General features: G+C 46.2%; 42 protein-coding genes and 2 pseudogenes. 17 read left to right on the forward strand and 27 right to left on the reverse strand.

All coding sequences use genetic code 11. The annotated features are described in order from the left end of the window. A pseudogene (locus B9Y58_RS14640) lies at window positions 1-906 on the forward strand (DNA mismatch repair protein); the annotation flags it as partial. Window positions 907-935: 29 nt separating this feature from the next. Here the strand turns inward: B9Y58_RS14640 and B9Y58_RS13280 are convergent. From B9Y58_RS13280 to B9Y58_RS13320, 9 genes and pseudogenes are all read right to left on the reverse strand, one after another. Further along, entirely contained in the window at window positions 936-2,150 is a 1,215-nt protein-coding gene (locus B9Y58_RS13280) for a restriction endonuclease (protein WP_073058102.1), read from the reverse strand. Further along, the gene (locus tag B9Y58_RS13285) at window positions 2,140-4,653 is read right to left on the reverse strand and encodes a DNA cytosine methyltransferase (protein WP_073058100.1); all 2,514 of its coding nucleotides are present in this window, start codon (window positions 4,651-4,653) and stop codon (window positions 2,140-2,142) included. The genes B9Y58_RS13280 and B9Y58_RS13285 overlap by 11 nt, the downstream gene beginning before the upstream one ends. Window positions 4,654-4,823: 170 nt before the next feature. Further along, on the reverse strand, window positions 4,824-5,741 hold the full coding sequence (locus B9Y58_RS13290; protein WP_073058098.1) for a DNA-methyltransferase: 918 nt from the start codon (window positions 5,739-5,741) through the stop codon (window positions 4,824-4,826). 175 nt (window positions 5,742-5,916) lie between these two features. Continuing rightward, window positions 5,917-7,341 carry a hypothetical protein gene (locus B9Y58_RS13295; RefSeq protein WP_073058096.1) on the reverse strand — a complete coding sequence of 475 codons (1,425 nt, stop codon included), beginning with the start codon at window positions 7,339-7,341 and terminating at the stop codon, window positions 5,917-5,919. Window positions 7,342-7,618: 277 nt separating this feature from the next. Continuing rightward, entirely contained in the window at window positions 7,619-8,074 is a 456-nt protein-coding gene (locus tag B9Y58_RS13300; RefSeq protein ID WP_073058093.1) for a hypothetical protein, read from the reverse strand. A gap of 303 nt (window positions 8,075-8,377) precedes the next feature. Continuing rightward, complete coding sequence (locus B9Y58_RS13305; RefSeq protein ID WP_073058091.1) at window positions 8,378-8,695, reverse strand: hypothetical protein; 318 nt, start codon at window positions 8,693-8,695, stop codon at window positions 8,378-8,380. A gap of 521 nt (window positions 8,696-9,216) precedes the next feature. Next, window positions 9,217-9,918: pseudogene (locus tag B9Y58_RS13310) on the reverse strand (permease); the annotation flags it as partial. Next, entirely contained in the window at window positions 9,918-10,958 is a 1,041-nt protein-coding gene (arsB, locus tag B9Y58_RS13315) for an ACR3 family arsenite efflux transporter (RefSeq protein ID WP_073058089.1), read from the reverse strand. The gene arsB and the pseudogene B9Y58_RS13310, both read right to left, overlap by 1 nt. 99 nt (window positions 10,959-11,057) lie before the next feature. After that, window positions 11,058-11,378: an ArsR/SmtB family transcription factor gene (locus tag B9Y58_RS13320; protein ID WP_073058108.1), complete on the reverse strand. Its 321-nt coding sequence runs from the start codon at window positions 11,376-11,378 to the stop codon at window positions 11,058-11,060. Between the two features lie 387 nt (window positions 11,379-11,765). Here B9Y58_RS13320 and B9Y58_RS13325 point away from each other — a divergent pair, with 387 nt between their 5' ends. The 7 genes from B9Y58_RS13325 to B9Y58_RS15185 all read left to right on the forward strand — a co-directional run bounded on the left by B9Y58_RS13325 (window position 11,766) and on the right by B9Y58_RS15185 (window position 16,383). Next, window positions 11,766-11,960, forward strand: coding sequence for a hypothetical protein (locus B9Y58_RS13325; RefSeq protein WP_073058087.1), 195 nt, complete (start codon window positions 11,766-11,768; stop codon window positions 11,958-11,960). A gap of 192 nt (window positions 11,961-12,152) precedes the next feature. Next, window positions 12,153-12,305 (forward strand): hypothetical protein, encoded by a 153-nt coding sequence (locus B9Y58_RS14645; protein WP_158278371.1) that lies wholly within the window; start codon window positions 12,153-12,155, stop codon window positions 12,303-12,305. Window positions 12,306-12,394: 89 nt separating this feature from the next. Further along, window positions 12,395-12,541 (forward strand): hypothetical protein, encoded by a 147-nt coding sequence (locus tag B9Y58_RS13330; protein WP_199220983.1) that lies wholly within the window; start codon window positions 12,395-12,397, stop codon window positions 12,539-12,541. A gap of 501 nt (window positions 12,542-13,042) precedes the next feature. Next, on the forward strand, window positions 13,043-14,056 hold the full coding sequence (locus tag B9Y58_RS13335) for a PDDEXK nuclease domain-containing protein (protein ID WP_158278372.1): 1,014 nt from the start codon (window positions 13,043-13,045) through the stop codon (window positions 14,054-14,056). A gap of 392 nt (window positions 14,057-14,448) precedes the next feature. Next, a complete protein-coding gene (locus B9Y58_RS13340; protein WP_255370617.1) occupies window positions 14,449-15,366 on the forward strand; it encodes an ORF6N domain-containing protein in 918 nt (305 codons plus the stop codon). Window positions 15,367-15,487: 121 nt separating this feature from the next. Next, window positions 15,488-15,814, forward strand: coding sequence for a type II toxin-antitoxin system RelB/DinJ family antitoxin (locus B9Y58_RS13345; RefSeq protein WP_072807962.1), 327 nt, complete (start codon window positions 15,488-15,490; stop codon window positions 15,812-15,814). Next, entirely contained in the window at window positions 15,811-16,383 is a 573-nt protein-coding gene (locus B9Y58_RS15185; RefSeq protein WP_085534942.1) for a PIN domain-containing protein, read from the forward strand. The genes B9Y58_RS13345 and B9Y58_RS15185 overlap by 4 nt, the downstream gene beginning before the upstream one ends. Here the strand turns inward: B9Y58_RS15185 and B9Y58_RS13355 are convergent. Together B9Y58_RS13355 and B9Y58_RS13360 are read right to left on the reverse strand one after the other, a co-directional pair. After that, window positions 16,310-16,741: a MarR family winged helix-turn-helix transcriptional regulator gene (locus B9Y58_RS13355; RefSeq protein WP_073058069.1), complete on the reverse strand. Its 432-nt coding sequence runs from the start codon at window positions 16,739-16,741 to the stop codon at window positions 16,310-16,312. The two genes, B9Y58_RS15185 and B9Y58_RS13355, sit on opposite strands and share 74 nt — an antisense overlap. Before the next feature lie 8 nt (window positions 16,742-16,749). Continuing rightward, a complete protein-coding gene (locus B9Y58_RS13360; protein ID WP_073058067.1) occupies window positions 16,750-17,295 on the reverse strand; it encodes a glutathione peroxidase in 546 nt (181 codons plus the stop codon). A 146-nt stretch (window positions 17,296-17,441) separates the two neighbouring features. Here B9Y58_RS13360 and B9Y58_RS13365 point away from each other — a divergent pair, with 146 nt between their 5' ends. Both B9Y58_RS13365 and B9Y58_RS13370 read left to right on the forward strand, forming a co-directional pair. Further along, window positions 17,442-17,852 carry a (deoxy)nucleoside triphosphate pyrophosphohydrolase gene (locus B9Y58_RS13365; RefSeq protein ID WP_073058066.1) on the forward strand — a complete coding sequence of 137 codons (411 nt, stop codon included), beginning with the start codon at window positions 17,442-17,444 and terminating at the stop codon, window positions 17,850-17,852. Between the two features lie 117 nt (window positions 17,853-17,969). After that, window positions 17,970-20,009: a carbohydrate-binding domain-containing protein gene (locus tag B9Y58_RS13370; protein WP_073058064.1), complete on the forward strand. Its 2,040-nt coding sequence runs from the start codon at window positions 17,970-17,972 to the stop codon at window positions 20,007-20,009. 105 nt (window positions 20,010-20,114) lie between these two features. On the opposite strand, the gene B9Y58_RS13375 is transcribed toward B9Y58_RS13370, so the two are convergent. Next, the gene (locus tag B9Y58_RS13375; RefSeq protein WP_073058062.1) at window positions 20,115-21,632 is read right to left on the reverse strand and encodes a T9SS type A sorting domain-containing protein; all 1,518 of its coding nucleotides are present in this window, start codon (window positions 21,630-21,632) and stop codon (window positions 20,115-20,117) included. A 257-nt stretch (window positions 21,633-21,889) separates the two neighbouring features. On the opposite strand from B9Y58_RS13375, the gene B9Y58_RS13380 reads away from it, so the two are divergent. The 4 genes from B9Y58_RS13380 (at window position 21,890) to B9Y58_RS13390 (ending at window position 26,474) form a co-directional block, all read left to right on the forward strand. Then, complete coding sequence (locus tag B9Y58_RS13380; protein ID WP_073058059.1) at window positions 21,890-22,840, forward strand: hypothetical protein; 951 nt, start codon at window positions 21,890-21,892, stop codon at window positions 22,838-22,840. A gap of 16 nt (window positions 22,841-22,856) precedes the next feature. Next, window positions 22,857-22,979 carry a hypothetical protein gene (locus tag B9Y58_RS15045; protein ID WP_255370616.1) on the forward strand — a complete coding sequence of 41 codons (123 nt, stop codon included), beginning with the start codon at window positions 22,857-22,859 and terminating at the stop codon, window positions 22,977-22,979. Between the two features lie 89 nt (window positions 22,980-23,068). After that, window positions 23,069-24,403, forward strand: coding sequence for a carboxypeptidase-like regulatory domain-containing protein (locus B9Y58_RS13385; protein WP_073058048.1), 1,335 nt, complete (start codon window positions 23,069-23,071; stop codon window positions 24,401-24,403). A 127-nt stretch (window positions 24,404-24,530) separates the two neighbouring features. Further along, window positions 24,531-26,474 carry a cellulase family glycosylhydrolase gene (locus tag B9Y58_RS13390; protein WP_073058037.1) on the forward strand — a complete coding sequence of 648 codons (1,944 nt, stop codon included), beginning with the start codon at window positions 24,531-24,533 and terminating at the stop codon, window positions 26,472-26,474. A gap of 14 nt (window positions 26,475-26,488) precedes the next feature. On the opposite strand, the gene rsmA is transcribed toward B9Y58_RS13390, so the two are convergent. From rsmA to tmk, 3 genes are all read right to left on the reverse strand, one after another. Then, window positions 26,489-27,268 (reverse strand): 16S rRNA (adenine(1518)-N(6)/adenine(1519)-N(6))-dimethyltransferase RsmA, encoded by a 780-nt coding sequence (gene rsmA / locus B9Y58_RS13395; RefSeq protein ID WP_073058035.1) that lies wholly within the window; start codon window positions 27,266-27,268, stop codon window positions 26,489-26,491. A gap of 16 nt (window positions 27,269-27,284) precedes the next feature. After that, window positions 27,285-28,877: a hypothetical protein gene (locus B9Y58_RS13400; protein WP_073058033.1), complete on the reverse strand. Its 1,593-nt coding sequence runs from the start codon at window positions 28,875-28,877 to the stop codon at window positions 27,285-27,287. A gap of 62 nt (window positions 28,878-28,939) precedes the next feature. Beyond that, window positions 28,940-29,569: a dTMP kinase gene (gene tmk / locus B9Y58_RS13405; RefSeq protein WP_073058031.1), complete on the reverse strand. Its 630-nt coding sequence runs from the start codon at window positions 29,567-29,569 to the stop codon at window positions 28,940-28,942. A gap of 96 nt (window positions 29,570-29,665) precedes the next feature. On the opposite strand from tmk, the gene B9Y58_RS13410 reads away from it, so the two are divergent. Continuing rightward, window positions 29,666-30,673, forward strand: a complete 1,008-nt coding sequence (locus B9Y58_RS13410; protein ID WP_233247987.1) for a hypothetical protein — start codon at window positions 29,666-29,668, stop codon at window positions 30,671-30,673. 89 nt (window positions 30,674-30,762) lie between these two features. Here B9Y58_RS13410 and secA read toward each other — a convergent pair whose 3' ends face one another. From secA to B9Y58_RS13425, 3 genes are all read right to left on the reverse strand, one after another. Next, complete coding sequence (gene secA, locus B9Y58_RS13415; RefSeq protein WP_073058106.1) at window positions 30,763-33,741, reverse strand: preprotein translocase subunit SecA; 2,979 nt, start codon at window positions 33,739-33,741, stop codon at window positions 30,763-30,765. Between the two features lie 112 nt (window positions 33,742-33,853). Next, the gene (locus B9Y58_RS13420; protein ID WP_073058027.1) at window positions 33,854-34,387 is read right to left on the reverse strand and encodes a low molecular weight protein-tyrosine-phosphatase; all 534 of its coding nucleotides are present in this window, start codon (window positions 34,385-34,387) and stop codon (window positions 33,854-33,856) included. Window positions 34,388-34,409: 22 nt separating this feature from the next. Then, complete coding sequence (locus tag B9Y58_RS13425) at window positions 34,410-37,577, reverse strand: InlB B-repeat-containing protein (protein WP_073058024.1); 3,168 nt, start codon at window positions 37,575-37,577, stop codon at window positions 34,410-34,412. Window positions 37,578-37,641: 64 nt separating this feature from the next. Here B9Y58_RS13425 and B9Y58_RS13430 point away from each other — a divergent pair, with 64 nt between their 5' ends. Further along, window positions 37,642-38,133: a DNA-deoxyinosine glycosylase gene (locus B9Y58_RS13430; protein ID WP_073058022.1), complete on the forward strand. Its 492-nt coding sequence runs from the start codon at window positions 37,642-37,644 to the stop codon at window positions 38,131-38,133. 20 nt (window positions 38,134-38,153) lie between these two features. Here the strand turns inward: B9Y58_RS13430 and B9Y58_RS13435 are convergent, their stop codons facing one another. After that, complete coding sequence (locus B9Y58_RS13435; RefSeq protein WP_073058020.1) at window positions 38,154-38,360, reverse strand: hypothetical protein; 207 nt, start codon at window positions 38,358-38,360, stop codon at window positions 38,154-38,156. Between the two features lie 49 nt (window positions 38,361-38,409). Here B9Y58_RS13435 and B9Y58_RS13440 point away from each other — a divergent pair, with 49 nt between their 5' ends. Further along, on the forward strand, window positions 38,410-39,450 hold the full coding sequence (locus tag B9Y58_RS13440; RefSeq protein ID WP_233247988.1) for a polysaccharide lyase: 1,041 nt from the start codon (window positions 38,410-38,412) through the stop codon (window positions 39,448-39,450). Window positions 39,451-40,034: 584 nt separating this feature from the next. On the opposite strand, the gene B9Y58_RS13445 is transcribed toward B9Y58_RS13440, so the two are convergent. The 8 genes from B9Y58_RS13445 to B9Y58_RS13480 form a co-directional block, all read right to left on the reverse strand. Further along, window positions 40,035-40,787 (reverse strand): hypothetical protein, encoded by a 753-nt coding sequence (locus tag B9Y58_RS13445; protein WP_143154719.1) that lies wholly within the window; start codon window positions 40,785-40,787, stop codon window positions 40,035-40,037. 62 nt (window positions 40,788-40,849) lie between these two features. Then, the gene (locus tag B9Y58_RS13450; protein ID WP_073058016.1) at window positions 40,850-41,887 is read right to left on the reverse strand and encodes a protein NO VEIN domain-containing protein; all 1,038 of its coding nucleotides are present in this window, start codon (window positions 41,885-41,887) and stop codon (window positions 40,850-40,852) included. Window positions 41,888-41,918: 31 nt separating this feature from the next. Then, entirely contained in the window at window positions 41,919-43,343 is a 1,425-nt protein-coding gene (locus tag B9Y58_RS13455) for a hypothetical protein (protein ID WP_073058014.1), read from the reverse strand. Window positions 43,344-43,357: 14 nt separating this feature from the next. Continuing rightward, window positions 43,358-45,190, reverse strand: coding sequence for a hypothetical protein (locus tag B9Y58_RS13460; protein ID WP_085534943.1), 1,833 nt, complete (start codon window positions 45,188-45,190; stop codon window positions 43,358-43,360). 3 nt (window positions 45,191-45,193) lie between these two features. Continuing rightward, a complete protein-coding gene (locus B9Y58_RS13465) occupies window positions 45,194-45,682 on the reverse strand; it encodes a hypothetical protein (protein ID WP_073058010.1) in 489 nt (162 codons plus the stop codon). A gap of 12 nt (window positions 45,683-45,694) precedes the next feature. Next, window positions 45,695-49,597 carry an Eco57I restriction-modification methylase domain-containing protein gene (locus tag B9Y58_RS13470; RefSeq protein ID WP_073058008.1) on the reverse strand — a complete coding sequence of 1,301 codons (3,903 nt, stop codon included), beginning with the start codon at window positions 49,595-49,597 and terminating at the stop codon, window positions 45,695-45,697. Beyond that, on the reverse strand, window positions 49,597-52,470 hold the full coding sequence (locus B9Y58_RS13475) for a helicase-related protein (protein ID WP_143154718.1): 2,874 nt from the start codon (window positions 52,468-52,470) through the stop codon (window positions 49,597-49,599). Before B9Y58_RS13475 ends, B9Y58_RS13470 begins: the two co-directional genes overlap by 1 nt. Next, a complete protein-coding gene (locus tag B9Y58_RS13480) occupies window positions 52,467-57,653 on the reverse strand; it encodes a DEAD/DEAH box helicase (RefSeq protein WP_073057995.1) in 5,187 nt (1,728 codons plus the stop codon). Before B9Y58_RS13480 ends, B9Y58_RS13475 begins: the two co-directional genes overlap by 4 nt. Window positions 57,654-57,671 lie beyond the last annotated feature (18 nt).

Consider the following 57,671-nt stretch of genomic DNA (forward strand, 5'->3'; position numbering starts at 1 on the left):
GGTGGCTCTGTTCGACCGGAACGGTGGCTCCGCATTTTCCGGAAGGGTGGCTCTCTAGCACCGGACTCGTGGCTCAAAGTACGCCGGAATAATCATATTGATCTTTTTGTTAATGGTCGATTACGAGAAAAAAATATTATAAGTCACATTCCTTCGACTCGAATTGTTGAGAGCTATCTATATGGTCAAATACATTACAATGACCTTGACGATGATCAAGATCGTTTCACAAGCAGTCGTGAAGGCGTTGTCCCTGATGACCCCAAATTTAAGCAATTATTAAAGACACTTGACGAAGACATCATGTCTAAAATAATTAATGAGTGGGACATTTTTCGTTGTGAAAACCGAGATGATGGAGATCCGGAAAATGATAGAATTTCAAAAAAAAGAAGAAAATCACAGGAACTATATAATGAAATAACTGGTGATTACACGCAATTTGGTAAAGGAACTACAAACGCTCAGAAAGACAAGGTTCTTTTATGGATAAACTCCCTAAAAGACGATGCTTCGTTTAATTATGAGTCCTACGGAGAATGCTTTGTTGCAGAAAATTTAATGAGGACCTATATTGAAGACCAAAAATTAGAATTGTGCCGTCGTGTAAAAGAGGATGCTGAAAAATGGAAAAAAGCGGAACAAAATAATTTAAGGGCTGGACATTTGAACATCCCAATTAGGAGTAATTCTTCTGATTTATCATATGCCTCAATGGATGCACTAACCTTAAATATTGAAAAGCCTGGAGACCTGTCCTTAAATCAAGATGCAAAAGAATTTAAACCAATCCGTGACGCACTTGCTCATACGTCAAGACTTACAGAAGAAGCAAAAATAAAACTCACATCCGTGTTCAATAATATCAAATTTCGATTAATAAAATTGTTACAAGAAAAGCCATAATATCATTGCGTTCATCTGGACGCTAATATTTACTTGTTCGGGAAATTTATTTCTATACCTGAAACCACTTGAACAAAGTCATTTTCAGGTATTTTTTCAAAAAAATCCGTTCTTAGACCGACATCAAGAACTAGCATAAAAAGCGGAAAATCATAAAAAACATCCCCTTTCTTCTCGACGAGATTTCGGCGAATACTTTCAGTTTTGTTCAAAAGGCAAATGTATTGGAAATCCTTATCTATGATTTTTGTATTTCCTGCTGGGTGAGCTTTTTGCAAATGCTGTCCTGCAGTTAAGGCGATTAAATTTTCAACATAATCTGCAATATTGGGAAATTCATTTTTGGGGAAAATATGATGCATGTGGGTTGCTTTTTGTCCAATAGACAATGCATCGGTAATTTCTGACAATCCGTTGTTAAATTGATCATTGAATTTTCGTAATCGTCTTTTTGCTTTTTCAACTTTATAATCACAGACATTTTCTTGAATATTATCAACTGATTGAGCTTGTTGTCGAGAAATATTTTTATCCTTATTTTTATCGCGAAAATTTGTTCTATTGTATTTGATATCCTCAAGAGTAATTATTCGTTGAGAAAGGGAACCTTTTACAGAACCTTTCTTTTTATACCATACGGCTAATGGATTTAGAACCTTTGTAAATATTCGATTTGGCTCAGCATTGTTTTGTATTGGGGTGTATCTTATGCAAAAATCATGAAATATTTTTTTCACATTGTCATATTGTTCCTTTGTTTGCTCGTCAAAAAAGGATTCGAATGCATCCCATAAGCCGCTATCTTCTAAAGTCTTTTTTATATAAGAACAAAGAAAATCAAGGCAATTTCTCTCACGTAATGACAGAAAATCAAGAATAGCTTCGTTTACAACAGAAAACTGAATTGCATTGTTCTTCTTTCCTTCCTCGCGAAGAATCCCCGCTGCGGAAAGCATTTTTAAAGGCTGTCGAAAAAATTTGTTATATTCATCAATTGTGGTATCGTCAGTCGGATCCGGTTTGCAAAAAATCCTTTGGACATTTTCAATAGCATAAGCAGTATGCCATATATCGGGCGACTGAAAAGGTTGTTTTCCGCCATCTTGCAAATACACTACAACACAATCTGCAACAAAACACAGCTCGTCCATTGTGCATTTTTGGTCAATCCATCGGCCATTTCTGGATTGTCTAATGTCATAATTGTGTTCGTTTAAGAATTTATTCAAAAGATTATTGGTCATTATTCAAAATCCCATAAAAAAAGACGCTGTTTTTATCAACATTAATTGATTGTGTTGATAAATTCCTTGCCGTAATATAAAAGCGTCTGTATTCTTCAGATGAAAAATATGCTAATTGTTCATTCGTCAATTTCATCCCCTGTTTTTTGGGAATAAGCACTGCAACAGATCCATCAACAATAGTATTAGGAATGTTTTCTATAAGACGAGTCTTATAAGTCATGTTTGGAGTCAGGTAAACAGTTTCGTTGTTGAAGAACTGAAAAGAAGAAAGGCTTTGGGCAATTTTCTTTTCTATATAGGTGTCATAATTGGGTATATGAGAAACTCCATTATTTTCGGAATTAATGTTTCTCGCTTTAAGAACCCACAAACGATTTGTTTTTTTTTCTTTAAACGAATTTTTTTTTGTAATTTGTCGATCCCTGAAAACGCTGAAGACATTTAGCTTTAATTTTTTTGCAATATTGTCAAAGTATTCATCTCGATAAATAATAAAATAGGGGTATTTTTTATCTGTAATATAGCTTTGCTTTTGATGATAAATTTTGTTAAATTTTAAATTATAAACAGTTGTTTCTGAAGGCTTTTGCTTTGGATATGCAATTAAGCAGATCGTTTCGATAGAAACTCCTGTAAAGCCAAATCTTCCAAAATCAATAATGCTTTCTATTTTCAATGTTCTCAATAAATCATGCGTTGGAAAGAATTCCTCTGCACACAAAATATTTTTGTTCAAAATCAGAGCTACGCAATCTGCTATCTGCATGCATTTTTCTAAAAAAATTTCAGACAAATCTTTTGTTGTTTTATTGACATTATTTTGAAGCCACAAGCAAACATCTTCCGCCTTATACTTCATTTTGGAAAAAGGAGGATTTCCCACAGCTAAATCATAATGATATGGGGGAGCATAAAAAAGAAAATCGCAACATATTGGATTTATTGTAACATTTTCAGGAATATCCAGATGTTCCAATAACATTTTTAAATTTGCAATGCTGTTCGGATCTATATCAACAACATCAATAACCACATGCGGTACATAAGCATATTTCTTTATCAAAATAGGCAAAAAATTTCCAGCACCAACAGAAGGTTCCAAAATTTTAATTTCTGATTGCGCAAAATCCGGTAATTTATCAACGGCGGCATTAACTAAATATTTATTTGTATAAAATGCTGCATTTTTTTCCCGTTCAGCATTACATAATTCTGTTATACGCATCAATGTATGAACGCTCAGATTTAACGGATTATCATGCAAAAAAGATGAAAGATTTTCTCTCTCTTTAAGACTTTTCCTTTGTATGATTTTATTTATTTCCCCTGCAGATATTTGGGGCTCATCTAACATTTTATTTATGCGACTTGCGATTTGCTGCATAATAATTGTAGGAACTGCCTCGCCAATACATTGTCGCACATTTGTTTCACAATCCTTATAAATTTTTCTTTTTTCGTCATCAGAAAGCTTGTTTAATTCCTCTAGTGACAAGTCTACCCAACGAAACTCGTCTGGAATATTCATCATTTTCATTAATTCGCGAATACTAAAAACCCTGTCTTGCTCTGGGTGTACCGTATTTTGAGCAGCCAATTGATCATTGCGCGTATGAACACATTGTACAAACCTATTCCACCGTTGGCGGGTATACTTGTCACGATTTTTTTTGATATTTTCTACAATTTTTCCGTTAACAATTTTATGGGGTCTTTTTTTGGGATCAAGGTTATCAAATGCAGACTCCCCCTCTTTTAAGTCATGGATCCAATTTTTCATTCTTATATCATAAGTTCGAAATGCATGATAAAAATCACCTTTCGAAATTTCACCCCATTCAAGTTTCTTTAATCCACCAATAACATTCCGTAAAGTTTTTTCCTTTTGATATGATGGAAATAAATCGTAAGGGACAATTGACTCGCGATAGTTTTTTTCAACGCCAATTACAAGAGTTCTAGTTCTTGATGAATTCGCTCCATAGTTCATAAAATTCAGAATGCGGCTAGAAATGATATAATTAGCGCCTAACGATTCTCGAATATATTCACCAATAGGAACCTTTTGGCCGTCTTTTGTAATGCACAGAGTTTTTTCGAATGCCATCACATTTTCAAAAATAAAGAATTTTGGATGAATCCTATTCACTATTTCAATAGATTCAACAACCAAACTATTTCTATTGATTTCGTCCTTCTTTTTGTGATTTTGAACGCTGATTCCTTGGCACGGAGGAGTCGCAACAAGTACATCTACTTGTTTAAGTCCATCACAATGTTCCCATTTATTTATTTCATCAAAAATTTTTTCTTTGGTTTCTTCTGAGGTCATATCTCCACATATATATCCTGATTCGTATTTGCATTTGTGATTGCATTTTTGAACATTCAACCGACGTTGACTAAGTTCAACAGAAGCAATACAGGAGAATCCTTCCTGCTTAAATCCGTAGCACCCTACTCCGGCACAGCTGAACAATGATATATATGTTTTATTCATAATTAAACCTAGACTTAAAATTACAAATTATTTATGTCAGTAAAGTGTCATTTCCTAGATATTCACTATTTTTTTTCGGTCACTATCAGCATTTAGCATTTTTTTTCATTTTGTGATTCATTCAAAATTTTTCCTGACTAAAAACCCTCGTTTAAGAGTATGTTTACTTTTCAAGAAATTTCCCGGAAGAAGGGGTTGCCTGCGAGCCTGTCCCTGATTTTGAGGATGTTCCTGTAGGCGAGTTCTATCAAGATGCAGCTGCGTTTCACATTCAGTGCGGCTTCCCCCACGACGCCGCTGCCGGCGAAGGTATCGAGCACGGTTTCGCCCTGCCTGGTCACGAACTGTAGGATTCTTTCGCACAGGGGCAGCGGAAGTTCGCTCTGGTGAATCTTATTTTTCCTTGCGACGGGCGGGATGTCGAACATTGCAGGGAGCATCTGCGTGGTGCCGCTCATGTACTGGGGCGTCCCAGTGTCTTTTGTCTTCTTGGCGTCGATGCGCAAGCTGCGCGCCTTGCCTTTCGAGAATATCATCACGTCTTGGGTGTTCTTGGACTTGCGCCCGGTATTGCTGACAAAGTTCCCCTTTTTCCAGGTGACTTTCGAGTAGTAGAGCAGCCCGCACTGTTCAGCGTACTTTTTGATTTGGTAGAGGTAGTCGTAGTTGTTCTCGTTTTCGGCGGGGAGGATTTCGACGAGGAAGCAGCCGTCCTTGAGCACACGGGCTTTTTCTTTGAAGTCGTCGAGGGTGTACCTGAAGCAGTCGTATGTGGCGAAGTTGCGGTCGCCGCCCTTGTTCGACTTCTTGTCTAGCCACGGGTGGTCGGTCAGGATGCAGTCAATGGAGGCGTCTTCGAGCATGGAGAGGTCGCGGCCGTCGCCTTCTATCACGACGCAGCTTTCGTCGCCCTCGATTGTCTTGTACAGGCCCTTGGCGACCCGCTCGAATTTTACGCCGAGGTTGTCGTAGATGCGCGCGCGGACGGTTTCTTTAGGCTTGTCGGAATTTTCGGAATAGGCGTCCTTGAGCGAGAATTCGCCCTTGTCCTTGAAACAGGAGTAGATGGTGTTTGCGAGTGATTTCATGCGAGAAATATAGATTCTATGGAGTGACAATTTGTGACATTTACGGATTGTAAATTTGTAGTGGCAACTTGATGAAAAAAAGTCCATTGCTATATGGACTTTTGTATAATGTAAATTTCGGCAATTAGTGTAGTCAATATTGACTAGAAAGCCCGGTTAATTAAGCAGCTGTGGATTAGATTTGATTGAAGAATCTTATTTCAAGATTATTTATTGCTCTACAGTGCCTTATAATCATTTCTCTCCGCTTTTGCTTTTCTATTTCTTCTATTTGTCCAATGAAAACTACAATAATATGTTTATTTACTTTGTTAAATTGTTTTGATACCTTGTTTAACTTCCTTATTTCTTTCCCAACAACATTTTTTACTTTGCTAATATTGACATTTAGTAATGAAATGACGTATAAATCAGAACGCGTACGGAAAATTGCGTCTACTTTATGCTCTCCCACAACAGCCTGTCTATACTGCCGAGCATCTCCATTTACACTAATTTCATCATATATGCTATCCAATACAATGTTTTCAATACTATTTATTGGCGTAACAATACTTTTAATGCCTATCCCGTCTAACCTATACAAATTTTTACTTTCTCGTAGTATTCGATAAACAATAAAAGAAGGATATCGTATTGATCTGGCAAGATCTTCTACGCTGATCTTCTTATATTTTTTGATAACATCGGCAATGAGCTTTTGAATAGATTCTATTCTTGTGCGGTTTGTCTCGCGAAGTCTTACAAAGCTTGCTGAATGTGTGTTTCTCGATATAGGGGGCGCTGCTGTTTGAGTGTCTCTGTTTTCTGGGACACTGGCGTTATCATCGCTTCTTTCCGTTGAAGGTTCGCTTTCCGGTATAGGACCCGCTTCCGTTTGGACGTCATTGCTTTCCGGGATGCTGGGGTTAGCATCGTTTCTTATTGTTGAAGGTTCGCTTTCCGGTATAGGCCCATCCTCTGTTTGAACGTCACTGCTTTCCGGGACGCTGGGGTTAGCATCGCTTCGTGATGTTGAAGGTCCGATTTCCTGTATAGGGCCAGCCCCCGTTTGAACGTCACCGTTTTCCGGGACGCTGGGGTTAGCATCGTTTTGTGGTATTGAAGGTTCGGTTTCCTGTATAGGGCCAGCCCCCGTTTGAACGTCACCGTTTTCCGGGACGCTGGGGTTAGCATCGTTTTGTGGTATTGAAGGTTCGCTTTCCTGTATAGGGCCTGCCTCCGTTTGAACGTCATCGTTTTCCGGGACGCTGGATGTCTCCTCATTCGGAACACTTGTTAAATCAAACCCTATATGCGGATCTTTACTTCCATGCATTGGACCTAAACCGTCGATTCCGAGTTTTTCTCGCCACATCCATAGTATAAAAGCAAGGCATCCAAGAGCTATCCATTGCAAAACATACAAATAATCAAAATATCGATAAGTCGATTCTATAACATCTCCGGCAAAATTGATTTTGTACGAGTCTTCAATATGGCAACCGGAAAATGGATCTATGAACAAAAACGACATTATTGCGATGCATGTAATTCCCAAAGCAAAAGTCCACCAACCTTTTGCTTTTAAACCCATTTCTTGTAATTTCTTTTTACTCATAAGTCGATTGATTTGTTTTTTGCTTTTACGAGATGTAAAATTAACTTTTTGATTATGAAGTAAATAAGTTTTCGAAGAAAAAAATAATTTTTTTTCTTTTTTCTGTATTTCTTTCGCTTTTTCTCAAAAAAAGCGTGTCGCCTCGGGTTTGAGGAAGAAGAACACTAGGTTATTCATTTGGAAATCTGTTACAGTGATTTCGTGTGTTTCTAGACTTTTTTTGTATGGTTTTTTGTATGGTCGCCGCAGATTTATCCCAGTGTAGCCACATTACGCTTCACGTCACTTCCGGCATGTGTCGCACGCCGAGGCCGCCGGGAGATTTTATCCACTCGGATTCCGGCCAGAGTTTGAATTCCAGTACGGGAACGCCCAGGAGCCCGTCGTAGGTGGCGACGTCGCCCGTCACGATTTCGCCGATAATCATGCCGCATCCGTTTGTCTTGCCGAACAGCTTTTCGGCCTTGGCGCGGTTTCTCTTGAGTTTTGCGAGCGCGGTTTCGCGGTCTTTTGCGGTTGCTTTCTTCAGAAATTTGCTCCACAGTTTTTCCCACTTGGCGATGTCGTTTTGCAGGTCATCTTCATGGGCGCGGGATTTAGAGACTGCGACGGCGAGCCGCTTGTTCGCAAACATTTTTGCGTTTGTCCGCCATTCAAATGTCTTTACGCCGGTAAGCGCTAGCTGGGCGTACGGTGAGCGAATGACGAAGTAGTGGGACGGTTTACCTTGCATTTGGCGGGTCTCCGGAGATTGTTCGACTTTATTTAAAATACTCTATTGATTGTCTGCGGTCAAGCGGGGCGTTGCGGCCTTTGACCACTTAGCGCTTCAGCGCTTACGTGGGCATGGCCACCTTTAGGTGGTGCCGGCGGGGTTTTAGGGGCGGAGCCCCTAGGAGAGGGGGTGTCCGGAAAACGGTTTGGACGCGGATTGGAAAGGAGATCCCCGCCTTCGCGGGGATGACAGTCTGCGGAACCCGCGGACAAAGCGGCTGCAGGCAGGGGGACTCTTCCCCCACCAAGTGAAAAGGCGGCGTCATTCTTCCATCAGTACCGCGATGTCGTCCTTGTCGAAGTCGGTGCCGAAGGCTTGCCGGTAGCTCGATTCCAGCGCCTCTCCGGGGGTGCTGTTTTCCCTGAACAGGACCATGCCGCTGTCCAGGCATTCCATGTCGAGCTCGCCGTCGGTGTCGATGCTTTCCGGCCGGAACGTGGACCATAGGCAATAGTCGGTGAACCCTTCCCGGATGTCTTCTTCGAGCAGGTTGTCGCCCGTGCCCGCCTGGACTTTCAGGAACGCTTTCGCGCTCTTGACCCATGCGAGTATCGCGCCGCCGAACGTGTCGTTTTCCATAGTGCCTCCGTCCCGAAAGATAGATAATGTTCGTGACAGAAAATGACTTTTTGAGGGCTGCGAATTTTTTTGCGATTTTGCCCGGGGAAGGGGTTGACAAATTTCAAATGCGAATTTATATTTTGTAGTGCACAAATGTATAGAAAACGCTATGGCTCTGTCGGGCCAGTCCGTACTTTTGGGTCGAAACTGCGAAAACGCTGCGAAAATGACCCTTTGGCTCTGCTGGGCCAGATTGTACTGCTGTGAACTTGCTGCGACGGTCAGGGCGGGCCGGATAGCCAAAAAACTACGGTTCCGCAGCGAATAAACAGCCTGGAAGGGGCTTACGAAACCTCAAAAGTTTGCTAGCCGAGGGCGCCTGTACAGAATAACCCGACAGAGCCTTTCTGGGGGAAAGTATGACTTTCGTGTTGTGGATAAGTCCGTGGCTTAGAATGGCGATTTTGACCATCATAAAAGGCTTGTGTTTAAAATCTTAAACATTACTGGGGGCTTCAACACCAAAGTTCTACATCGCCCTGAATCCAACTTTCCGGTATCCAATTGTGGATGAGAGCACCGATGCCAACACCGATCAGGATGTAGGGGAACACCTTTTTGAATGTTGAAGTGACCTGATCTCTTGCATAGATCAAACGGTCTTTTACCGTCAGATCCGGCGCTTCAATATCCACGCTGCTGTTACTGTTTCGGATGAAGTCAGCGATCTGATCCTCCATGTGGAGTTTCTCAATCAGCGTGCCGCCAATAACAGCAATCACCAGACCTAAAATCACATAGGCGATGGCAATCTTAGCACCGAAAATGCTCATCAGCAGAACGAGGCTGCCCAGATCCACCATCGGAGATGAAATCAGGAACGAGAATGTCACGCCCAGCGGAAGTCCAGCGCTTGTAAATCCCATGAAGATTGGAATAGAGGAGCAAGAGCAGAAAGGCGTCACCGTGCCCAGCAAAGCGCCTACAATGTTCGCTCCAATCCCATGAAACCTGCCCATGATTTTCCGGCTGCGCTCCGGTGGGAAAAAGCTCTGAATATAAGAGATCAGAAAAATCAGGACACAGAGCAGCACTGTTATCTTGATTACGTCATAAAGGAAGAATTGCATGCTTCCGCTGATTCTCGTATTGACATCAAGCCCTACTGCTGTCAGCAATCTCCCGATCATGTCATTCAGCCACTTCATCCCAAGTATTTGATCCTGAATAAAAGTCCTCATTACTCAAACCTCGCTTTCGTTTTATTTGCTATTCGCACGAGCATCAGCATGACCGGAACCTCCGTCAGAACGCCTACAGTGGTGGCAAGCGCCGCAGGGCTTGTCGTTCCGAAAAGTGCAATCGCCACTGCTACCGCAAGTTCAAAGAAATTCGATGCGCCGATCATCCCCGCAGGAGCCGCAATATCATGCGGTAATTTCAGTAGCCTACTTGCCCCATAAGCGATAAAGAAAATCAAAAATGTCTGAATGGTTAACGGCACTGCTATCAAAACAATATGAAGCGGATTAGACAGAATCACCTCTGCCTGTGAACTGAAGATAATAACCAACGTCAACAGCAGCCCTATCGTTGTGGCATTATCGAACTTGTGGATAAAAGTACCCTCAAAGTAATCCGCACCTCTTTTCTTCGAGACCGTTATCCTCGTCAGGATGCCGCCTGCAAGCGGAATCAATACAAACAGAAAGATGCTGACGAACAGAGTACTGTAGGGAACAACCACATTGGAAACGCCCAAAAGGAATTTTACGATTGGAACAAAAGCCACAAGGATAATGAGGTCGTTTGTCGCTACCTGTACGACCGTATAAGCGGGATTTCCTTTTGTAAGCGTACTCCATACAAACACCATTGCCGTACATGGAGCAGCACCTAAAAGCACAGCTCCAGCAAGATATTCTGTTGCCAATTCCGGAGATATGAAGGCTTTGAATACGACAAACAAAAACAGATAAGCAATTCCGTACATAGTGAAAGGCTTGATCAGCCAGTTCGTCACCCACGTGACCAGAAGTCCTTTCGGATTCTTCCCAATCTGTTTTATGCTCTGAAAATCCACTTTCATCATCATAGGGTAGATCATGACCCAGATGAGAACAGCGATAGGAATCGAAATGCCGGAAATCTGAAATTGACCAAATGTAGCAGGAATGACCGGGATAAAGTGCCCGATCGTCATGCCTATGACCATGCAGAACAGTACCCACACAGAAAGATAACGCTGAAATGTATTAATGCCTTTGCTATGATTGCTCATGACTTTGCCTCCATTAGTTTGATATATTGATATGTATCAATGCTTTATGGCTTTAATATAGGCAATCCCAAAGGACTGCCTATGAATGATCAATATCAATTACTTCTTTTCCTTACATCCGCAGAATACGCTACTGTCTGTTTCGCAGTCACATCTTGCATAGGAACCGATCATATCCCGGAACTCCCTGACCCCGTCTGCGGAGATGGAGTAATGCATCCATTTTCCTTCTTTGTAGTAATCAACAAGCCCGCTGTCCGCAAGGATCTTCATGTGATGCGAAAGAGTCGGCTGTGTGATATTTAGTTCCTCCAGCAGATCACATCCGCACTTTTCTCCATGCTGGAGCGCAAGCATTATCGCAAGGCGGTTCTCATCTGTGAGCGCCTTTATTTTCTTGACATCTTCTCTGAATCCCATGACTTTCACCTCCGCGAGATGTACATATAATAACAAATACATTCACAGTTATCAATGTGTCAATGCAAATTTCCAAAGATTTTTTATTGCCCAATGATTCCTTCATCCCTGAGGCTCTGTCGGGCCAGACCGTACTTTTGGGTCAAAACTGCGAAAACGCTGCGAAGTCGGAACCTGCCGAAATAGCCTAAAAACTACGGTTACGCAGCCGAAAAACAGTTTTGGAAGGGGCTTACGAAACCTCAAAAGTTTGCTAGCCGAGGGCGCCTGTACAGAATAACCCGACAGAGCCAACGCTATGCGGTACCATTTTGTGCTTGTTGGTGCCGACAGAGGTATAGATGATGTTGACCGAACCTGCAAATAAATGTAGATTATGGGGGTATTATGGCTCTTGAAATAAGAAATATCCCGGTTCTTACAGGCTCTACGGCAGAGTCGTTCGTTCGTGCTGCCGAAGAACACGAAAAGAATCCGCGTCGTCTCGGGCTCAAAGTTTCCTTCGCCCAAATCGACGAGATGGCCGCCCGCGCCCGTTCTTACAGAGAGGCTCATAATGGAAAGAATCCGTTTAGCATCTGATTGCACCCTTTACCCCATCGACAAGAATACCGACCTGTCCTCGTTCTGCTGCGGCGATGAGGATCTAGACGATTTCTTTCGGAACGATGCATGACAGCATCAAATCGACAATGATTCCCAAGTCTTCGCGGAACCGCCTGGAACGCAAGGTGCCCAATGCAAAGCATACGCGTACGTATCCTGCGCTCCTGATTGGACGATTGGGAGTTAACGGCCAGTTCCAACGCAGCGGCTTGCACTTGGGGAGTCAACGAAAATCTCGAGAAAGAAGCCTTCCGTGTTGATTCGAGCCAGTCGTTGAACACCAGGATGATGTATCTGGACTTGATCGACTTCGTGTCGTAGAAATTTTGACACCGCTGGTGACACTGGGCACGAACACGTTTTTCTTCAATCCCGATTTTAATGTTACGGAATTCGGTACAATTAAAAATATGGCAGGAAACAACAATTTCGTCCTTTCGACAAAACAATGGATACTTTCCACTAATCACCTACTTCTCATTCACGAATACCAGCGTCTCAAGGCTGCAGAACAGGCTCAGTTGGGCTGGTCCGTGCGGCGAGAACTGTCGAGATAGCCATTTCTCAGATGACTGTGCTGGAATCGATTGGGGAAAACAAGTTATCGAAATAAACTAATAAGGTTTTAGGGGCTCTTGACCCATGCGAGTATCGCGCCGCCGAACGAGTCGTTTTCCATAGTGCCTCTGCCCCGAAAGATAGATAATGCTAGTGACAGAAAATGACATGGCAATTATGGCGAATTCGCCACAATTAATTTTCGAGAAATCTCTTGACAGGGGCCGCGCGAGGATGTATATTTAGTGAACGGGCGTGCAGATTCGTTTTTGCGCGCTCGACCTGAGATTACGACAATCCCTGCGACAGTCGGCATAGGCCATGCGCCCGTACGTGCATCCGCGGTTCTAAAAAGCCAACGGTATTGCAAGAGCATCCCATAAAAACTAGAAATATAAGGCTCAACATACGTTGTGCATCTGCGTATTTTTGCCTTTGTATTGTTATTAAAGAGAGGTCTTTTATGAGAAATCGAAAGATTGAATCTCACAATATCCATATTGATTCTGATTAAGGAGCGCTGGGGTTCGGGAGTCGTGAAGCAACTCAGTCTGGATTTGCGGCGGGAATTTCCCGATGCAGACGGATTTTCTGTGTCGAATCTGTGGTATATGAAGAAATGGTACTGTTTCTACACGCAGAAAGAGGCTGTGCAAAAACTGCAACGGCCCGTTGCAGAATTAGAAAGCGAAAAACTCCAACGGGCCGTTGGAGAATTAGAACGGGCTAAATTTATGCAGAATGAAGGAACCTTACCTTCCATATTTACTAGCGTCCCTTGGGGGCAACATGTAGATATTATAACCAAATGTCACAGTATTCAGGAGGCTCTTTTCTATATTCGCCAGGTTGTTGATAAGGGATTAAGTCGCCCTGCACTTCAGAACTGCATCAAGGCAGATCTTTACAGCCACCAAGGCAAGATTGTCAACAATTTTACCGAAAAACTGCCCGATTTGCAGAGCAAACTGGTTCAAGATGTGCTGAAAGAGAACTACGATTTCGGCTTTGCTACTGTTGGTCACGAAATTTACGACGAAGCCGAATTGGAAGAGGCTCTTACGAAGAATGTCACCGACCTTTTGCTCGAGATGGGTACGGGTTTTGCCTTCATTGGACGGCAAAAGGAGGTTCTTGTAGGTGGACGAAGCCGCAAAATCGACCTGCTGTTTTACCATATCCGCTTGCGCTGTTTCGTCGCCTGCGAACTGAAGGCAAAGCCGTTCGAGCCGGAGTTTGTCGGCAAACTGAACTTTTACGTGAACGCGGTAGATGAGTTGCTGAAGGCACCCGAAGACAATCCGACAATCGGGCTGTTGATTTGTTCCAACATGGATTCAACCGATGTACAGTGGTCTTTCCGTGGACTGGGCACGCCGATGGGGGTCGCGACACACAACAACATCCGCATCAAAGATGCGTTGCCTTCGAAGGAACTGTTGGAAGAGCGCATGCGCCTTCTGCAAAAGGAAATGCATACTACGAAACGGCTCATTCGGAAAAAAGGCGAATAGCGCGTTCATGGAGGGTGAGACGGGGTGGCTTACGCAGGCGCAAATTGCGGTCGAAAAATTTTGTATATTGCCCTATGCACCAGAAAAGGTGGTATTACGGATCATTCCCGCGCAAGCGGAGTGGTCCGTTTTTTATGTCCAAAGGAATAAAATATGACGAAACTCGCGCACTCTCTCGATTTTAACAACTTTCAAACATGCGCATTCTCTTTGTTTTGACCATTTTTTTGCGATTTCCAAATGGCTTTAAAGTCGCAAATTGCGACTCTAAACGATGACCACAAGATTTTGAGGTCACAATTTGTGACCTCAAAAAGAGCGAAAAATCGCGCTAAAAAAAGGAGTTTTTGATGAAAAATGACGAAAAACCGCTAGAACCCACTGTCGAGGACATGCCGATTGCCCGGCAAATACTTGTCATCCGGGATAAACAGGTCATGTTGGACCGCGATTTGGCAACGCTCTACGGGGTGGAAACAAAGGTGCTTAACCAGGCAGTTAAGCGAAATCAGGAACGTTTCCCTGAAAGGAATTGCTTTCAATTAACCCGTGATGAATTACCCAATCCTTCAAAGTCACAAATTGTGACTTTGAACGTTAGCGGAAATAAGCGTGGAAGTAATGTAAAAAAGCTCCCATTCGCCTTCACAGAGCAGGGAGTCGCCATGCTTGCATCTGTATTGCGCAGTGAAACCGCGGTGCGCATTTCGCTCCAAATCATGGACGCTTTCGTCGAGATGCGGCATATTTTGCTCAGGAACGGCGGTCTGGTCAACCGCCTGTCCAACATGGAGTCCAAAATGCTCGAGCAGGACGCGCGTTTGCTGGAGCACGACCATAAATTTGACACAATTTTCGAGGCGATGGACCGCGGCGAGCTCAAGTCGAAGGGGCTCTATTACAACAACCAGGTGTTTGACGCCTATGTGTTCGTATGCGGGTTAATCAAGCAGGCAAAAAGACGGATTGTCTTGGTGGACCGCTACGTGGACGAGAAGGTGCTCGCGATGATGCTCAAGCGCGGCGAGGGCGTGTCGGCGACCATCTACACCTACGACAAGAGCAAGGTTTTCGAGGTGGACCTAGCGACGTACAACGCGCAGTATGCCGACTGCCCGCTCAAGGTTCTGCCAAGCTACGGGATGCACGACCGTTTCTTGTTTATTGACGATACAGCATACCATTTCGGGGCTTCGCTGAAAGACCTGGGCACGAACACGTTCTTCTTTAGCAAAGAAGAATTCACGCTGGAGGAAGTGCTGAAGAAGTCGGAAGAAAAACGGATTGAACTGGAACAGCAGCCGAGATGAACACATCAACTTGTAAGGGATACTTACAAGTTGCCCATGAAAGGGCGGCAAAAATGAAAAACAGTTGCTTTTACACGTTGTTTATACTATATTTTGTATTTGTATCAACTGCGAGGCGCATATGGCGATGTCAATTCTACAAATCCGTGTAGACGATAATCTCAAGAACGAGGTGAGCGACCTGTTCGAAAGGCTCGGGATGGACATTCCGACCGCAGTCCGCATTTTCTTCAAGCGGGCTATCATCGAGAGGGGACTTCCGTTCAACGTGAACGAAATCCCTTCTGCCACCACGCAAGACAACAGTCGGCTGATGCAAGCCCTGTACGCGCTCAACGACGAGGCTCACAAGAACGGGACCGCCGGGATGAGCGAAGAGGAAATCGAGGCCGAGATCAAGGCGGCTAGGGCCGAGAGGAAAAAGAAACATGGTGTACGCAGTCGTTGATACTAGGCATTACCCAAAAGAAGTATATTCCCATTATTGACAGCAATATTATTGAGGAATATCGGGAAGTCCTACAAAGGGGAAAGTTTAATTTCTCGTTAGAGTATCAGAATTCTTTTATTGACGAGATTTCAAAATACGCGGTCAATGAGCCGGTAAAAGAGTCTGGTGTTGTTTTGCCAGATATGGATGACAAGATTTTTTACGATGTAGCCTTCGCTCATCAGGATAAGAAAGCCTTTCTTGTGACGGGGAATTTAAAACATTTTCCAGGATGCCCTTTTGCAATATCGCCCAAGGATTTTTACGAACTGATTAGGCCTACTCCGTCGGGATTTGTCGTAAACGAGTCTCGCATCGATTACGACGTTTCCAGGCTGATGCAAGCCCTGTACGCGCTCAACGACGAGGCTCACAAAAACGGAACCGCCGGGATGAGCGAAGAGGAAATCGAGGCCGAGATCAAGGCTGCAAGAGTAGCCCGAAAAAAAATGATTACCCCCCAAACCCTTCCAGCACTTTATACAGCAGGGTGTACAAGGTCTTTGCTTCGGTGTCGGAGAGGTTGACGCAGCTGGCCATGGACTTGGGGACGCTCGCGGCTTTGCGCTTGAGCGATTCGCCTTGGTCGGTGAGGCTTACGGAAAGGCAGCGCTCGTCGCTCTGTTCGCGGGTGCGCTGGATGTAGCCCTTGGCTTCGAGCTTTTTCAGGAGCGGGGTGAGCGTCCCGGAATCAAGGAACAGCTTTTTGCCGAGTTCAGACACGTTGCACTTCTTTTCTTCCCACAGCACGAGCATCGCGATGTACTGCGTGTACGTGAGGTCAAGCGGCTCCAGGTACGGAGCGTAGCGGCGCGTGATTTCCTTGGACGCGGCATACAGCGGGAAGCACAGCTGGTTTTCGAGTTTTAGCTGGGGGCAGTTCATGGTAGCTCCTAGAGCAGCTTCTCGACGCAGGCGCGCACATCGTCCATGTCGGCGGTGGGTTCAAAACGCGCGACCACGTTGCCTTCACGGTCAACCACGAACTTGGTGAAGTTCCACTTGATGTCGGGATTTTTCTTGTAGTCCTTGTCGATGCTCTTGAGCAAAAGCGCCATGGCGGCGGCCTTCACGCCAAAGCCGAAGCCTTCAAAACCCTTCTGCGATTTCAGGTAGGTGTAGAGCGGCAGCTCGTCGGGGCCGTTCACGTCGGACTTTTTCATTTGCGGGAATTCGGTGCCGTAGTTGAGCGTGCAGAATTCGTGGATTTCGTCGTCGGTGCCGGGGGTCTGGCCCTTGAACTGGTTGCAGGGAATGTCGATGACTTCGAAGCCCTTGTCGTGGAAGTCGGAATACATCTGTTCGATAGGCTTGTAATGCGGGGTGAAGCCGCAGCCGGTCGCGGTGTTCACGATGAGCATCACCTTGCCCTTGAAGTTTGCGAGCGGGACCTGGTTGCCCTTGCCGTCGGTGAGGGTGAAGTCGTAGATGGTTGCCATAATGAGCCTCCGTTTTTGTGGGTGTTGCTGACGGTGTTTCATCGTATTTGATCGTATACAATTTAATTTTATAAAATTTATTGTCAAAAGTCAATAGGGTTAAGCAAAAAAATGCTTTTTTTTGTGATTTTTCTATTTTTACGCCCATGAAACGTATCGAGGTCGTGGCAGGCATCATTTGCGACGGGGCGCCGCATTCGGCAGAAACCCGATTTTTTGCCACGCAGCGCGGGTACGGCGACTACAAGGACGGCTGGGAATTCCCGGGCGGCAAGGTGGAACCCGGCGAAACCCCGCAGCAGGCCCTGGTTCGCGAACTAAAAGAAGAACTCGCTATCGATGTAAATGTCGGCGAATTTCTCTGTACGGTAGACTACGACTACCCCGCTTTTCACCTGACCATGCACTGCTACTTTTGCACCATCGCAGGCAACAAGGCGCCGGAACTCCTGGAACACGAGGCGGCCCGCTGGCTTACCCGCGCAGAGCTGCACAGCGTAAACTGGCTGCCGGCCGATATCGAAGTCCTCAAAACGCTCGAAAAAAAGCGCTTTTAAACGGCTTTTACACAAAAAGATATTTACCAACGTTGTTTTTTCACTCAACGAAAGTTATCATACATATATTGCCCGGTTTTTAGGCCTATTATATATTAAAGTCTAAAGGAGTGATTTATGAAATCGATGAGGTTACCCGCGATTGCAGTTTCTGCGATTTTGGGCTTTGCGGCTTGTTCCGACGACAAGGGGACGGGAACGGATCCTAATGCGACCCTTCCGTCAACTGATCCCTACGGCTATAATGTTCCTGACGTTCCCGGTTACGATATTCCCGGTAGCGATATTCCGGGCGGCAATGTTCCCGACACCGGGATTCCAGGTAGCGAAAATCCTTACGGAGATGTTCCTGGCAGCGAGATTCCAGGCGGTGCAATTCCGGGTGGCGATGCCCCTGGTACAGAAATCCCGGGCGGAGATGTTCCGGGTGGCAACTTGCCTAGCGCAATTTCCAGTTCGAGCACCTCGATTCAGGGTGGCGACGCCCCTGTCCTTAGTTCCAGCAGCGTAGCCGGCACCGTGCCGGGCAACGAATCCGGTGACGACGAAAACGACAACGAAGATTCCAGAACCCTGAACGGTACGCAGATTCTCTTGAAACTCGCAGGGACTTCGGCGACAGTCGAAAACAACAACGGCTGCGTCGATGTCGCCGACAAGAGCGCCACAATCACCTGCCCAGGCGCCTATTACGTTACCGGCGAAGCTTCTGATTTCCAGGTGGTGGTGAACACGCCGGGTGCCGAAAAAGAAGGCAATACCGGCATCTACCTTTACAATGCGACTTTGAAGAGCCAACATTCCCCGATTCTCGTGAAGAACGCCGACAAGACGGTACTCCACTTGGTAAAGGGTACTACCAACGTGGTCGAAGACGGCAACGGAAACCACTTGTTCACAACAGTCAACGGCAAGCAAGATACCGCAAAGGCAGCCATCTATTCCAAGGACGACTTGAATATCAAGGGCGCAGGCACCTTGACTGTCAAGGGCAACTTCAAGAACGGTATCCAGTCCAGCAACGACCTTAAAATCAAGAACGGCAACATTACCGTGGTCGCCAACGAAAATGCAATTAAGGGCAAAGGCAGCCTGCATATTTCGGGCGGCATTTTGAATGTGACCGCCAAGCAAGGCGACGGCCTTGAAAGCGACGAATGCGTCGAAAATGCAGACGGCTCGTTCAAGGACACCGTGGCAACCAAGGGCGTCGTAGAAATTTCGGGCGGCAACATTACCATCAAGGCAGGCGACGACGGTATCGACGCGGCCAACTACGTGATGATCAGCGATTCCACCGAAGAGGCCTCGTTGAAGATTACCGCTACCGGCAAGGGGCTTGCAGCCGAAAAATACATTTACGTGAACGGCGGCACGCTCGAAGTGAATTCCGATGACGACGCCTTGCACACGCATTGGCAAGTCTACTTGAACGGCGGTAACGTGACCGTGAGTTCCAAGGACGACGGTATCCACGCGGATTCCGCTTTGTACATGAAGGGCTCCACCATCAACGTGGTCACGGCCAGCGAAGGTATCGAAGCTTACAGGATTTTTGCTGAAGGGGGTATTACCTCGACATTTGCAACGAACGACGGCTGGAACGGCGCAGGCGGCCCGAAGGATCCGGGCGCCGGCGGATATTCTGCATTCAGCGAAAGCGGTGGCCACATCGTGATTAGCGGCGGTTACCACTATATTAGCGCCAAGGGCAACATGATCGACGTGCTAGACGCCAACGGCTCTGCAAAAATGACCGGCGGCGTAGTGATTCTCGAAATCACGGGCGAAAGCTACGAGAACCAGGGCGGATTTAACTTTGGCGGCTGGGGCGGTGGATTCCCCGGTGGCGGGGGAGGCGGTAACGGCGGTTGCTCAGAAAACATGGCCGGCGGCCTGATCGATACCGATACGGGTTTCGATATCACCGGCGGTGTGCTCCTTGCATTCGGCAACTACTCGACAGACCTCCCCAACTGTTCCCCCGTTACCTACAGCAACTCTAGTTACTATGGTACCGACAAGGCTGCATTCAAGCCCACGTACCAAGGCAACGCCATTATTTACGGCGGCGAAGTTCGCTCAGTCGGTCAGGTGCAAACCAACGGCATGACAGAACTTAAGTTCCCCAACGGCGTAAGCTACATGTACAAGTAAAAAGGCGACCCGGTGTAAACGGGTCGCGAACGCGAACAAAAAAACAAAGAACGCCTGGTTATACCAGGCGTTTTTGCGTAAGTGAGCGGTTAGGCGCGAGCGGCCCTAGAACTGTTCGAAGAACTTGTGGACTTCTTCGGGCACCCAGGTGCTTTCCCAGTTCCAGCCTACGCCCATGTTACCGGTGTCATGCGCAGTCCACTGGTGGTCACCCGGCCAGCTGCACCACTTGACGGGGAAGCGTTCGTCGACCGTCGTAAAGTCGTAGCAGACATGTCCCGTATTGCCACTGATTTCCTTGGGTTTTTCACTGCTTGCGTCGGTGAAGTCGCCGTTGGCATCGGCCTTGCCGTTACGCTTCAGAATGCGCGGGAGGGCGCTGTTTTTGGCGCGGTTGTAATCGCAGCGGCCGTCGTTCACGCCGTGGACGTTCATCCAGGCGATGGGCAAGTCCTTCATGTTGCTGCCTTCGGGGAGCCAGATGTTGTAATCGGCCACAGCGTAAGTGGCAGCGGCACGCACGCGGCTCTGCATGTCCTGCATCAAGGAATAGCTGAACATGGCGCCGAAGCTAAATCCCGTAATGAACACGCGGCTCGTGTCGATACAGTAGTTTTCGTTCAAGGTAGTAAGCGTCTGGGCAAAGAAATCGTGGTCACCCTGGCCCTTGGTCCAGACACCGCCAATGGCGTCGAGCGAAACGAAAATGTAGTCGCCGTTCTTGTCGAGCACCTGCTGGCCATAGTACGGTGTCGGATGGTCGTAGTCTGCTTTGTGATGCACAAAGTCTTCGCCGCGGCTACCGTAGCAGTGGAGTGCAAACAGCACCTTGTGCGGTTTTGTATTGTCGTAATTCTTGGGGAGCGTGATAAAGTAGTCGCGGGTGTCGCTGCCTACCCTGATCTGGAAGTGGTCGCCGTTTTCGACGCTATTGACCTTTTGCAGTTTGGAATTGGTGCCGCAGCCCTTACTCGGAGTCGGCGAGTTACCGAGAGCGTAACCGAACTTGAAAGTTTCTTCGGTAGACACTTCGTTCATCTTGATTGCGACAGTCGTATCGAGATTCGGGAGGAACACCTTTACGGTTTCGTAGCCTTCGAACGCGACACTCAAGGTATCCTTTTCGACGCCGTCGACCTTCATGAGTGCCTTGCCGCCTTGCCTGAAGGAGCCCGAATAGTTGCCTGTGGCGTTAAAGCGGATGGATTCTTGCGCCGAGCCGAGCTTGACGCGGGCCAGATAAGTGCCTTGCGACTCGATGACGGAATTCAGGTCCACCGAACCGGAACCTTGCAGCGTCTGCGCAAATACCTGGTTTCCGACCATGTCGAAAATCTTGACTTGCACCGGAGTAGTGCCACTTTGCGTAAAGTTCAAGACACCGTTGGCAAGGCTGAAATTGCCGGCGCTACGAGCCGCGTTCAAATGGGCCGATTCTTCCTTGAAGGTGAATTTGCCCTGGGCGTCGGTGGTGGTGGCCTTGTTCCTTTTGAGAAGCTTTACATCTGCACCTTGAATGGCGTTGCCGTCTTTAGTGGTAACAGTACCGTTTAAGGTATATGCAAATGACATTCCGCAAAATGCCAAGAGGCATGCAGCCGTAATTAGATTAGGCGCTTTCATAAACTTGTTGACTCCTTATTAGTTTGCTCCACAACAAGCACATCCTCTATAAAACTAATCTATAGCTAAACCGAAATCGCATAGGGAAACGCTTTGCCCATGGACGATCCGTCTATAAAAATATGTTTACGTACGCTAAATTTGCCGAAAAACCGTTAATTTGTATCCAAACTTTTATTTCGGATGTAATAAAAATAAAAGTTGAAATTAAGAATATTTTTCTATATTTGGGCGCGCCAAATTAATTTGGAGGAAATATGAATAACAAGGTTCTTGCTACTACCACAGTTGTGGTCTTGTCAAGTTTAATTTCTAGCGCCTGGGCCGCAAGACCCGAAGGCGAGCCGACTTGCAGTTTTGTGGGTGGGGCATTCTACAAATCCAACAACACCCTGTATCTGGAATCGGTCAACGACGAAAACGCAAAAGTCGAAGTCGATAACGATGCCGCGAATTGCATCAGCAACAGTAGAAGCGGCAACTTCAAAGTCATTGTTGAACGCAGCACGGCTCTGGCAGCAAACTCTACCATCACCTTGCCGGTAAACTACCAGTCCGCAAACGAATGCGTCGACCTGTACGAACCCCTCAGCTACGGCAAAGACGAAAACGGCATGTGGATTTCCGCCGAAAAGCATGACATTGCCGACGGTACCGCCCACAGGCCCATGCTGATGATTACCGATATTAGTAAAGATGAATGCAAGGGTATCAAGGAAATCGAATTCACGGCAACCGGCGTGAGCGCCTCTACGCAGACTTCCGTCGAGCTTACATTAAGAAGCGAAGTCAGCAATCAGAGCGACTGGCTTATGCGCGGCTCTTACAGCTTTATCCGCTGGGACAAGGACAATGCCGAATTGGGCAGTGTTTACGGCTATGCCGCCAAGACCAAGGGTAAAGTCGAAGCCGGCCAATTCACCAAGGTCGGTACAGGTGCCTTTGTTCCGCCGCTGCGCGCTTACCTGGTTTACAAGGGCGACAAGGCTCTTCAAAAATCCACTGATTCCGCTGCCTCCGTGCTGCCCGAAACGATTGACGTGAAGCTCATCGACAAGGGAAACGGCACGACCCGCCTTGCTCGCTGGAACATGGCCACGGGCGAAATCGTAAAGGTGAACGGTTGGTTCGATCTCAAGGGTCGCAAGCTGAACAGCAAGCCCCAAAACAAGGGCATGTTCATCGGCAACACCAAGGTCCAAAAGTAATTATTAGGGGTTGATTATGGAAAAGAAAGAATACAAAGCACCGGAAATGGAAATCGTAGATTTCGAAGCTCAGGCATGCCTGCTCTCTGGCAGCAGCGAAGAACCATGCGACGCTGAATACTGCGACGAACTCGGCTAAAAAAATGAATTAAAGCCATTTAAGGAACCGTCGGCATTGCCGACGGTTTCTTTTTATTACATTTCCTTTGTACTAACAAGAGGAGTAAAATGAAGAGTTTCAAAATAATGGTTTCCGCAACAGCCCTGGTGGCAGCCCTTACAGGCTGCGGAGACGATTCCAGCAAAGTCGTAGCCGTTATCGACCACGAAGGGAATATCGCCACAGACAGTAGTTCCAGCAAAGGCAATACAAAGTCTTCTAGCAGCGTTGCAAAAGATAGCGGAACAGAAATAGACAACACCTACAGCAGTTCAAGTCAAAGCGACGTAGAAACCGACGAAGACTACGAGCACGGCTATGTCGGGTACATAAGCGACAGAAGCATCGATCCGATTGTGGGCGGAGTCGTGCGCACCTGGAAACCCACCGAAAACGGCCTGGTGATGGTCTCTGTAGACTCCATCGACAAAGAAGGGAAAGTCAAGCTGAACACCTCGCTCGAAGGGTTCAACCTAGTTGAAATGCAGAAAGACGACCTCAAGTCTATGAGGTGGCTGTTCTTCCGCGAAGGCATGGAAAGCGGAATTTACGTGGCAAAAGAAGGCGTCACCGTAACAGGTATCATCAGCGAAAAAGGCGAAGCTGTCGCAGGCGCCAAACTTAAGATTTTAGACAAGGAATCTACAACCAACAGCAGCGGCGAATTCGAATTCGAAGGCCTTCCCGATGGCGTCCACTTCATGACGGTGGAGCATAACGGAGAATCCCGCATTTACCAGGTACAGACCACCCGTACGGTGCGATTCACCGAAGAACAGATTGTCAACAGGATTAACTGGGACTACGGCGTTTACACCCTCTTGACCGGTTACGAAGACTGGTCCAGCGGCCGTACCGTTGTTGGTAACACCTTCGGCCTGGTCGGCCCCACCTACTTCTTTACCGATTCTTCGCAAGGTGGCAACAGCCGCTTTAAAGGCAACGTAGAATTCGCCCACGCCGAAAAATTCAAGCAGGATGACCAAATGGGCGTCTACATGTACTTTAACGCCGATATCGACGAAGAATTCGAGAACCATTTTGCCCTTACAGGATTCATTCTCGGCGAAGACGATCGCGAACTCGGTGACGACAACTACGCCTATTTTGACATTAGCGAAGCCTCGGGGCTTTCTTTTGACGCCAAGGGAACAGGCAAGCTGGTCGTGCAGCTAGTCGTCCACAACAGCGACGGCAGCACCGATTACGTAACGCCGGCAGGTATCGAACTCACGGAAGAATGGAGCGTCTACAACCTCCCCTTCGACGAGCTGCGTTCCAAGCTTACGGCGGTAGAGGCCATCAACTTCGCCCTGACCGAAGACGGCGAACTTTACCTCGACAACGTGAGACTCGACGGAATTGTCCCCACCAAATGGCCGCTTTTGGGCAAAAGGCTCTAATTTGAGCCGATTTTAGGCGCCCTCCCCTATTGCAAAAAAGACAATAAAATCTTTTTCGCCCCCCTTAAAACCCCCTATAAAAGGGGGTATTTTTTATGATGGTGTAATAGAACTAGAGGATGGCAGTATGAACTTCAAGTTTATTTCTATGGTTTTGATGGCGGCAGCCCTTGCGGATGCGGCCGTAAATTTGGGCGTAAGCCTTGGTGATAGCATCAAGCCGGTGACCCATGTGGCCACGGGCTCGCTTTATGGCCTTACCGAAACACTCCCGAGCAATATCGAAAAAGATGTCGCTCCCCTCAAGCCGAATGTGTTCCTTTCGCCGGCACGTAGCGGTAGCGGCCGCCAGCAGGGCATCGGTGGCGCATTCCTTGTGGCCCCACGTGTCGAAAGCATCGGTGCCAAGATCCAGATTCGCCTGGCCGACGTTTTGCCTGGCTGGCCTTACAAGTTCCAGAACATGGACCACTGGAAAAACGAAGTAAAATCTGTCATCAACGACAAGCTCAAATCGAACAACAAGAATTTTGACGGCTACGAGATCTGGAACGAACCGAACGATACGTGGAAATCGAGCATCGACTTCAATTCCGGTCTTTGGAAACAGACTTATGATCTGATTCGCCAGATGGACCCCGGTGCAAAAATTATCGGACCTTCTTATTCGTTCTATCACGCTTCGAAAATGGAAGAATTCGTTAAGTACTGTTCGCAGAACAACTGCATGCCCGATGTGGTGAGTTGGCACCAGTGGGGCTCGGGTGGTTTCGTGGGCTCTGTCGAGACCTACCGCAATCTCGAAAAGAAGTACAATGTGTCTCCGCGCCCGCTGAGCATTAACGAATATTCTTCGACGGAACACTCCGAGGAGGGCTGCCCCGGAGTGTCCGTCCCGTTTATTGCCAAATTCGAACGCCACGGTGTCGAAAGCGCCATGATTTCTTGGTGGTTCGTACCGCTGCCGGGTCGCTTGGGTAGCTTGCTGACCTCGAACAACGAACGCGGTGGCGGCTGGTGGCTCTATAAGTGGTACGGCGACATGAGCGGCTACATGGCAAAGGTGACCCCGCCCAACGACAAGAGCGATGGCGTCGACGGCTTTGCCGCCCTCGACAAGAAGAAAGGCTTTGCAAGCATTGTGCTCGGCGGTAACACCAAGGGCGATGTGAACGTGAATATTTCGGGTATTCCGGCCGCATTTGGCAACAAGGTGAATGTGACTGTAGAATACGTAGTGTGGGAAAACAAGGACAAGGCCGTCCCTTCGACAAATTTGGTGTCCGACAAGGAATACGACGTGAGCGACGGTAAGATTACGGTGCCGGTGAACATCACAAATACCAAATACGGCTACCACATCAACATTACCTCCATTATTCCGCAGGCCCCGTACAAAGATGTCGCCACTGCAATTCCGGGCAAAGTCGAAGTCGAAAATTACGACGTAGGCGGTTCGGGCAAGGCATACCTCGACAAAGATGACGACAACAAGGGCGGCGAGTACCGCGACGACGCTGTGGATATCGTAAAGGCAGGCGACGGTTACGCCATCGGTTACACGCAAGAAGGCGAATGGCTCGAATACACCGTGAAGGTGGCCAAGTCCGGCGAATACGACGTGAGCGCAAACTGTGCCACCACTTCTGAAAATGCGGGCTTCAAGCTCTATGTCGATGGCAACGCCGTTACAGACAACATCATCGTATCGCAAGGCACCAGCTTTGATACCTATACGGTTCTTGAGGCAGGCAAGGTAACGCTTTCTGAAGGTGAACACGTGCTTAAGGTGGAAATTGTCGGAAACTACGTGAACATCGATTGGCTGAATTTTGCGGATCCTTCGACGACAGCGATTGCCGCTCGCGGGCTGCAAACGGAATCGCTGCAGTTCGCGCAAAAGCCGATTGCCTACAGCGTGTTCGATATGCAGGGCCGCCTCGTGGCAAAGTTCATGGCCTTAAGCGCCCAGGAACTGCAAGCGAAAACGACAGCAGCGGTCAAGCGTTCTGGCACTTATTTGGTAAAGCCGCAAACGGGCAGGCAAATGCAACGCGTTACGGTCAAGTAAAATTTCAGGTAAAACTACCCGACAATGACTTTGTAGAATTCAAGGAACTGCGCGGGGGACAATTCCTCGGCGCGAACCGTTGTAGGGTAATCCAGGAGCTCGATAGCTTCCTGGATTTTCTTTTTGTCGTAAGCGCGGCCGAACGAATTGGCGAGGGTCTTGCGCTTTTGAGTGAAGGCGGCGCGCACGAAGTCGAAGAAGCCTTCGGGAGCCTGCAAGGCGTCTGCCTTGGGCGTTAAAAGCATCGTAGCACTATCGACATTCGGGCGGGGCGTGAAATGCTCCGGCCCGATCTTGCGTAAAATCTGGGAGTCGGCGTATGCAGACACTAAAACAGAGAGGCTGCCGTAATTGCTGCTGCAGGGGCTTGCGCAAATGCGTTCGGCGACTTCGAGCTGCACCATTCCCATAAAGCCCTTGGTCAAGTGCAGTTTCGGCATCAAGCCCGCGATAATCGCAGTCGACACATTGTAGGGCAAGTTACCTGTAACCCACGGTTTTTCGTGAGCATCTAAAAACGCCTGCAAGTCGAACTTCAGAAAATCAATGTTTTCGATATGGAAGTTTTCACGGCCCTGGAATTTTTGTTGCAAAAATTCCACGCACTGCTCGTCGATCTCGACGGCAGTGAGTTGCACGTCGCGCTCAAGCAAATGTTCCGTCAACGCGCCGTGCCCAGGGCCGATCTCAAGCACCCACTCGCCCGCTTCGGCAGGCAAATCCCCCGCAATCATCTGTGCGGTAGGTACATCCAAGAAATTCTGTCCAAATTTGCGACGGCGGGCTCTATCCATAAAAAACAAATACTCATTAGAAATTGATGAACATTCCAATCGAAGTCATAACCTCGTCAGTAGAAGAGAACGCCCCGAAGGGATTGCTCAAGAACTGCTTGGTAAAGGCGACTTCCAATGCGGCCATTTCGTATTCCAGACGCATACCCACATTCGCCGTGGTTATACCCGAAGAAATATCCATGGACTTGGTAGACACCTTGTTGATGTAGGAATCCCTGTAATGGAACACATCCCACTGGTGAGAGGCGCTACCGTAAGCAACCACGTGGCTACCCAGCATCACTTCGCCCAAAATGTTGGGAGTTGCCACCAAGGCGTACTCATTATGCCTGCTGCACACATTCTTGATGCGGTCGTAGGTGGCCAAGGGGGCAGCCATATTCAAGCCCATGAACACGCGGGCCTTTTCGTGATTCAAAATGGCACCGCCAAAATTGAATTCGGGAACCACTTCTACACGGGTCGTCGAGTCCGTCGTGTGAATCGTCGTTGTCGCAAGATAATACCTGCCGCCCTTTTCAAACATGCTCTTTTCGGTCAACGAATTTTTGGAATTGTAACGGGCAACGCTCAAGGCCGCACCCCAAGAAATCCTGCCAGGCTTCGAAATAATGAACTGGCCTCCAAAATTCCAAACGTCCGATTCGATTTCCGTTCCGGAACCCGTAATCGATACATCACCTTCCGGCTGGTAGTAAGCCAGGCGAAGCGCCATATCCAGGCCAGCAAACCTTGCAGACGCGGTTCCACCCAAAGCCGTACCGGCCGACGTCGCCTTCATGGTTTGTTCGGCGCCAGTTTCGTCGTCATCGATATAGCTCCACTTTTTGCCCACAGCCGCCCGCAACATCACACCAAAGTTTTCCTTGGCCAAACCTGCAGTCAAAAGCGCCAGGTCATAGTTGTTGTTAAAGGCAACGAAGTAAGTCATACTCTGTCCAAAAGACACGACACCTTCTTGTTCGACAGGTTCAAAGTAGGCAAAGCGACGATTGAACATCTTGTGCGGGAACCACATTTCACCACCCACTGTCGCGGCGGCAGCTTCATTTGCAACCGGGTTGTAGGAATTGCCGTGCAAAATATTGTCAAGCGGACTTGCGACAGGTTCATCCTTTTTTGCGACCGGAACCGAATCCACCTTTACAGCGGGAGTATCCACCACGGCAACAGACACTGTATCGACAGGGGCAATGGAATCCACCTGGGGCTTTGCGGAATCGGGAGTAGCCACAGCCACCACTTCTTCGCTCTTCACGGAATCAGCAACCGGAGCCGTCGTGGAATCTGCAACCGAGGCTACTGTGGAATCAGAAACCGGAACCGCCGCCGAATCAACAACCGAGGCCACCGTTTCTGCAGTCGCTTCTGCAACCGCTTCGCGGTTTTCTTCAATCAACTCCGGTTCAGCATTCTGGGCCGTAGAATCTACGACAGCAGAATCTGCAGGAACAATTTCGGGGGCCGCCACCTCGGGCGCTTCAGCCACGGGTTTAGCCTGCGTAGAATCCGGCACCGTCGTAGAAGCCGGAACCACTTCCGTCTGCGCCAAGGCACTTACCGAGGCAAACGTCATGAGAGTTACAATATGCTTTGCGATTTTCATGTAAACAAATCTATAATATTTATTCACATGTTGCAACTAAAATATACAATTCTGGAAACCTGCTACAATCTCGCCTTTACAAGCTTATACAAGTCGGCGAATACGGCATCAGGGCTGCGGTCGGCATCGATAGCCGCAACGCAGTCGCTGTAGTCACGGGCCGCGGCAAGGTACCCCTTGCGCACCCTCTCGAAAAATTCGGCCTTCTCGCTCTCCAGTCGATCGGGTGCCTCGCCCCGCTTCGCGGTGCGCGCGCGTCCCCGCTGCACATCAATGTCAAGCACCACGGTGAGTTCCGGAAAGCAACCGTCGCAAGTAATTTCGGTCAGACGCTGCACAAGGTCAGCGCCCAAGCCGCGGGCACAACCCTGGTAGGCAAAAGTGCTCCAAGCAAAGCGATCGGCAATCACGATTTTTCCGGCATCAAGCGCGGGCTGAATAATCTCTGCAATCACCTGGGCGCGGGCGGCATTATACAACAAAAGTTCCGTCTTGTCGCTCATGATTCCCTTGAAACTCGTATCCAAAAGAATCTCGCGCACGCGTTCCGAAATCTTTGCGCCGCCCGGTTCGCGCAACTTCACCACGGAATAACCCTCCTTGGTGAGAGCATCAATCAGCATATCGATCTGGGTCGTTTTGCCCGAACCGTCGATACCTTCTAAACTAAAAAAATGCTTAGCCGTTTTCATAGTAGATTCACAATTACTTTAAAAGGTAGAAAAAATTTATGGTACGCCAAGAAAATACTATCTTTACAACGCTTTTTGCAACGAATGGAGTTTTGTATGGCCTCTGAAAATGCGATTATCGAACGTGCCGAAATGTACCTGCGCAAGCTCTCTTGCGGAATCAACCCTCTGACAGACGAAATCCTGCCCGAAGGGGATTCCTGCAAACAGGAACGCATCAGCAAGTGCCTCGCCTACGTCGCATCGCTTTTGCAGCAGCAGCTCAACCACGACCAGGTGGCCCCCATGCCCACCGCCGAAAAGCCGCGCGTAGCAAAGAAGAACGCGAAGCCCGCCATGCAAGATTTGGCCATCGACGCCGAAACCCTGAAGGGTTACCGCTTCTTTGATTACCCGGTGTCTATTTCCCGCGTGGTGCGCAACGTGAACGAACTTTTGCCCAAGAACATGAACCACCTGCTCTATGCCGACGTGGCAAACTTTCTGGTGCAAGAAGGCATTCTCGAAAGACAGTCCACCGAAAGCGGCACCGACGCCAACCTGCCCACTGCCAAGGGCGAAACCTACGGATTCGAAAAGGGCGAATCGGACCTGCGCGGACACCATAACATTTATACGCAGTGCTGGCAACAGGCGCAACAGTTCATTTTGGACAACATTCAAAAGTGCGTCGACATTGCAAACGAACGCTTTGCCAAGCGCAAGGCCAACCAGGCTCAAGATTTTCAAGACGACCAGGAATACGCTCCGAAGCGCGTGCAAAGGGAAAAATTTCACCTGACCGCCGAACAACTGGCCGACTATCCCGCCGAAGATACGCCCGTGCCCGTGAGCGAAATCGCACGCCGCCTGAACACCCTTGTAGGCGAGAACATGGAACGCATCTACTACAAAGTCATTCGCGACTGGTACGTGGAACAAGGCTACCTTGAATTCAAGACATCGCCCGAAGGCCGCAGCGCATTCCTGCCCACCGAAAAGGGCTCCATGAGCGGACTCTTCGTGGAATCGCGCACCGGCAAAGACGGCGAACTCTACGACGTGGTGATGTACGATTCAAAAGCCCAGAAGATTTATCTGGACCACCTCGCTAACGAAAACTAATACAACCCGCAAAATTTATCCCGGTGACAAACCGGGAATTTTTTTATACAAAAAAAGCCGTCGGTTAAGACGGCTTCTTTTTAGTTACTTTATTCCAAGTCCTTGCCGTGGCACTTCTTGTACTTGAGGCCAGAACCGCACCAGCACGGGTCATTGCGGCCCAGCTTCGGAGCCTGCTGCTGAGCGCGGCGGCGTGCAGCGGCGAGCATGGCGGGGTTCACCTGGCGAGTGCCCGGAAGCGCAGACTGCGGCATCGGTTTTGCTTCCTGCTGTTCTTCAGAAATCGCATTCGTTTCAGAAGTAGCGGCGGTGCCTGCAAGGCCTGCGGGCTTTGCGCCTTCGGCACTCATCTGCTCGGCAGATTCGGCATTGGATTGCTTCGCTTCGGGAGTCTGCGCGGCCTGTTCAGTGGCAGGTTCTGCGGCATTGTTCGCAGCAGCGGCTTCTTCGGCGGCCTTCTTTTCGGCTTCGATCTGTTCTTGGCTCTTGAGCTGCAACTGGTCCGGAGAAACCGTCACACCGTTCGGGAGCGTAATGCGGATGTTCAAGATGCGGAGCGCGGTGAGCGTCGCGATCTTTTCCATGCAGCCTTCGAACATCTTGTAGCCTTCGTTCTTGTAGACCATCAGCGGGTCCTTCTGAGCGTATCCGTGGAAACGGATAGAGTCCTTCAGCTGGTCCATGGCGTACAAGTGTTCCTTCCACACCTGGTCAATGGTCATCAACAAGAAGCGGCGTTCAATCTGGCGGAAGTCAGCTTCCGGAATAATCTTCGTGAGCTTGTCGTAGCGGACCTTGCACAGGTCGATGATTTCATCGAGCACCTGTTCCGGCGTCTTGCTCATGGCATCTTCGAGCGTGAGGCTGTATTCCATGCCGAGGCTACGCTGCAAGTCAATGTGCAAGCCTTCCAGATTCCAGGCTTCGGCGTAAGTCTTGGCCGGAATGTACTGAGACACCTTGATATCGCAGGCGTCTTCGATGCGGTTCATGATTTCTTCGCTGATGTCTTCGCCGTTCAGAATACGGCGGCGCAGGCCGTAAATCACCTTACGCTGTTCATTCATCACGTTATCGTAGTCGAGCAAGTGCTTACGAATATCGAAGCTCTGGCCTTCCACGCGGCGCTGGGCACCACGAATCGAGCGGCTCACGATCGGGTGGGTAATCACTTCGTCTTCGCCCACGCCAAAGCGGGTCATCAAGTTCTTGACGCTATCGCCACCGAAGATACGCATCAGGTTGTCGTCGAGGCTCAAGAAGTACTGGCTGGAACCCGGGTCGCCCTGACGGCCGGAACGACCGCGCAGCTGGTTGTCGATACGGCGAGATTCATGACGTTCGGTGCCAAGCACATGCAAACCGCCAAGCTCGGTAACTCCCGGGCCAAGGGCAATGTCGGTACCACGACCAGCCATGTTGGTTGCAATCGTCACCTTGTCCTTGTAGCCGGCGTACTGAATGATTTCAGCTTCGCGGCCATGGTTCTTCGCGTTCAAGACTTCGTGCGGAATGCCTTCCTTTTCAAGGAGGCCATGCAAATGTTCGGACTTTTCAATGGATGCCGTACCCACGAGGAGCGGCTGTCCCTTACTGTGGCGTTCCTTGATTTCGGCCACAATGGCGCGCCACTTGGCATCTTCAGACTTGTACACCATGTCCTGCAGGTCCTTACGGATGCAAGGCTTGTTGGTCGGAATCACCCAAGTGTTCATGTTATAAATCTTGATGAATTCCGTGGCTTCGGTTTCGGCGGTACCCGTCATACCCGAAAGCTTCTTGTACATGCGGAAGTAGTTCTGGAACGTAATCGTTGCAAGCGTCTGGTTTTCGCGACGGATCTGCACGCCTTCCTTGGCTTCAATCGCCTGGTGCATACCGTTGCTGTAGCGGCGGCCTTCCATAAGGCGGCCCGTATTTTCGTCAACGATGATGATTTCGGTATCGCGGACAATGTAGTCCACATCCTTTTCGTAAAGGTACCAGGCCTTGAGGGCGTTATCCAAGAAGTGTACCCAGTCGGCATGTTCGCCGTACAGGTTCGTAATGTGCATGAGTTCCTGAATGTGGTTCACGCCCTTTTCGGTCAGCTGGATGTTCTTGTCCTTTTCGTCGACCGAGAAGTCCTTGTTCTTAATCAGCTGTTTGGCGATTTCGTTTGCCTTGGCGTACTTTTCGGTAGCGTCTTCGGCCGGGCCACTAATGATAAGCGGCGTACGGGCTTCGTCAATCAAGATGGAGTCCACTTCGTCGACGATACAGAAGTTCAGTTCACGCTGCACCAGCTGGTTGGGTTCCACAGCCATGTTGTCGCGCAGGTAGTCAAAGCCGAATTCGTTGTTGGTACCGTAGGTCACATCGCTGTTGTAGCTCACGCGGCGTTCTTCGGGGTTCAGGCCGTTCACGATGAGACCCACCGTGAGTCCGAGGAACTTGTAGACCATGCCCATCTGCTTTGCGTCACGGCCGGCGAGGTAGTCGTTCACCGTCACCACGTGCACACCGTGGCCAGAAAGACCGTTCAGGTAAACCGGCAGGGCGGCGGCAAGCGTCTTACCTTCACCCGTCGCCATTTCGGCGATGGCACCTTCGTGGAGTACCAAGCCACCAATCATCTGCACGTCGAAAGGCATCATGCGGAACGGCTTCACCGATTCGGGGTAAAGTTCGCGGACCTTCGCATACACAGAGGCGGGCAGGTAAACTTCCCATTCGTTCTTGCCGGCGGCAAGTTCGGCCTTCGCGGCGTTCACCGATTCCTGGAGCTCGGGGCCCAAGCGGCTAAAGTCAAAGTTGAATTCCGGCTTGAAGATATTGAAGATACCCAGGCGGCGGTCGCAAGCTTCCTGGCACACGGCAAAGGCTTCGACCTTGATGTCTTCGAGGGTAGCGCCATTCTTGAGCTTTTCGCGGAATTCCGCACTCTTGGCGGCAAGGGCGGCGTCATCCAGGGCTTCCAGGGCTTCGCGGGCCTTGTGGATTTCGGCAATCACCGGGCGCAGCTGCTTGACCTTACGTTCGTGCGGGGTACCAAAGATCTTGTGAAGAACGGTATCGACTATGCTCATCTTTTTCCTTTTTACGGCCGAGGGCACCGCCCGCGGTCTCTGATTAAAAATTTACGGGGAGAATTTAGCAAATTGCATGCCAATTCAAAATCGTTTAGTCTTGAAACAGGGGCTATTGCTGAATCTGCTGCGAAATCTGGGCCAGCATCGCCTTGCAACCCTCGTTTACATCGTCCCAAGTAGCCTGAAAATCGCCTGTATACCAGGGGTCCGCCACATCGCGGCTCTTGTGCGCCCAATCCATCAAGAGTGAGACCTTGCGATTTTCCACCGGGCCAGATGTTTCACGAGCATACACATCGGCCGGCAAAATCCAGCGGAGGTTGCGCAAATTGTTACGGTCCATGAGCACAATGTAGTCGTAATACTCGTAGTCGCGCGCCGTCATCTGACGCGCCGTCTTTCCACTGCAATCGATTCCGTGCATGGCAAGCATGCGGCGTGCCGGCGGGTACACCGGGTTCCCGATTTCTTCGGTGCTCGTCGCGGCACTTGCGATTTCAAATTCTACATCTTTCAACTGAGACTGCGCCGCCCCCTGTTGTAATTCGGCGGGCAAATCCCGTACCAGTTTTTTCATCACGAATTCAGCCATCGGGCTTCGGCAAATGTTCCCGTGGCACACAAACAGAATCTTGATCTTCATGCAGACAAACTATTCCATTAATTTATTTAAACCGAACCATTTGCAAGTTGCTACCGATACGTACCAAGTAGTTTCCTGCACGTTCGACCATCACGGCAAAATTCGACGATTCAACCTGTCCCTGTTTCACGATGCGGCCCTGCAGATCGAGCACCGCATAGGCAGCTCCCACACGGGCGTTTAACACCTGAATTTCGCGACCAGCGACCATAAGAGAGAACTGTGGAACAAAGCCATCGGCAACAATCGCATCCTTGCCCTTGCTGGAACTAGACTTGGCACCTGCAGAACTGCTGCTCGACGATTTCGCCGACGAACTGCTGGAGTTCACGCCGCTGCTGGAAGAAGCCGCCTCGCTGGAGCTCGATTTTTCGGAACTAGACGAAATCTGCGAACTGCTCGAAGCAACGCTAGAACTACTCGGGATAGACTTCCATTGCGCTGATACAGACAAGTCCTCGGATACTGTCGCGGGAATTTCAGTCACAATGTCATTACCCCATTTCCAGCCAGCAAAGGAATAACCATATCTCGAAGGCGTTGGCAACGGTAGCACCTGTCCAGGCGTATGGAAAAGAACATTGGTCGGCAAATCAACATACCTTGCCACATACAGCAGAACAAGATACTGCGTCTTATCTACCGAGAATACAGGATATTCATCGCCCTGAATCCAGTTATCGCCCCTGACACTACCCACAACCTCTGCACCGGTAGAATCCTTTAGTACATAGCCTTGCAGCACCTTTGCCACAGTGCTATCTTCAAAAGCCTCCGCCTTGACAGGAGTACCGATACTGTCTTCAGGCAGCGTTCCGTCCAAATAGAAGTTGTTTTCAAAAGTGACTTCACTATCATACATTTTTGAAGGCTTATCGCCGATAACCCTACCCTTGCTGTAATTGTTAAGGACAAATGAGCGTTCAGGCCTGCATGTTTCATATTGACATTTTCCCAAATCACCTACATAATAAGCCCCGATCAGGCCACCATATCTGCCCTTAGTTTCTATGTCGGCAACATTGTAGTTATTCGCAATGAAGAAGTTGCCTGCCGCTTCACCTACCAGTCCTCCGGCAGGTCCTATAGCAACAAATCCTTCTACAGGAGGCCTCTCGATGACAATGCTGCCTTCATTGTAATTCTGCACAAGAACTGTAAATTCGTCAGCATGACCAATAATACCGCCAACATCTGTTGATGTAGCATGAATGATTCCCCGATGACCGCTGTTTCTTATAATCAGCAAATTATGCGCTTCCGAGACTAGACCACCAGCAGTTCCGCCCCTTGCATAAATAGCGCCATCAAAATGCGTATTTTCAATTTCCATAATTGCAGTAGAATTGGTATAGCTGCAAATAATTCCGCCAGCATCATAATCACTTGAAATGAAAGAGTCCTTGACCTTTAAATTACGGATGGTGATTGTTTTTGCGTAATACTTGGGGCTTGCATCATAAAACATCCCTTCGGAACCGTTTATATAAAGCCCAGAAACAGTGTGTCCCTGACCATCGAAAATTCCACCATTGTAAAATGCAATCGTTTTCCATGGCAGAAATTCATGCATCCTTGCGCTGTCGAGAGTTCCATCGCGCTTCAAGACATTCTCGTTGACCACGATATCCTTCGTAAGCTTTCCACATGCATAACCCAGACGCTCATCCTCATTGTATTTTCCTGTGGTAAACGAGCCGTCCGCAAGTGCCGAAAATCCGTAAAGTTCCTCGGCATTCGAAATGATGTAGCAGCTGTCCGCAGGATCTATCGCCGGTCTCTTGTATTCGTACCACTTCGCATAGAAATCCTTGTCGCCCTTGTCACTGGTTGTGATGGAATCGACAGGATTGCCGGTCAGCTCTTCGTTGTCATACCAGCCTATAAAGATGCTGCTGTCACGCGTGTAATGACGAAGAAGCTTTTTACCAATACTACCCAGATAGCAGTCTTCAGAATTCCCCAGGATGAGTGCATCTTGATAACTTGCAGTAGGATTGCCGCATCCCATATAAGACCCAGATTCAGTCACGCCACCATTGGCATGGTAGATTATCTTGTAACGGTCATACATCCTCGCCCAGTATTCAAGGTCGCCCGTTGTTGTATTGGAAATTGCCGTATCGTTTTCTCCGCTGAAATCGGCATTCCTATACCAGCCACCAAAAACTAGGTTCTCCTTGGACGTTCCCTTAGGAAGCATCGTAGTGAGGCCGGCAACATAATTGTCAAAATATTTAGCCGTATCACCATCGAAGGTATGGAATTCAACCGTATATCTGGCTGCAATGGAGTTATTAAGTTTACCCGAGAAATTCGGATAAGGATCCTTGCCGACATCCTGTCCCCAAATGGCGCCACTCGAATTTTCTCTCAATAAATATGCCACCGCACCATCGCGGAATGCGGCGGAATCTACTAGAACTCCATTATCGCTAGACCCTTTTTCCAGTACGTAACAGTTGTTGATCTTGATTGATTCTCTCAGACTATATGGATAACCTATCAATTGGGAATAAAATTCATACTTATTGTCTACAAGTTCTCCAGCGCTATAGCAATTTGTCAAAGTCAATGAAGTATTCTCGCCTACATAACCGACAACGCCCCCAACAGAGGGTACACGACTAGGCTGGCTTCTTGTAGCTTCAAGGTCAGACAGCGAATAGAAATTAGTTATTTGGGCTTCACCATCTCCAGTAACAGATTCTACAAGAACACCAGCTACGCTTTTTGTCAAGAAATAGGAATCGATTATTCCCAAATCCTTGACAACGACCGTATGTTCGCTTGACGAGACAAAAGATTTAAAGAGGCCCGAACCCGTCTCGGAGTAAAGTCCCGAAATGACGTGCCCATTGCCATCGAATGTTCCCGAGAATTCCTTTATCGGTTCCCACACGGCCAAGTAATCGGCACCATCGCTGCCAGGCCAGGCCCACTTACTCAAGACACTGTCATTCACGACAATGTCCTTCATGAGCTTACCGCAAACGGAAGGATTCGCCGCAGAGGAATCGTTCCCGTTTACAATTTCGGCGAATCCGTAAAGTTCCTCTGCGGTTGAAATCTGGTAGCATCCGCCAGAAAGCTCCGGAACCTTGGAGGTGATTTCCTTGGCAGAAACCGTTACAGTCCCCGCCACAAAGGCAAATGCCACGATAGCAAAGGAAAAAGGCCCTAATTTCATGATTTGTGTTCCTCTCCTGAAATATCTTTTTAGCCTAATAAAAATAATAACTAATTTTCAACACATGCCAACCCGCACCCACGTCACCCACGAATTCCCGGCCCTATACGACCGCGAATCCCGCGTACTGCTGCTCGGCTCCATACCCTCGCCCAAGTCGCGCGAAATGGCATTCTACTACGGGCACCCGCAAAATAGATTCTGGAAAGTCATGGCAATCGTGCTCGGCGAAAGCGTGCCCGAAACCATCGCCCAAAAGAAGGCCATGCTCAAAAAGCATCACGTGGCCCTGTGGGACGTTCTGGACAGTTGCACCATCGTGGGTGCAAGCGACACAAGCATCGAAGACCCAGTTGTGAACAACATAAAAGAGTTCGTTGAAAAATCCAAAGTCACGCGCATCTTTTGCACCGGCGCCACCGCCCACAAGCTGTACCAGAAACTCTGCGCCAAAGACGTCGGAATGGACGCGGTCAAACTCCCCTCCACCTCGCCCGCCAACTGCGCCGTATCGCTAGAGAAATTGGTTGAGGCCTACAAGGCGATTCTAGAATAAATCCCGCTACTTAAAACCCGCTAGCGGTTCCAGCCGTTATGCCCTTCTCCGTAATAGAGGGCGGCGTCTTCGGGGCCAAAATCGTCGGCCACAGAATCACGCGGAGAAAGCCACCCGCGCATCTTGCGGATGCGAGCCTTGCGAGCCTCGGCAGCTTTGGTCGCTGCGGGGGTCGCGGCAAGATTCGTGCCAGTTTCATTGTGTTTTTCGTCAAGTGAATCGGCCATACATAAAAAAGATAGCTTAAAATCGTCCAAAAAAGATTATTTTAAAAGTATGAGTATGAAAATCCACCACATCCTCGCCGTAGCGTTCTCCGCGGCTTCGCTTACTCAAGTGCCTGCCTTCGCGCAAACGGCCTCCGACACCGTCTCGTTCGTGAACTTTGAGAATCGCGAAGTCGGCGTGTACGGCAATGCGGAGGCCAAGGAAGACTTCAAGCGCAACGACTACGACAAAAGTTGGTGGTACGCCATGGACAAGAACAATGGCGAAAATTCCAAGGTCGTGTACGACGGCGAGGAACACGGCAACGTACTGCAGCTCAAGTACCCCAAGGGCTGCGTAGGCCCGAACGACAACGACACCCCCGCCTGCGCCGCGCAGATCATCCAGCCCCTCGTGAAAACCGCCGATACCATGTGGAGCGCCTACGACATATTCTTCGAAGACGGGTTCGAGTTCCAGCTGGGCGGCAAACTCCCCGGCCTTTGCGGCGGCAAGTGCTACACCGGCAACGCCATGCCCCAAACCGGCGACGGCTGGAGCGCACGCATCATGTGGCGCAAAGACGGCAACGCTGTGCAGCTCATCTACTTTATGGGGCAAGAGTCCGTATACGGCGACGATTTCAAGTGGGACTTAAACGGCACCATCCCGCAAAAACAGTTCACCACCGGCACCTGGCACCACATTGTAAACAAAGTAAGTATGAACACCATCGCCTCTCTCGGCAACGGCGACAAGAACGGCCGCGTACAAACCTGGCTTGACGGCGAACTCGCGCTAGATGTGGATACCCTCAGGCTTCGCGACTACGACACCGTGAAAGTCGACAAGTTCTACCTCTCCACATTCCACGGTGGAAGCAGCGCCGAATGGGCCCCCACCCACGACTGCTACATACGATTTGACAACTTTACGGTCTCGACGGATTCTATCGCGATCTCCAAGCCCGCGCCGAATGGCGGTGACACCGACTACATCCGCGCGCGACTCCCATTCCGTGCGAACGCGATGCCGGCCAAGGCGTTCCGCGTCAACGGCACGACAGTCGGCGAGAAAAAGGGGTATTACGAAGTGAAGGTGGGGAGATAGGGGCAACGCAAAATAAGTTCTCTGGGCAATCTCAGGGCAACTCAGAAGCGAAATCAAGCCGATCTCTGGGCAAACTCTGGGCAATTTCGCCCATTCTCTGGGCAATTTTCACTTGTTTCTGGGCAATCTCTGGGAAGTTCACAGGAAAAAACGCACCACTAGAACTATAGGCTCTGCGAAGGTCAAGGTAGGGAGATAGGGACAGCGCTTATCTTTTTCTATGGTCACAAATTGTGACCATAAAAATGCTTGATACTCAGATGTCATTTCAAGCGTTTTATCGCTTGAAGTTTTGTTTATCGCTTGAAAATCATTATTATCGCTCGTTTTGTCGCTTGAAAAGCCGTTTGAAATAGCATTTGTCGCTTGAAATTCAACTTTATCGCTTGAAATACCGCTTGGAAACTATTTTATCGCTTGAAAAGATCTCTTTGCGGGGCGTAATTTCTTAAATAGATAGAGAATTTACCCTTTTTCCAAGGTCACAATCTACGACCTTGAAGATTTTTGGAGATCACAAATTGTGACCTCCAATTTTTTCGAAATATATATGCTGTCGGATTAATGTTGGAATAAATGTCGGTTTAAAAACTGTCACGCTTGAGAATACTCACCGCATGGCAGGCGTAGAAAATTTTGTTCTGCCGATGTGTAGTGTCTTTGAATTCGGCAAAAACATTTTTCACTTCTGGATAACGCTCAAAGAGATCTTCTTCCCGGAACATTCCCGAAACACGGCTCATAGCGTTCGGAGAAGGGAGCCTTAGGCAGGTTCTCTTGCTTTTCGCCTCTTCAAAATCAAAAATAGACGCAGCAACGGAACCGCAGCATATAATCTGTTTAACCGTAGAACCCAACGCAGGCAACATCTTTCGCCACAACTCCTTCGACAGCTCCCGCATTTCCTTATTGGGATTCACATTCTTGTCCCCGTCCCTTAACGACCACAAACAAGCATTGCAAATCGCAGTCTTGAAAGGATCAAATTTTTTTATAGCAGCCTTTAACGCAAGCGGAATGGAACCATCCTCCCACGGGCCAACATCCAATTCAGGGAAAAGGCCCTTACTAGCATCATGGTTCTTAGAGCAATCCTTATCTGGATACAAACGACAGATTTTCTGCAATTCCGTGCAGTTTTTATAAAGTTTTTCACTCATATTCTGCGCTTCTGCGACCACCAAGATTCCATTCCAGTTTTCGGGAATATACGGAATGTAGGGAATGCTCTCGACGACTGCGGTCGAACCATTGTACCTTCCGTTTTGACAGATATCCACTAGGCTCTGGCGTAATTCTTGAATCGTTTGATCCATATTGGCTTCACGAAATTTCAAAAAAAATTTAGATACTTACATATTTCAATTATCTATCATAGTAAATTATGAAATAAAAAAGACTATTCTGACACTCCTTTTTCTGGTATTAGATAATGGTACGACAGTGGAATCAGATTTGATCTAGTAAATTTCCAGCTATGCGTAGATTCATCACCACCTGAGACCTTACCTGTTTTATTGTCATAACGAATATTACAAAGCAAATACAAAATAGTTTTCTTTCGTTTTGCTAATTTAACTTCGTTTTTTGTCAGAATTACCCCATCACCAGATCCTCTTGTTCCTTTGACCTCAATCCATTCAATACAATTTCCGTTTGTCGCAAGAATATCATATGATTCAGTTTGCGAAACGTTTTTACAATGAAAACCTTTCTTTTCATAGAATAATTCGCATCGTTTCATCGCATAATCTTCTATCGCTCTTCTAATTTTAGGGTCAGATTCATATGAATATTGCGATTGACCATCCTGAATACAATCGCCTTTTGTTTTCAAATTAGGCCCAGTATATTTTTCCGTCAAAGCTATGGCCTTCTTGATTTCTTTCGCCAAATCAACAACGGGAGTACCCTTGCGATCTAACATATAAAAAATGTTAGCCTGTCCCAAAGAAGTAATTTCACTATTTGTTCGAGGTATAGACAACTTCCTTTTCTGAGGAGGCAGCAAAACAACGTCATCTGCCCGGCATTTAATATTATAACAAGCATCCTTTAGCGGATATCGACGGATATTCTTACTGAGTGGTTGGAATTCTCTATAAACCGTTGCATTTTTATACCAACCAACAACATACTGACCACCTCCATATTCTTTTGGCTTTGTCGCCACCCATATTACCAGCACATCTGTAACACAATCACTCTTCTTGAAAGCTGGATTTATTCGACCGATATTTAAATGAGGATCATTATTCTTTTTTGTTCCACGAGGAGGTTGAACATAACCGTAACAACAACCATCCTTTTCCCGGCGAAAATTAAACGCCTCATGGCCAATATTTTCTATGTTATGTTTCCCGCCATTCACGGGTCTTTCCGTATCAGCCCCTTGATAGTACTGCATGTAGCCAATTCTAGCAAATAAGACGTTCATGAAAACTCCTAAATTTTATTTGACTACTCTGTTATGCATGAGTCGCATGTGCATTGATTACACGAAACATTTTTTGTCCTAATTGACGATCGTTCTTCACAACAATTGATGCAACGCATTTAAAACTGTGATCAATTGCTCCGAAGTCACATTCTGCATCCAAATCCCTAGAATAATCAGCCCAATACAAATCCCTTAAGTTTTGATATCGGTTTTTATGATCTATAATAATCGTGTTATCGAAATATGATGCAGACGAATATAATTCCGTATGTTTTTCAAAATCGTATCCCTGCTCATTTTTCCTCAAAAGTTGCTCAAATTTATGCGCTACAAATTTATCCGACGAAGCCATATCTAAAACATTAAAAAAATCTATCAGCACCAACTCCGCATATAACGACACATCTTCATTCATTATAACACCATGCATTAGTCTATTCCTAAAAATCGGGAAATAAAAAACATAATACATAAGATCCAAAGAAGTAATTATATCTTTTTTTTCTAATAATGCTGCTTTATCTGACACGGTTTTGGTCAATAATTGTTTTTCAGAAAAGCCTAGATTCAAAGCGTATTCCATAAAAAGCCCTTCTATTTGCGACACCGCCAACATACAAAACACATACTTGTCTTGGTTATAAAAAGCCATGGTTTTAAGCAAAGAGCTTTTACTGTTTGACAACACAGGGTTTTTCGTAATCAAGTCATTAATTTTCGTCATTATGCCATATTTTTTTATGTAGACTGAGGCCATACGACTCATATGCTTTACGCGATTTTTACTATTTTCAATAAAATATGCCAATCTCAAAGCCTGTAAAGCATCCATTTGAGGAAATTTATTCAAAAGAGCTATTTCAGATTCGGTAAAGTGTTTTGGGCAAACTCCATATCCTGTTTTAACAAAAGAATACACGCCACTAATAAAAACATCTTCTAATTGTAAGGCTTGTCTATAGATTTGTTCTTTTTCGTATAATTGAATTTGTTCCAAAAAGGTTTCAATTTTTTCATTCACATCATTAACGTAATAGGCTATTTTTTCTTGCACATCTCTTTTTTGACAATTAGTTTGTTTTATTAATGCGTTTAATTGTTCCCTTTCAGTTTCCATTCGATTTTTATCGATAAGAACCATTTGACAGAGGTCTTTATATTTATCTTTTGCTTTTGAATTCAAGCGTGCACAAGAACAAATCGTCTCATAAAATTTTTCCGTATCTTTGTCAAAACCTAAATAATAATGTGATAATTTCCCTATGGCGACACAATTTCCTGTTCTAGACATTAAGTACCAAAAGAACATTTTTATTCTTTTTTCTTTTTCGTAGCAGCAACGCAGAAAAACCTCTGCCAAATATTTGCAATCCCACTTTTTTATATTTTTTTTCCTTTGCAAGTAAAGGACTGCTTTTTCGCGACACTCATTAATTTCTTTAATTTTAAACATTTTTCCCCATTGCACTACAGACAATCAAATGAATAATCTATCATTTTTTCATCTGGGCCAAAAAGCCAAGCCATATAATTTTCAGAAGAAATGTTTTTGTATTGTTTTATTAGGGACTCGTGTATCGCCTCATCGTTTTTCGCTTCAAAAACGATGGATTGGACTCCGCAAACAAAATCACTGTTTGCAGATTTGCACAAAATGTAATTGACGACATAATCAAAATAATTATGCAAATGATTAATTGCTATTTTGATTCCAGGAACTTCACATCCTATATGAGTTGCAAAATTTCTTATCCGGTACAATCTGTGAAGATGCTGTTCAATTCTATTAGAATGTTCGTTTAATGTTTCTATAAATTGTTTACTCTCAGACATCTCTTTTTTCATTGTATAGACACGATTTCGCATCAAAGGATTTTTCCCTAAAAGCGAATATATATTTTTCATTTCAGAACTTTCTAAATCATAAGAAGCCAAATATTGGACAAACGAATGGAAGGAATTTATTCCATTTGCAGATAAACACGCATTTCCTAAAGCTTTTTCTAATTGAGAATATACTGCCCTATATTTCTTCAATACAAAAATTTTTTGCATAATTCGTTTGACGCTAAAAACAACGTTTTCCCTAATACTTTCTTCATTTGGCTCTGAAAACAAAGTCTCTAGTGCGGTCCAAAAATTTCTAAATAGAGCCAAAACATTCATTGATTCGAGAGCATTAGAATGCATTTCCATAGCCTGAATTATAGATGACGATGCGTCAGAGCTCATTGATTTGCTATTTAAAACATTCTTTATCAATTGTTCAACAGAATCTCTGTCACTCGTTGCCCTGAAATTCAAAATGGATGGCAGGCGGATATTTGCATATGATCCATTTTCTCTTTTCACCAAAAAGCGATACACAGTTTTACTAAACATGTTATGGTAAAAAAATCGTGGCAAAGTTTGTAAAGAATCAACATAATCATTAAAACTTTGCACAGCAGAATAAGCATCAAAAGTTGTGGTTTCCCAAGAAACCACACTGATTTTTCGTTCTGATGTTTTTGCAACAAGGCGCCTATATTGAGCCAATAATTCAACACCATCACGATTTTTTTCTAATATGTCTTTTTGCTTTTCGACATCTATTATTTTAATATTTTGAAAAAAATCAGATTTAAATTCAATTCTTTCTAAAAAATCAAAGAATTTATAGTCGACCAAAATCAAAAACTCAAATTTTTGAGGAGCTGGAGATACTTTCTTTAGAAAGACATCAATTTGCTCACACGACTCAATTTTTTCAAGACCAAAAAATTGGATTAATTCATTCCTCAAAAATCTTTTTGAGTAACCAATACCTATTAAACTTATGAAATAATTTGCGACATATTGGATTAAAACTTTTTGACACTTATTTGTTTTAATCGATATCTTTATAGCCTCGATGCAACCGTCAATATACTCACTAAGGGAACACGCCTGCATAAAAGATTCTATCCACATTTTTATTTTTGAAGAGTCTTTTTTTGCTTCGATAAACCCTTTTTTTATTGATTCCAATCGAAAACCCAAAATACCTTTTAAAACAGAATCGTTTTGAAGTTTTTCTAAAAATTCGTCAATAATGATTGGCACATATTTATCATAATATTTTTCCACCAAGCCATACTGCTCCAATATATGGCTGGTATATTGAATTTCAAATACCAAAGTTAAAGCATTATGCATTGGTAATGCAAAAGAATCGGGAGTTCTATCATCTAACAGTTCTTCAGCAACTTGATAGAAAAAAAATAATGTTTCCAGGGATTCCTTCGAAGTATCCCATTTTTCTGGTATTTTATTAATCATGAATCACTTTTCCTGTTCATACTTACTCTTCATTTTCTTAATATTATCGTCCGAAAGTTCTTCCTTTTGATCCGCAATTTGCCTCAACAGATCTTTGTTAGCTCTTACATATTTTTTAGCCTCTTCTATTTCAGCACCCTTAAGATCATTTTTTTTCTTATTTTCTTCATGATGTACATTCCCATCAAGGTCAATAGACAAGAATTCATCCTTATTCACTTTTGCTTTTTTATTTGTCTGGACTTTTATTCTAGGGGCATGTTTTCCCTTTTTATAAGAACCACCTTCATCTATCCAAATATTCATCGGCAACCCAGTATCTTTAGTCCTTAGATTTCGTGCTACTGGCTTGGGTTTAGAAACATCACCAATTTTTCTTTTAGCTTTGGCAATAGGCTTTTTTTTCGTAGATGATGTCGCGCTCTTCTTTTTAGAACCAGTTGGGGTAGATCTTTTTTTAGAAGATACGGCCTTCATAGATTTCGCTTTCATACTCGGTCCTCCTTACAATTCCAACGTTAAGCTTTCAGTGTCTTTTGTTTTTTTCTTCTTGGGTTTGGTGGGGGTGGATTTTTTGAGGAGTTTGCCGGTTTCGTCGACGAGGCCGGCGGCGAGTTCTTGTTTGTGGCGGTCGTTGTTGAGTTTGAGGAGGCGGGTCATGATTTCTTTGCGGGCGTCGGGGCAGACGGTGTAACGGCGGCGGTCGTTTTCGGGAAGGAATTCGAGGTCGTAGAAGCCGTGGTTCAGGGCGATGTCTGACCAGCCGTAGGCGGCAGCGACGGCGGTGTCGCATTCGACTTGGACTTGGCGCATTTTCATGAATTCGCCGAGAGCCCATTCTGCGTCGGCATCGGAGCATTTTGCAGTTTTGGCGATGTTTGCGGCAGAGAGGTTCTCTTGATGATAAAGATTGTAGAGGTTGGTTAGGCCTATCTTTATTTTCAGCATGATGGCTTTGCGCTGGTTATCCAACTTTTCGCCCAATGCGTCAAGGGTTGCCTTGTGTTGCTTGATTTGTTCGTCGGCACCTTCAGCAGCAAGGATTTCTTCGGGGACATATTCGCGATTGGGTTCAAAGCCTGCAGGGAACGGGAATTTTTCAAATATATTTGCCGCAGGAGCATATCTAAAATCTCCTTTCATCGGAGTTGTGTATTTATAGGCCCAATAAAAATGAGCACATGATTGTAAAATTACAAAGTGAGCGTAATCAGTAAACGGAAAGACAACTAGACTTTGGTCAAGGACTTTATCATTACTAGTAAAATTAAACGCGACTGATTTACTTGTTAAAGCAACAACAAGCACACGATTCAGACCTTTAATTTTAGCATACAGTGCAGGTCTCTTTTCTGAATAATGCCACCATTTTTGTGGCAATGGACTCCGTAAAACATACTTTCCATCTTTCATTCTAGTACGTTCCGGCTTAACCAATTTTTCCACAATAGTTATACAATCAGGATAATCTTCAGCAACTTCCCCATCATACCCTTTTTCCGCAAGTTGATGATTCAAGGGCCAGTCATAGAAATTAATCACCCATCTACTTGGACTTTGGTCAAATCGCGAGTTCATATCTTCACCATTAATGTATGGACGAACTACTTTTTCATTACGACGATCCTTATCCAATAATTCCCTTGCTTTTTCTTGGCTCAAAACAAACCCTAATCCTAAAACATAGGAGCCGACATAGCTATACTCAGTATTTTGTAGCAATGACTTGGCTTCTATAGTTTGTTTGTCAGGATCAAAATAGGTGGAAATATATCCAACTTTTTTCCCATCAAGAAGACGAGTACTGTTCCAAGGACCTTTAAATACCGTAAACAAACTTATTCTAACTTCGGCAACACCAGGCCAAGGAGTACTCTTAACAGCCATTGTTATATTTCCACCTTCATTTTCTATAACGGCTAAACATCCTTCTCTAGCATTTCCTTGAGATATTGTTTTTGTAGAAAGCGTTCCCAAAAAACAATTATTCTTCAACAAATCGAAATTTCGTCGTACAAAATAACCAACCAAATCAATTGCTCCTGCGGGAGCGTAAGCAAAACACAAATAATCTAAATAAAGTTCACCAAATGCTCTCCTTAATTTTTTATCTCCCTTAAACGGCGGATTTCCAAGGAAGCAATCAAAACCGCCTTCCGCCATCACTTCGGCAAATTCAAGGAACCAATGGAAAAATCCCTTCTGTTTGCTCACCTGCTGGGCATATATCGCTTCGCTGTCATTTTCGATATCCTTTTCACCCGTCAAATACTTACGGTAAACATCTTCTGTCACCAGGGGCTGTTGCTGTGTCTTGTCGGCAAAGTAGCCTGCAAGGCGCATGTCGGCAAGGACCTTCAGCTTTTTCCATGCCGGCGTAGATGTCACTTTAAGGTAATTTGATTTTTTCTCTTCTGCCAGTTCGGGCGTGGAGTCATCCATCTTGGAGACCTGTGCCATTTCGGCAATCACGCTCTGGATATCCGAGTCAATTTCCTTGCGGAATACATCCTGTGCTTCGGATTCCTTCGCCTTCTTCTGTTTCTTGATGACGTCGTCATTCCTTTTCTTGAGTTCGGCGTAATACTTCTTGTCGCTATCCTTGTAGGTCTTGAAGGTGTCAGAGGGAATGGTCTTGAAAATGTCTTCTACACGAGCCACGCCCACAAGGGTATCGCCGCACTTGATATGGTTATCCAAGAACCCAAGCGATGTTCCCGGGTTATGACTTTCGAGCCAGAGGGCGACCTTGCAGAGTTTTACCGCCTGCGGATTCTTATCGATACCGTAAATGCAGTTGCGGATAACGTCCTTTTCGGCGTTCCTGAAACTTGCGGGGTCCGGATTATCGGACTTCGTGCGGACTCGGGCAAGTTCCAGGGCTATGCGGCGGGCGGCATTCAACAGGATGTGTCCCGAACCGCAAGCGTCATCGCACACACGGATTGAAAGCAGGGCGTGTTCCTTGTCGGCTTCTTGTAACTTCTTTTCGATTAGCGGGTTCAACGCGCTCTTGATAAGCGGATCCACCAGTTCTTCGGGGGTGTAGTGCGAACTGGAATTGTCGCGGTCTTCACCCTGCACGTAGCTAAATTTCAACGAGCCGTTAATATCGCGTTCAATGCTCGGGTCGAGTTCCAAAAGGCCTTCGTAAATGGAACCGAATTCTTCGACATTCAACGCGGCGTAGTTCACACGGACTTTAACTTTGCGGTCTTCGTCAAAGTAACTATCAAACAGTTTGACGCCTTCAGCAAAATCCCAGTTATTGATGTGAACCTGTTTCAGGATTTTCATTTCGTCCTTGTTGAACAGGTCTCCCATCAACGCCTTTATCCCAAGGGTGTTGCCAAAATCGTTGTCCTCGAACAGCGCAAATACAGTCTTCAGTTGTTCGTAGGCATCGTGGTAATACTTTTCTTCGGGACCAATGGTGACGCAACGCTTTCTCAGGCTTTGCAGGGAATAGTAGGCGTAATAGATGTTCCGCTTGGACGGGTCCGCATCGCGCTCGAATACAAGATGGCGTTCTTCAATCACCAACAAGAACAGCAAGCGATACACAAGAGTCAGGAACTCGTCATTCAGGCTGTCGGCAGTCCATTGCGTTCCATAGCCGCTTACGATGTCCTTGTTATCTTCCCTATTCAAAAATCCGTTCGCCCATGTTTCTACAGCCGTCTTTACGGCAGCACTCAAATTCTCACGAATTCTGGAACCGTTTTCCATGGAATTCAGGTGATAGTATTCAAGCAAGCAGTCGGCAGGTTCGGTGCCGATTGCCGGGAAACGGGTAGGGTGCAAAAGCCTATAAAGAATCGCGAAATTATCGTAAAGGTCTTCTTCAAAAATCTTTTCGAGGTCAAATTCCAGGTAGGTCAACTTGACCAAGCGGCTGGAATCTCGAAGCAAGCGGAGCACGTGACCGTTTGTCACAAGGGCGTAAAGGTTTTCTTCGCTCAGGTTCAAGAATTCCTGGACCATGCTGTGGGGGCTACGCTTTTGGCCTTCACGCGCCTTGTCGAGCGATTCGTAATAGCCGACAATGTGGACGGGGCATATCCTGCGGGTCGCCTTGTGGCTAATGGCAAAGGATTTCTCACCAAACTGTTCTGCAGGTTTGGATTCTATATCGAAACCGAGCATTCCCAAAAGGGGCTGGATCCAGAACTGGCGTGTTCTCGATGTGCCGAACCTGTCTCTTGGGTCTTCGCGTTCTATGCGCGCCTTGAAAATTTTCCATTGCTGCACGGCATCGGCCCAGCAACTCTGGATTTCGTCACGGACAGGAATATCTAAATCAAAGTCCTTGGAACTCTGACCTTTCAAACCACTCGTTTCATTAAGATTGTCAAGCGTCTCGGGGCCAATGAGGCCGCCTTCCCAACTGATTCCCGTATAGTTCATTACTGAGCCTCCGGAACAAAGATGTAAATGCCAAGAACATCTAGCGGAATTACGGGTTCAACCACCTTGAACCGGTCCGATTTCCGCTTTTCACCTAACGCCTTGTAATAGCGTTCGTGTTCCTGGATAAGGAGTTCCGCGCGTTCCTTTGCAAATGCGTCAAAGTCCGCCTGCTTTTCGCCGATGGTATCCAGTTCACGCTGGAGTTGCCTTTGCTGGATTTCGGGCGACAGGTCGCCTGCAGGGGCGGGATTCTTCATCAAGTCAGAAACCTCTTCCTTGGTGAGAATGGACTTGCTTACAGTCCGGTAGCCACGTGTCAAAATTTCTTCGGCAACCATATTGGAGCCATCCAATTTCAAGTCCTTGATAACATGGCGTGCTCTTAACAGGTATATAACCGTTCTTTCGTTCACATTTTTGGACTTTACTACTGCCGCCCTAGCCGCAAAACGACTATCCTCTTGATGGTGGGTTGCATCCGCCAAAACCTTTTCGCAAAGGCGTTCTACGGCTTCGCTATTGCGGCCCCAATAGGTTGTTCCTTCGGGAACGGGAGCCTTGAAAGAAATAGAAGTGCGTTTCTTGAAGAAATTTTTCAGGGTGTCAGGGATTTCTAGGCCTGCAAAATTCAAGATGCACTGCTCATCATTCATTTTTGAATTCTTCGCATAGATGTCTTGCATTACATCGTGAACAAAGGAATAGACCACTTCCGGATTACCAACACTTTCATCGGAGCGCTTCAAGTCTTCTTCGATTTCTTGAGCATGGATAGATTCCTGGGCAAGCATGGAACGGAGCACTTCTTCCTTTTTCACCGTTTCCTCGAAATACTTATCCATACCCGTATTGGCATACTTGAATTCATCTAGGTCAAACAAGGAAAGCTGCCCAGAAGCGTCTTTCTTTTTCTTGGCGTCGTTCAAAATCGCCTTGAAGATTGCATCCATAAACTCCTTGGAATTTTCCGGGAACGAGATAGAAACACCTATGCTGCCCTTGATTCGCTTTGCCTTTTCAAACAAAACTTTGAGAACCGTCTGGTCCATGGGATTGTCCTTCCCATAGAACATGCAGGTATGAACTTCGGTACGAATTTGACCAAAACGATCTACACGACCTTCTCGCTGTTCCAAACGGTTCGGATTCCATGGCAAATCGTAATGGAACACCGCATCAAAAATATCTTGAAGGTTAATACCTTCAGAAAGACAGTCCGTCGCCACAAGGATTCTCGGCTTTTTATCACCTTCTTCCGGCATCATCTGGCGAACACGTTCCTTACGGTCATCGTCAGGCAATTCACTGGTGATGCATTCTATGTGAACCTTGTTGCCAAACTTTTCGCGCAAGTTTTCTTCTACATAATGCGCGGTTTCGATGTATCGGCAGAAGATTACCGGTGAAACGCCTTGTTTTATCCACTGCTTGACAATTTCGCTACAGCCGAGCAGCTTATAGTCTTTTTCGAAACCCTTTAACCGCTCTAGTTCTGCAACAAAACTTTCAAACTTTGTTTTCTGCTCCGATTTCAATTGGGCTCTAGATGCAAGGCTCGTAGGGAGTTCATCGTTAGAGGCATCTAGTTTTTCAAATAGCGGATTTTCGTGTTCGATGGAATCGTCCACACCATCGTCTTCATCCAAGATGTCATTGACCTTACGCGAGAACATCTTTGCACCCGCAGCTGGGCTCGACATAATTCCGCGAAGGAATGCCAATGCAGTCCAATATCTAAAGCGCTGGTTTTTCGTACCCGAGACATTCTGCATCATATCGGATGCCATCTGCAAAACTTCGTCATAAAGTTTTTGATAAGGCTGCGACAGAGTATAACTTTGATCATGATCAATTTGCGATCTCTTGGGAAACGGCGTATTTTCATCTAGCCACTTGGTAATGTTACCGCGTTTCCGCTGAACAAAGAACTTTGCCAATTCCTTTTTTACAGAATCCGATTTGAACCATTCATCTTCTTCAAATTTCGGGTTCAGAATACCTAACAGCGACTTGAATTCTTCATCTTTTCCGGAATGGGGCGTCGCCGTCATCAAAATGACATGGCGTTTGTATTCCGGTTTTGCCAATTCCGACAATACACTATAGCGCAATTGTTGGTTCTTGAAAGCTCCAGCCGGTTTTGCGCAGGTATGGGCTTCGTCCACAATCAACAACTCAGGAGCATCCAATATGAATCGGCTCTTTTTGCTGTTATTGTCAAACTTGATGTAATCAATGCTTACAATCTGATAAGGATAATGTTTGAAGATGCTATTATCGTCATCGGGTTTCGCTTTTTCCAAAGCAGCCTGGGTACTACCACGAATAATGACGGCATCAATATTAAACTTGTCCTTCAATTCCGTCTGCCATTGCTCGCAAAGATGCGGCGGGCATAGAACGGCAAAACGCTTAATATCGCGACGTTCAATCAATTCCTTGACAATCAACAAAGATTCAATAGTTTTACCAATACCCACGTCATCGGCAATCATCAAGCGAATAGGGCCTTCTTGCTTGAGAGCCATGATAAGTGGGACCATCTGATAACTACGCGGACGGAAACCAAGTTTTGCCGCACAACGAAAAGGGCCTGCTGCATTACGCAAAGTCAAACGGGATGCATCATAGAGCAATTTTGCGCTACGGACATTGCCAAGGTCTTTTTCAGACGGAAGGCCAAAATGCGCGGCTGTTACCGCATCACGCTCAACATTCAAAGGCAAGTAAATACCAATACAATCGTCTTCGCCACCATCAAGAGCTTTCAACCTCAAAAGATTCTTGTCTTCCGATGGCAAAACAATCCAATCACGGCCACGAGTGTTTACAATGGTGCCGGTACGCCAATCTTGCATTTGTTCACTCACTTGTCAGCCACCTTTCTGAAAATATCCTTTCGTTTCGCTACGACATCATCCAGATTGTCTTTGTAGTAATAGACTATATAATCCAGCCCTTTATCGAGCAACGCTTCTCGTTGCTTTGTGTCGCGTTCCATCACATTATTCTCATCGTGCGGCGAGCCGTCACAGAATACATATGTGGGTAAAGATCCCGAATCAGGCGCATAGTAGAAATCAGGCTGGCAATATAAGCCATCAACTCGCCTTTGGGCCTCATCGGGTAGGCGTAAACCATGAGCATAGAGATAATTCAGGAATTTCAATTCCGTAGAACTATTCTTGTCATAAGTTTCCAAAAGTCGCTGGTACTGGGCTTCGTAACGGGCAGAATCCGATTTACCCACTTGAATTTGACAATTCAACAAGCGTTCCACGGTATTCTTAATCGTAAATCGATCTATAACAGCATGGTCCGTCTGGTTGTAATAACTCAAGAAATCCTTATAACTAGCCTTATCCTTGTAGGTTTCATCATCAAATCGGCAGAGTTTCTGGATTTCGTTTACAACCTTGTGCCAACCTTCGTTATCTTCGGTCAACGACTTCAACACACCAAGGCTTTCTTCGGCAGATTCATACAGAAGAATGTTCGGCGCTTCAGGATCGCCAATCGGAGTAACACCGAGTTCAGAACTTTCGATACTGAAAACATTTTCTATTGCCGTTTTCAAAGCATATTGCAGCGTAACGCGGCCAGCATAATCCAAACCAAGAATACTTACAGGTTCCACATAGAGCGCATCTGCAGTATCTGTGGTATAAATCTTCACCACACTTAAATTGTTATAGGTTTTTTGAGAATTTGGATTATCCTTTTCACCAGCAAGTTTATTTCTATATCCATGTGATTTCCAATCGCCGGAAACATTGTTCAGCACAAAGCCTTCCAGTTCTTGGTTTTTCCACTTGTTGTTGATATAGACTAGCTTTGCCGCAGGAATATAGCGGATTCTAAGAAGCAAATCGCCACCCGCGAGCAACCTCAATTCCTTGATATCACTCTTATTGCCATCATAGGCGAAATAAGTGTCGATTACGTAACCCATACGGGTGCGTTCTTCTTCATCGCAGGTAATGTGAACCTTCTTTTCAGCCACTTGGTCCGTCATCGACATCAAATCCGTAAATTTCTTACGGTCACTGCCGATTTCTGCACCAGTCCAAGGGTCATTATTCACATTCTGTTGGTCATCAAACAGAATATATCCACTCTTTGTGCATACCAACGCATCAGAACCTTTCTGGTGAACTTCGGAAAGTTGCGAACTGACAACCTTATACTTTGCTCCGTTATGGTACACAAGATTTTCAGGCCCCATTTCGCGCAAAGCGAGATTTCTCGGTCTGCTTAAGGACTCAGCCACCTCATTTTTATCCTTGTTGCTCAGCAGCAAGTGAATCGGCAAGCGTGTAAAGTTGTACCCAGGCAAGAAGCCTTCACTAGCCAAATAACGGAACGGATAGAATTCGGATTGAGATTCTCCAGAATTAGACTTATCTCTATTCAGCAACAAATTGCGGAAAGCCAACGCCCTTGCCTGATTTTGCTTTGCCGTTCTATATTCGTCACTAGTCGATTTATAAATCGGATTTTCCAGAATTTTATCTGCTGCAGCCAATTGAATCTGCTGTTGGATAAATAGATTTTTCCAACGGCTCATCGATTTTTCAAACTCACTACCAAGGCTTTGCAGAACACGCGTCGCCCAGTTATCGTTATACCAGTTGGTTTTGGCAAGATCGCCTGCAATATCAGCAACAACCGCATTCCATCTATCAAGAATGTCCTGCGAGTTTTTATCAGCATCAACCAAAGATTGCTTTGTCTCATTCTTTAAAGGCAAATCAGGGTGATCGATGATGATAAATTCACCCATGCTGCCACCAGAAATGCCACTAACACCACGATGCGTGAGAAACAGAGCATCAAAGTGACTTCTCAACAAGTCCTGATTCAACAGGTCAAGTTTTGGCGGTTTGACTTCACCAGCAACAATTTCTCTAGGATTGGCAAAATAATGAGCATCATGAGCCGAGCGCTGACTGCAACTCGTAAACACCAATGCCGGCTGCCCACTACGCCCCGCGCGACCAGAACGCTGTGCATAGTTAGAAGCATTCGGTGGAACATTTCGCATATGGACTATGCTCAGGTCCGAAATGTCAATGCCCAACTCCATTGTCGGAGAGCAGAACAATGTTGAAAACGCACCCGCTCTAAAATCTTGCTCTCTTTGCTGACGTTCTTCTTTAGTAATTTGCCCAGTATGTTCCTTTGAAACAATTCTAGAAGTCAAAGAAGACGACAAATACAACTTTCTGAAATATTCGTTGGGCTTACGCTTTGCATTTTTACTATTCCGATGGAAAATCATGTCATCAGGAACATAGCCATCGCCCTTCTTCCACAAAAGGGTTTCAACATTCAAAATGTAAACGACTGCGTTTTCATTGCCCTGCTTTACTTTTTCTTCACTTCGCAAATAATTCGCTTCACAAAGCGTATTCAACAACGCTTCTACAAATTCATCATAGCGCTCGCCATTGATATTGACATAGCCTTGAAGCTTATCTTTGATATAGCGACCCAAACGGCTTTGCATACCCACAGATTGAGTATAGATTGCACGCATCTTGGTTCGCTTGAGAGCCATCCAAGTCGGTTCTGGAATATCCGATTCCTCGGGAACCCAATTGGGCAACAAATTGTTTTCAAAGGATTGAAGATTTTCCTTAATCTTGCTTGCGTTATAAAAGCTTTCGTGATAAATCGAATAACTCTTGCGGAAATACTCCAGCACATTGAAACAAATTTCTTTTAAATCATCCTTTGTAATAGAAGTATTCCACTTATTGTTGAAGGTATCCAAGAACACTTTCCACGGACTTTCTTCCATTACTTCATCAAAGCCTTCATACTCAACCCGCATAAGTCCGCAAGGTTCAAGCCCTGGCATATTGATTTTCCAGGAATTTGACAGATCCTTCAACAGAAGATATTTGAGCAAGGTTTTAAATGTATCTTCCGCCTTCTTTTGTGCCGTACGGAAACCTGAATCACCATTTTTATTGTAATCAGCAATGCCGATATTCATGCAAGCATAGACTTTATTTTCCAATTCGGCAAAAGAAATAATGCCATTATTATTCAAAGCCCTCGCAAGAGCACTTCTAATTCGCAATGTATTGACGAAGTCATTAAAATGGCCTGCCTGTAAAGATGCATCCTGTCTATTGTCAGTAAAACTCAGAAGTTTTGTATCCTGGTTTTCAAAGCCAGATGCCGCCATTGAATTAAGGATATTTAGAGAAAGTACCGTTGTTGAAGTGGAACGGCCTTCCATGCCAATGCGAGTCAACTTTGCAAATTCAGATGTTTGATGATGATAAACATCGCCACTAGTCGGGTCATAAACAAATCCCGTCGGAATATACCAAACATTCCTGTCGGAAAACATCTCGGTATCTGAACTAAAATCGCCTTTTACACTAATGCTTATAAGCTGCGGGAACTTATCCACATACTGCTTTTTCAGAACAACCGAACCGTTCTTATAATCAACAAAGTCATTCGGGAGGCTTAAAATATCTTCTTTAGGGTTCCATTCCGCTTCGTCAATCAAATAGCCACAAGAGATATCAGCCTTATCATCTTCACTAACTAGCGAATCGCCAAAATCGCGAGTTTCCAGCTTTCCTGTTTTTTCGTTCTTCTTTACGCAAATAAATGGTTTGCCAGAGGTTCGACTGAAAACAACCGGATACAGTGGGCAATCAACGCCATTAACATTCTTCGACGGCAGCCCGTCAAAACACACAACCCTGTCCGATTCTTCATCACCTTCAGCAGGTTTATGCAAAGAGACCGAAACACTCGTGGACTGAGAAATAAACTGATGCAGTTTATACGGCAACACAAAACTCTTGCGAAGTTTCTTTTCAACATTCTCCCTGGCGATGATTTCATTCACCATTGAAATCGAGTTAAAAAGATTCTTCAACGCAACAGAGCACTTTTCAACATTTACAGATGTATACTCCGACAACTTTTCGGACATTTCATCAAGGGTCAGAGGAACCCCTCTTCTCAAGACCCCGTTTTCATTCTTCAATGCAACAGAATGTTCAACCCACTTGAACAAGGCATTCTGAATCAAATACTGTTCCGCATTTATCGGTTGCGTAAAGGACTCAACAACAGTCTTCAATTCATCAGCAGACGGAACAGTTTCATCAGAGATAGACTTCAAAGACTCTTCTATAATCTGATCGCGTTCAAATTTTTGACCAAAGAACAAAGAAGCAACCTTAGCGACAGCCTCCTTTCGCTCTTCAGTAGATGTTCCGCTCGCCATAGTTGCAGAGGTTCCCATGCACGTAATATGATGAGAACACTCCGCCTTTATACGGCGAATCAGCATAGCCACATCTGCACCTTGACGTCCTCTAAACGTATGCAATTCATCAAAGGCAATGTATTGAAGATTTTTAAAGAGAGCCTGCTTGATCGAATTATCGCTTTGACGAGTCAAAAGATATTCCAACATCATGTAGTTGGTCAAAAGAATATGCGGCGGATTTTCTCGAATTTTCTTTCGAGAATCTTCACTTTCTTGACCCGTATATTGATTAAAACTAATCGGAAAATCTTCACCAGTCAGGTTCTTGTAATTCCGCGCGTACTTCTCTATTTCATTCGTTTGAGAATTGATAAGAGCGTTCATCGGGTAAACAATCAAGCCCGTTACACCAGAAGTCTTATCTCTAATAGCGGCGTTTATAATTGTGCCGAGAAAAGTCAGAGATTTTCCCGAGCCCGTTCCTGAGGTGACGGTAAAGTCTCGACCTTGCGCACCAAGTCTCAGAGCTTCTTCTTGGTGCTTATAAAGATTAAATCCTTTGAAGATTTTATCCATCTTTTCATCAAGAAGACCTTCATCGACAAGTTGCCTTAAAGAACATCCTTCTTGATAAGATGGGTTGAACTGAATCAACGGGTCAGGCCACATTGATTTCTGGTCGCCGTAACTTTTCAGTTCCTTTAGAATTTGGGGATCGTCAATGTCAACGAAGCTGTTAGCAAAAGACTTATACTGCGACATAATGTCTTCGTGCAGTCTAAAAAAATCTTTAGTAGCCTCGGCCATAGCAAGACTCTCCCATAT

Source organism: Fibrobacter sp. UWB15 (assembly GCF_900177705.1).
GTDB lineage: Bacteria > Fibrobacterota > Fibrobacteria > Fibrobacterales > Fibrobacteraceae > Fibrobacter.

Coding starts and splice junctions, on each gene's coding strand:
- B9Y58_RS13470 (WP_073058008.1), bottom strand. CDS start 49,597: ATGAACTATACGGGAATCAGTTGGGAAGGCGGCCTCATTGGCCCCGAG.
- B9Y58_RS13360 (WP_073058067.1), bottom strand. CDS start 17,295: ATGGCAACCATCTACGACTTCACCCTCACCGACGGCAAGGGCAACCAG.
- B9Y58_RS13380 (WP_073058059.1), top strand. CDS start 21,890: ATGAATAACAAGGTTCTTGCTACTACCACAGTTGTGGTCTTGTCAAGT.
- B9Y58_RS13430 (WP_073058022.1), top strand. CDS start 37,642: ATGCCAACCCGCACCCACGTCACCCACGAATTCCCGGCCCTATACGAC.
- B9Y58_RS13300 (WP_073058093.1), bottom strand. CDS start 8,074: ATGCAAGGTAAACCGTCCCACTACTTCGTCATTCGCTCACCGTACGCC.
- B9Y58_RS13330 (WP_199220983.1), top strand. CDS start 12,395: ATGGCAGGAAACAACAATTTCGTCCTTTCGACAAAACAATGGATACTT.
- B9Y58_RS13365 (WP_073058066.1), top strand. CDS start 17,442: ATGAAACGTATCGAGGTCGTGGCAGGCATCATTTGCGACGGGGCGCCG.
- B9Y58_RS13280 (WP_073058102.1), bottom strand. CDS start 2,150: ATGACCAATAATCTTTTGAATAAATTCTTAAACGAACACAATTATGAC.
- B9Y58_RS13465 (WP_073058010.1), bottom strand. CDS start 45,682: ATGAAAGCGAAATCTATGAAGGCCGTATCTTCTAAAAAAAGATCTACC.
- rsmA (WP_073058035.1), bottom strand. CDS start 27,268: ATGGATAGAGCCCGCCGTCGCAAATTTGGACAGAATTTCTTGGATGTA.
- B9Y58_RS13450 (WP_073058016.1), bottom strand. CDS start 41,887: ATGAACGTCTTATTTGCTAGAATTGGCTACATGCAGTACTATCAAGGG.
- B9Y58_RS13425 (WP_073058024.1), bottom strand. CDS start 37,577: ATGAAATTAGGGCCTTTTTCCTTTGCTATCGTGGCATTTGCCTTTGTG.
- B9Y58_RS13480 (WP_073057995.1), bottom strand. CDS start 57,653: ATGGCCGAGGCTACTAAAGATTTTTTTAGACTGCACGAAGACATTATG.
- B9Y58_RS13345 (WP_072807962.1), top strand. CDS start 15,488: ATGGCGATGTCAATTCTACAAATCCGTGTAGACGATAATCTCAAGAAC.
- B9Y58_RS13410 (WP_233247987.1), top strand. CDS start 29,666: ATGGCCTCTGAAAATGCGATTATCGAACGTGCCGAAATGTACCTGCGC.
- B9Y58_RS13455 (WP_073058014.1), bottom strand. CDS start 43,343: ATGTTTAAAATTAAAGAAATTAATGAGTGTCGCGAAAAAGCAGTCCTT.
- B9Y58_RS15045 (WP_255370616.1), top strand. CDS start 22,857: ATGGAAAAGAAAGAATACAAAGCACCGGAAATGGAAATCGTAGATTTC.
- B9Y58_RS13320 (WP_073058108.1), bottom strand. CDS start 11,378: ATGGGATTCAGAGAAGATGTCAAGAAAATAAAGGCGCTCACAGATGAG.
- B9Y58_RS13285 (WP_073058100.1), bottom strand. CDS start 4,653: ATGAATAAAACATATATATCATTGTTCAGCTGTGCCGGAGTAGGGTGC.
- B9Y58_RS13355 (WP_073058069.1), bottom strand. CDS start 16,741: ATGAACTGCCCCCAGCTAAAACTCGAAAACCAGCTGTGCTTCCCGCTG.
- B9Y58_RS13400 (WP_073058033.1), bottom strand. CDS start 28,877: ATGAAAATCGCAAAGCATATTGTAACTCTCATGACGTTTGCCTCGGTA.
- secA (WP_073058106.1), bottom strand. CDS start 33,741: ATGAGCATAGTCGATACCGTTCTTCACAAGATCTTTGGTACCCCGCAC.
- B9Y58_RS13440 (WP_233247988.1), top strand. CDS start 38,410: ATGAGTATGAAAATCCACCACATCCTCGCCGTAGCGTTCTCCGCGGCT.
- B9Y58_RS13290 (WP_073058098.1), bottom strand. CDS start 5,741: ATGAAATCACTCGCAAACACCATCTACTCCTGTTTCAAGGACAAGGGC.
- B9Y58_RS13385 (WP_073058048.1), top strand. CDS start 23,069: ATGAAGAGTTTCAAAATAATGGTTTCCGCAACAGCCCTGGTGGCAGCC.
- B9Y58_RS13370 (WP_073058064.1), top strand. CDS start 17,970: ATGAAATCGATGAGGTTACCCGCGATTGCAGTTTCTGCGATTTTGGGC.
- arsB (WP_073058089.1), bottom strand. CDS start 10,958: ATGAGCAATCATAGCAAAGGCATTAATACATTTCAGCGTTATCTTTCT.
- B9Y58_RS13435 (WP_073058020.1), bottom strand. CDS start 38,360: ATGGCCGATTCACTTGACGAAAAACACAATGAAACTGGCACGAATCTT.
- B9Y58_RS13325 (WP_073058087.1), top strand. CDS start 11,766: ATGGCTCTTGAAATAAGAAATATCCCGGTTCTTACAGGCTCTACGGCA.
- B9Y58_RS13305 (WP_073058091.1), bottom strand. CDS start 8,695: ATGGAAAACGACACGTTCGGCGGCGCGATACTCGCATGGGTCAAGAGC.
- B9Y58_RS13420 (WP_073058027.1), bottom strand. CDS start 34,387: ATGAAGATCAAGATTCTGTTTGTGTGCCACGGGAACATTTGCCGAAGC.
- B9Y58_RS13295 (WP_073058096.1), bottom strand. CDS start 7,341: ATGAGTAAAAAGAAATTACAAGAAATGGGTTTAAAAGCAAAAGGTTGG.
- B9Y58_RS13390 (WP_073058037.1), top strand. CDS start 24,531: ATGAACTTCAAGTTTATTTCTATGGTTTTGATGGCGGCAGCCCTTGCG.
- B9Y58_RS13460 (WP_085534943.1), bottom strand. CDS start 45,190: ATGATTAATAAAATACCAGAAAAATGGGATACTTCGAAGGAATCCCTG.
- B9Y58_RS13375 (WP_073058062.1), bottom strand. CDS start 21,632: ATGAAAGCGCCTAATCTAATTACGGCTGCATGCCTCTTGGCATTTTGC.
- tmk (WP_073058031.1), bottom strand. CDS start 29,569: ATGAAAACGGCTAAGCATTTTTTTAGTTTAGAAGGTATCGACGGTTCG.
- B9Y58_RS13340 (WP_255370617.1), top strand. CDS start 14,449: ATGCCGATTGCCCGGCAAATACTTGTCATCCGGGATAAACAGGTCATG.